This window comes from Chryseobacterium flavum (genome assembly GCF_003385595.1).
Taxonomy (GTDB): Bacteria; Bacteroidota; Bacteroidia; order Flavobacteriales; family Weeksellaceae; genus Chryseobacterium; species Chryseobacterium flavum.
Map to the genome: position 1 here is coordinate 1 of NZ_QNUE01000005.1, position 57671 is coordinate 57671.

58 protein-coding genes and 1 tRNA gene (1 of these 59 running past the window's edge) are annotated in these 57671 nt (G+C 35.2%); 20 read left to right on the forward strand and 39 right to left on the reverse strand.

Translation table 11 applies throughout. The annotated features are described in order from the left end of the window. Positions 1-121: 121 nt before the first annotated feature. Complete coding sequence (locus DRF59_RS07100) at positions 122-1144, reverse strand: lysylphosphatidylglycerol synthase transmembrane domain-containing protein (RefSeq protein WP_115958737.1); 1023 nt, start codon at positions 1142-1144, stop codon at positions 122-124. 4 nt (positions 1145-1148) lie between these two features. Further along, positions 1149-1499 carry an aspartate 1-decarboxylase gene (gene panD, locus DRF59_RS07105; protein WP_115958222.1) on the reverse strand — a complete coding sequence of 117 codons (351 nt, stop codon included), beginning with the start codon at positions 1497-1499 and terminating at the stop codon, positions 1149-1151. A gap of 399 nt (positions 1500-1898) precedes the next feature. Here panD and DRF59_RS07110 point away from each other — a divergent pair, with 399 nt between their 5' ends. Beyond that, positions 1899-2189, forward strand: a complete 291-nt coding sequence (locus tag DRF59_RS07110; RefSeq protein ID WP_047097388.1) for an HU family DNA-binding protein — start codon at positions 1899-1901, stop codon at positions 2187-2189. A 146-nt stretch (positions 2190-2335) separates the two neighbouring features. Here DRF59_RS07110 and pdxH read toward each other — a convergent pair whose 3' ends face one another. Further along, positions 2336-2977, reverse strand: coding sequence for a pyridoxamine 5'-phosphate oxidase (gene pdxH / locus DRF59_RS07115; RefSeq protein WP_115958224.1), 642 nt, complete (start codon positions 2975-2977; stop codon positions 2336-2338). Positions 2978-3001: 24 nt separating this feature from the next. On the opposite strand from pdxH, the gene DRF59_RS07120 reads away from it, so the two are divergent. Both DRF59_RS07120 and DRF59_RS07125 read left to right on the forward strand, forming a co-directional pair. Further along, entirely contained in the window at positions 3002-3550 is a 549-nt protein-coding gene (locus DRF59_RS07120) for a YqgE/AlgH family protein (protein ID WP_115958226.1), read from the forward strand. Between the two features lie 105 nt (positions 3551-3655). Beyond that, on the forward strand, positions 3656-4237 hold the full coding sequence (locus DRF59_RS07125) for an N-acetylmuramoyl-L-alanine amidase family protein (protein WP_115958228.1): 582 nt from the start codon (positions 3656-3658) through the stop codon (positions 4235-4237). An 87-nt stretch (positions 4238-4324) separates the two neighbouring features. Here DRF59_RS07125 and DRF59_RS07130 read toward each other — a convergent pair whose 3' ends face one another. From DRF59_RS07130 to DRF59_RS07185, 12 genes are all read right to left on the reverse strand, one after another. Continuing rightward, positions 4325-5137 (reverse strand): aminotransferase class IV, encoded by an 813-nt coding sequence (locus DRF59_RS07130; protein ID WP_241505497.1) that lies wholly within the window; start codon positions 5135-5137, stop codon positions 4325-4327. Between the two features lie 80 nt (positions 5138-5217). Beyond that, positions 5218-5604 carry an START-like domain-containing protein gene (locus DRF59_RS07135; RefSeq protein WP_101239698.1) on the reverse strand — a complete coding sequence of 129 codons (387 nt, stop codon included), beginning with the start codon at positions 5602-5604 and terminating at the stop codon, positions 5218-5220. Between the two features lie 190 nt (positions 5605-5794). Further along, positions 5795-6970, reverse strand: a complete 1176-nt coding sequence (locus tag DRF59_RS07140) for an aspartate aminotransferase family protein (protein ID WP_115958741.1) — start codon at positions 6968-6970, stop codon at positions 5795-5797. Between the two features lie 112 nt (positions 6971-7082). Further along, positions 7083-7859, reverse strand: a complete 777-nt coding sequence (locus tag DRF59_RS07145; protein WP_115958230.1) for a hypothetical protein — start codon at positions 7857-7859, stop codon at positions 7083-7085. A 2-nt stretch (positions 7860-7861) separates the two neighbouring features. Continuing rightward, the gene (locus tag DRF59_RS07150) at positions 7862-8689 is read right to left on the reverse strand and encodes a hypothetical protein (RefSeq protein ID WP_115958232.1); all 828 of its coding nucleotides are present in this window, start codon (positions 8687-8689) and stop codon (positions 7862-7864) included. Position 8690: 1 nt separating this feature from the next. Beyond that, positions 8691-9614 (reverse strand): hypothetical protein, encoded by a 924-nt coding sequence (locus DRF59_RS07155; RefSeq protein WP_115958234.1) that lies wholly within the window; start codon positions 9612-9614, stop codon positions 8691-8693. A 298-nt stretch (positions 9615-9912) separates the two neighbouring features. Then, positions 9913-11652 (reverse strand): OstA-like protein, encoded by a 1740-nt coding sequence (locus DRF59_RS07160; protein WP_115958236.1) that lies wholly within the window; start codon positions 11650-11652, stop codon positions 9913-9915. A 3-nt stretch (positions 11653-11655) separates the two neighbouring features. Continuing rightward, positions 11656-12129: a Fur family transcriptional regulator gene (locus DRF59_RS07165; RefSeq protein WP_002976876.1), complete on the reverse strand. Its 474-nt coding sequence runs from the start codon at positions 12127-12129 to the stop codon at positions 11656-11658. Between the two features lie 65 nt (positions 12130-12194). Beyond that, on the reverse strand, positions 12195-14186 hold the full coding sequence (locus tag DRF59_RS07170; protein WP_115958238.1) for a KUP/HAK/KT family potassium transporter: 1992 nt from the start codon (positions 14184-14186) through the stop codon (positions 12195-12197). A gap of 117 nt (positions 14187-14303) precedes the next feature. Beyond that, complete coding sequence (locus DRF59_RS07175; RefSeq protein ID WP_115958240.1) at positions 14304-15284, reverse strand: pyruvate dehydrogenase complex E1 component subunit beta; 981 nt, start codon at positions 15282-15284, stop codon at positions 14304-14306. Between the two features lie 216 nt (positions 15285-15500). Further along, a complete protein-coding gene (locus tag DRF59_RS07180) occupies positions 15501-15920 on the reverse strand; it encodes a DUF2147 domain-containing protein (protein ID WP_115958242.1) in 420 nt (139 codons plus the stop codon). 205 nt (positions 15921-16125) lie between these two features. Next, positions 16126-18054 carry an LTA synthase family protein gene (locus DRF59_RS07185; protein WP_115958244.1) on the reverse strand — a complete coding sequence of 643 codons (1929 nt, stop codon included), beginning with the start codon at positions 18052-18054 and terminating at the stop codon, positions 16126-16128. 89 nt (positions 18055-18143) lie between these two features. Between DRF59_RS07185 and DRF59_RS07190 the strand changes: the two genes are divergently transcribed. The 5 genes from DRF59_RS07190 to DRF59_RS07210 all read left to right on the forward strand — a co-directional run bounded on the left by DRF59_RS07190 (position 18144) and on the right by DRF59_RS07210 (position 21234). After that, positions 18144-18857: a CDP-alcohol phosphatidyltransferase family protein gene (locus DRF59_RS07190; RefSeq protein ID WP_115958246.1), complete on the forward strand. Its 714-nt coding sequence runs from the start codon at positions 18144-18146 to the stop codon at positions 18855-18857. 64 nt (positions 18858-18921) lie between these two features. Beyond that, positions 18922-19686: a 3'-5' exonuclease gene (locus DRF59_RS07195; RefSeq protein WP_115958248.1), complete on the forward strand. Its 765-nt coding sequence runs from the start codon at positions 18922-18924 to the stop codon at positions 19684-19686. Between the two features lie 2 nt (positions 19687-19688). Next, complete coding sequence (locus DRF59_RS07200) at positions 19689-20087, forward strand: putative signal transducing protein (protein ID WP_115958250.1); 399 nt, start codon at positions 19689-19691, stop codon at positions 20085-20087. A 44-nt stretch (positions 20088-20131) separates the two neighbouring features. Then, positions 20132-20737 (forward strand): fumarylacetoacetate hydrolase family protein, encoded by a 606-nt coding sequence (locus DRF59_RS07205; RefSeq protein ID WP_115958252.1) that lies wholly within the window; start codon positions 20132-20134, stop codon positions 20735-20737. 59 nt (positions 20738-20796) lie between these two features. Then, complete coding sequence (locus DRF59_RS07210) at positions 20797-21234, forward strand: universal stress protein (RefSeq protein WP_115958254.1); 438 nt, start codon at positions 20797-20799, stop codon at positions 21232-21234. Positions 21235-21316: 82 nt separating this feature from the next. Here DRF59_RS07210 and DRF59_RS07215 read toward each other — a convergent pair whose 3' ends face one another. After that, positions 21317-21550, reverse strand: coding sequence for a DUF6341 family protein (locus DRF59_RS07215; RefSeq protein ID WP_115958256.1), 234 nt, complete (start codon positions 21548-21550; stop codon positions 21317-21319). A gap of 42 nt (positions 21551-21592) precedes the next feature. Here DRF59_RS07215 and DRF59_RS07220 point away from each other — a divergent pair, with 42 nt between their 5' ends. Further along, positions 21593-22498: a DUF6427 family protein gene (locus tag DRF59_RS07220; RefSeq protein ID WP_115958258.1), complete on the forward strand. Its 906-nt coding sequence runs from the start codon at positions 21593-21595 to the stop codon at positions 22496-22498. Positions 22499-22504: 6 nt separating this feature from the next. Then, entirely contained in the window at positions 22505-23089 is a 585-nt protein-coding gene (locus tag DRF59_RS07225) for a DUF3109 family protein (protein WP_115958260.1), read from the forward strand. Between the two features lie 54 nt (positions 23090-23143). Here DRF59_RS07225 and DRF59_RS07230 read toward each other — a convergent pair whose 3' ends face one another. From DRF59_RS07230 to DRF59_RS07285, 12 genes are all read right to left on the reverse strand, one after another. Further along, positions 23144-23830: a hypothetical protein gene (locus tag DRF59_RS07230; RefSeq protein WP_115958743.1), complete on the reverse strand. Its 687-nt coding sequence runs from the start codon at positions 23828-23830 to the stop codon at positions 23144-23146. Between the two features lie 109 nt (positions 23831-23939). Further along, positions 23940-25274: a trigger factor gene (locus DRF59_RS07235; RefSeq protein ID WP_115958262.1), complete on the reverse strand. Its 1335-nt coding sequence runs from the start codon at positions 25272-25274 to the stop codon at positions 23940-23942. A gap of 150 nt (positions 25275-25424) precedes the next feature. Then, a complete protein-coding gene (locus DRF59_RS07240) occupies positions 25425-25994 on the reverse strand; it encodes a hypothetical protein (protein ID WP_115958264.1) in 570 nt (189 codons plus the stop codon). A gap of 28 nt (positions 25995-26022) precedes the next feature. Further along, positions 26023-28407: a TonB-dependent receptor gene (locus DRF59_RS07245; protein WP_185144906.1), complete on the reverse strand. Its 2385-nt coding sequence runs from the start codon at positions 28405-28407 to the stop codon at positions 26023-26025. Between the two features lie 215 nt (positions 28408-28622). After that, a complete protein-coding gene (locus tag DRF59_RS07250) occupies positions 28623-28979 on the reverse strand; it encodes a hypothetical protein (protein ID WP_167456657.1) in 357 nt (118 codons plus the stop codon). A 138-nt stretch (positions 28980-29117) separates the two neighbouring features. Then, positions 29118-31043 carry an ABC-F family ATP-binding cassette domain-containing protein gene (locus DRF59_RS07255; RefSeq protein WP_115958266.1) on the reverse strand — a complete coding sequence of 642 codons (1926 nt, stop codon included), beginning with the start codon at positions 31041-31043 and terminating at the stop codon, positions 29118-29120. 209 nt (positions 31044-31252) lie between these two features. Continuing rightward, a complete protein-coding gene (locus DRF59_RS07260) occupies positions 31253-32593 on the reverse strand; it encodes a T6SS phospholipase effector Tle1-like catalytic domain-containing protein (RefSeq protein ID WP_115958268.1) in 1341 nt (446 codons plus the stop codon). A gap of 148 nt (positions 32594-32741) precedes the next feature. Continuing rightward, positions 32742-33419: a response regulator transcription factor gene (locus DRF59_RS07265; protein WP_115958270.1), complete on the reverse strand. Its 678-nt coding sequence runs from the start codon at positions 33417-33419 to the stop codon at positions 32742-32744. Further along, the gene (locus DRF59_RS07270) at positions 33385-34152 is read right to left on the reverse strand and encodes a sensor histidine kinase (RefSeq protein WP_241505498.1); all 768 of its coding nucleotides are present in this window, start codon (positions 34150-34152) and stop codon (positions 33385-33387) included. Before DRF59_RS07270 ends, DRF59_RS07265 begins: the two co-directional genes overlap by 35 nt. A gap of 17 nt (positions 34153-34169) precedes the next feature. Beyond that, complete coding sequence (locus DRF59_RS07275) at positions 34170-34793, reverse strand: hypothetical protein (RefSeq protein WP_115958272.1); 624 nt, start codon at positions 34791-34793, stop codon at positions 34170-34172. Positions 34794-34807: 14 nt separating this feature from the next. After that, the gene (locus DRF59_RS07280) at positions 34808-35572 is read right to left on the reverse strand and encodes a hypothetical protein (protein ID WP_241505499.1); all 765 of its coding nucleotides are present in this window, start codon (positions 35570-35572) and stop codon (positions 34808-34810) included. A 64-nt stretch (positions 35573-35636) separates the two neighbouring features. Continuing rightward, complete coding sequence (locus tag DRF59_RS07285) at positions 35637-36257, reverse strand: DUF5715 family protein (RefSeq protein ID WP_115958276.1); 621 nt, start codon at positions 36255-36257, stop codon at positions 35637-35639. A gap of 218 nt (positions 36258-36475) precedes the next feature. Between DRF59_RS07285 and aqpZ the strand changes: the two genes are divergently transcribed. Next, entirely contained in the window at positions 36476-37192 is a 717-nt protein-coding gene (gene aqpZ, locus DRF59_RS07290; protein ID WP_115958751.1) for an aquaporin Z, read from the forward strand. A gap of 39 nt (positions 37193-37231) precedes the next feature. Here the strand turns inward: aqpZ and DRF59_RS07295 are convergent, their stop codons facing one another. The 7 genes from DRF59_RS07295 to aceB form a co-directional block, all read right to left on the reverse strand. Further along, positions 37232-37777, reverse strand: coding sequence for a hypothetical protein (locus DRF59_RS07295; RefSeq protein ID WP_115958278.1), 546 nt, complete (start codon positions 37775-37777; stop codon positions 37232-37234). A gap of 136 nt (positions 37778-37913) precedes the next feature. Further along, positions 37914-38894, reverse strand: coding sequence for a LuxE/PaaK family acyltransferase (locus DRF59_RS07300; RefSeq protein ID WP_115958280.1), 981 nt, complete (start codon positions 38892-38894; stop codon positions 37914-37916). 190 nt (positions 38895-39084) lie between these two features. Next, positions 39085-39855: a UDP-2,3-diacylglucosamine diphosphatase gene (locus DRF59_RS07305; RefSeq protein ID WP_185144907.1), complete on the reverse strand. Its 771-nt coding sequence runs from the start codon at positions 39853-39855 to the stop codon at positions 39085-39087. Between the two features lie 21 nt (positions 39856-39876). Then, a complete protein-coding gene (locus DRF59_RS07310; RefSeq protein ID WP_115958282.1) occupies positions 39877-40323 on the reverse strand; it encodes a 6-pyruvoyl trahydropterin synthase family protein in 447 nt (148 codons plus the stop codon). Positions 40324-40478: 155 nt separating this feature from the next. Next, positions 40479-40865, reverse strand: coding sequence for an acyl-CoA thioesterase (locus DRF59_RS07315; RefSeq protein ID WP_115958284.1), 387 nt, complete (start codon positions 40863-40865; stop codon positions 40479-40481). A 182-nt stretch (positions 40866-41047) separates the two neighbouring features. Beyond that, on the reverse strand, positions 41048-42328 hold the full coding sequence (aceA, locus tag DRF59_RS07320) for an isocitrate lyase (protein ID WP_115958286.1): 1281 nt from the start codon (positions 42326-42328) through the stop codon (positions 41048-41050). Between the two features lie 119 nt (positions 42329-42447). Next, the gene (gene aceB / locus DRF59_RS07325) at positions 42448-44022 is read right to left on the reverse strand and encodes a malate synthase A (protein ID WP_115958288.1); all 1575 of its coding nucleotides are present in this window, start codon (positions 44020-44022) and stop codon (positions 42448-42450) included. 125 nt (positions 44023-44147) lie between these two features. Here aceB and DRF59_RS07330 point away from each other — a divergent pair, with 125 nt between their 5' ends. The 3 genes from DRF59_RS07330 (at position 44148) to DRF59_RS07340 (ending at position 47122) form a co-directional block, all read left to right on the forward strand. Further along, positions 44148-45620, forward strand: a complete 1473-nt coding sequence (locus tag DRF59_RS07330) for a helix-turn-helix domain-containing protein (RefSeq protein ID WP_115958290.1) — start codon at positions 44148-44150, stop codon at positions 45618-45620. Positions 45621-45707: 87 nt separating this feature from the next. Then, positions 45708-46361 carry a ComF family protein gene (locus DRF59_RS07335; RefSeq protein WP_115958292.1) on the forward strand — a complete coding sequence of 218 codons (654 nt, stop codon included), beginning with the start codon at positions 45708-45710 and terminating at the stop codon, positions 46359-46361. 74 nt (positions 46362-46435) lie between these two features. Continuing rightward, positions 46436-47122, forward strand: a complete 687-nt coding sequence (locus DRF59_RS07340; protein ID WP_115958294.1) for an alpha/beta fold hydrolase — start codon at positions 46436-46438, stop codon at positions 47120-47122. A gap of 1 nt (position 47123) precedes the next feature. Here DRF59_RS07340 and upp read toward each other — a convergent pair whose 3' ends face one another. Next, a complete protein-coding gene (gene upp / locus DRF59_RS07345; protein WP_115958296.1) occupies positions 47124-47774 on the reverse strand; it encodes a uracil phosphoribosyltransferase in 651 nt (216 codons plus the stop codon). A 155-nt stretch (positions 47775-47929) separates the two neighbouring features. Continuing rightward, complete coding sequence (gene der / locus DRF59_RS07350; RefSeq protein ID WP_115958298.1) at positions 47930-49240, reverse strand: ribosome biogenesis GTPase Der; 1311 nt, start codon at positions 49238-49240, stop codon at positions 47930-47932. Between the two features lie 259 nt (positions 49241-49499). On the opposite strand from der, the gene DRF59_RS07355 reads away from it, so the two are divergent. Further along, positions 49500-49573 (forward strand) — tRNA-Gln (locus DRF59_RS07355). A 203-nt stretch (positions 49574-49776) separates the two neighbouring features. On the opposite strand, the gene DRF59_RS20725 is transcribed toward DRF59_RS07355, so the two are convergent. After that, positions 49777-50016: a class I lanthipeptide gene (locus DRF59_RS20725; protein ID WP_115958301.1), complete on the reverse strand. Its 240-nt coding sequence runs from the start codon at positions 50014-50016 to the stop codon at positions 49777-49779. 97 nt (positions 50017-50113) lie between these two features. Here DRF59_RS20725 and DRF59_RS07365 point away from each other — a divergent pair, with 97 nt between their 5' ends. The 5 genes from DRF59_RS07365 (at position 50114) to DRF59_RS07385 (ending at position 56702) form a co-directional block, all read left to right on the forward strand. Next, complete coding sequence (locus DRF59_RS07365; RefSeq protein WP_115958303.1) at positions 50114-51304, forward strand: lanthionine synthetase LanC family protein; 1191 nt, start codon at positions 50114-50116, stop codon at positions 51302-51304. A gap of 8 nt (positions 51305-51312) precedes the next feature. Then, on the forward strand, positions 51313-54381 hold the full coding sequence (locus DRF59_RS07370; RefSeq protein WP_241505508.1) for a lantibiotic dehydratase: 3069 nt from the start codon (positions 51313-51315) through the stop codon (positions 54379-54381). A 6-nt stretch (positions 54382-54387) separates the two neighbouring features. Continuing rightward, entirely contained in the window at positions 54388-54639 is a 252-nt protein-coding gene (locus tag DRF59_RS07375) for a class I lanthipeptide (protein ID WP_115958306.1), read from the forward strand. A gap of 144 nt (positions 54640-54783) precedes the next feature. Beyond that, complete coding sequence (locus DRF59_RS07380) at positions 54784-55878, forward strand: hypothetical protein (protein ID WP_115958308.1); 1095 nt, start codon at positions 54784-54786, stop codon at positions 55876-55878. Then, on the forward strand, positions 55875-56702 hold the full coding sequence (locus DRF59_RS07385; protein WP_115958310.1) for a GLPGLI family protein: 828 nt from the start codon (positions 55875-55877) through the stop codon (positions 56700-56702). The genes DRF59_RS07380 and DRF59_RS07385 overlap by 4 nt, the downstream gene beginning before the upstream one ends. Before the next feature lie 72 nt (positions 56703-56774). On the opposite strand, the gene katG is transcribed toward DRF59_RS07385, so the two are convergent. Then, positions 56775-57671 carry the end of a catalase/peroxidase HPI gene (gene katG, locus DRF59_RS07390; protein WP_115958312.1) on the reverse strand. 1383 nt of this gene lie beyond the right edge of the window, so 897 of the gene's 2280 nt are visible here — the last part of the coding sequence; its start codon lies off the right edge, out of view — the gene reads right to left on this strand; the stop codon is at positions 56775-56777.

The window sequence follows — 57671 nt, forward strand, 5'->3', positions numbered from 1 at the left end:
ACACACAGCAAATTAATCAATTTGCAAATATTAGGAAAGCAAAAGCTTTCCTTTTTTTATGCTCAAAAAAAGACTGCCTCACTTTTGAGACAGCCTCTTATATAAATATCTGTAAATAAAATTAAAAATCTTTATTCAAAACTGCCACATTTCTTGCTTTTGCCAGCATCGGAATAGAGATCAGTCCCATGACCAGCATAATAACGATCTGAAGCGGAAGCGAAATAAATGAATAAGTAAGTCCCATCTCTGCACCAAGATCAGCACTTTTGCCCATGGATATAAATAAAGCCATAAACCCATACTTCATTGCAAGATTATATGCTCCTATTCCTCCACTTGCCGGAATGATCATTCCCAATGTCCCCACTACAATAATGAAAAAGCCATCTGCTATGGTAAAGCCGGAAGTTTCCGGAAGTGCAAAACACACGAGGTAAGCTGCAAAATAATAGGAAATCCATATTCCTAATGTGTATATAATAAATTTCCCTTTTTGCTTTAATTTAAAAATGGTAGCCAATCCCTGAAAAATTCCGTCTATAAAATTTACAATCTTACCTAAAAAAGGAACGTCTGCAAGTTTCTTTTTAAATATAAAAAACAAGACAGTGCCTGCAGCTAATACAGAAAGAACGATTAAAATCTTATTGGGATTAATATTCACTCCTGAATTTTCATAAAAAGACAGGATAGCCTCATATTTAAACAATAAAGTCAGTCCCAGAAATCCTAGCATACATATAAGATCCACCACTCTTTCCAGAATTATGGTTCCAAACGATTTATCCACAGGTACTTTTTCAACACCATACAGGGCTGTTGCCCTTGCCAGTTCTCCACTTCTCGGGATAGTCAGGTTCATCAGATACCCGAAGGAAATAGACCAAAGAGAATTGGAATTGGAGATCCTGTGTCCCATAGGCTCCAGCATCAAATTCCAGCGAATAGCTCTGAACCAGTAAGCCAGGATACCAAATCCTGCCGCAAACACAACCCAAAGATAATTTGCCCTGGCCAATGATTTTTGTATTACTTTAAAATCAAGGCCTTTCAAGGCAAGCCATAAAAAAAAGCCTGCAAAAGCAAGCGATATTACTATTGTAAGTATTGACTTTAAAGGATTATTAGATGATCTCTCCATCGAATTATGTAAGAAGGTTTGTTTTTTCATCCGGGAAAACGATCTTAGGCTGGAAATCTTTTGCTTCTTCAGGGCTCATCTGCGCATAAGCAATAATAATGATGATATCATCTTTCTGTACTTTTCTGGCAGCAGGCCCGTTCAGACATACTTCCCCCGATTTTCGTTTCCCTTTGATAACATAAGTATCAAAACGTTCCCCGTTATTCACATTCACAATGTAGACTCTTTCCCCCACTACCAGACCGGCAGCTTCTATGAGATCTTCATCTATCGTTATACTCCCTATATAATTAAGGTCTGAGGCTGTAACTCTTACCCTGTGGATCTTAGACTTAAAAACTTCTATTAACATACTGCAAATTTATTAATAAAAATTAATAAAACAGGTGTTGATTTTCATTTTAAAACTCCCATTAACAGTGCTCTTTATTTTAATAAAACCTAAAAATTACCAATATTGATTACAAAATTAACAAACATATCATCAAAAAAATTAATTGTTTACAGATAATTTAGGATTTAATAAATACATGAAACAATATTAATTTTTTGCTAAAGTCAATACACATAAGCATTTGGCATGATTTTAGCAACCTGTAACGTAGATTTTTCGTGAAAAACTGAATTATCATATTTTAACTATTTTCATCAAAAAGCAAAAAAATTATATAAGTTTTAATAAAAAAATTGCACAATTAGAAAATAGTATTATATTTGCTATAATTACGAACTAACTTTAATATTAAAAATTATGAACAAGTCTGAATTAATCGACGCAATCGCAAAAGATGCAGGTATCACTAAAGTTGCAGCTAAAGCTGCTTTAGAATCTTTTATTTCTAACGTAACTTCTACTTTAAAGAAAAAAGACGGAAAAGTTTCTTTAGTAGGATTCGGTACTTTCTCAGTAGCTGAGAGAGCAGCTAGACAAGGTATTAACCCTGCAACAAAAAAACCAATTAAAATTGCTGCTAAAAAAGTTGCTAAATTCAAGGCTGGTGCTGATTTATCAAACGCAGTTTCCGGTGCTAAGAAAAAATAATCATTCAGATTAAGAAAATTTAAAGGCTGTTTCTTTAGAAACAGCCTTTTTATTAGTTATAATATCACATAATAAAGTCATAGATTGAGCTTTATATGATAATGAGTTTATTATTCAGTCAATCAGATTTCTGCCTCTACCACCGTTTATGGTGCTAAACGGGAAATTTTCCAGTCCAGATCATCCAGTTGATAGATAATACGGTCGTGGAGACGATTAGGTCTTCCCTGCCAGAATTCAATTTCATACGGCTTTGCAATATAACCACCCCAGTTTAAAGGTCTCGGAACTTCTGTATTCTCAAATTCCTTTTCCAGAGCTGACAGTTTTTCCTCAAGAAACTCCCTGTTTGGAATCACCTCGCTTTGCGGAGAAACCACTGCCCCCAACTGACTTCCTTTAGGCCTGGAATGAAAATAACCATCACTTAAGTTTTCAGCTACTTTTTCCAGATCAGCCTTAATAATAATCTGCCTTTCCAGATTGGGCCAGAAAAAATGAAGGCATGCTTTATGATTATACTCTATTGCTTTTCCTTTTCTGCTGTTATAGTTTGTATAAAAAATAAATCCTTCATGAGTATATGCCTTAAGCAGCACCATTCTTGTCCTCGGGCAACCATCTTCCTCTACCGTAGAAAGAGCCATTGCATTGGCTTCTGAGATCAAAGGGCTCTCACTCGCTTCCAGAAACCAATCCCTGAATTGCTCAATCGGATTTTGTTTTACCTCACTTTCAATAAGTTGGGATTTCTCGTACACTTTTCTTTTGTCGTGCAGGTTTTCCATAAATATTTTTTATTAAATTTGAGTATGAATCACTCATACAAAGGTAAAATATTAATCTCGACCCCCGACATTTCCGGTGATATTTTTTCAAGATCGGTAGTATTGGTTATTGAACACAATGAAAGCGGAGCATTTGGTTTGATATTAAATAAAAAAAACAGCCAGATGAGTACTAAATTCAAAGATTTTTTTGATTTCAAAATTGAAGTTTATGACGGCGGCCCTGTAGAAAATGATAAAGTATTTTTTATTGTAAAGGGTCCCAGAGTAACGGATATATATACAGATATTACTGATGAGTTTTATCTTACAGAAGATATCGAACGTATTATTAATGCCGTATTAAATAATGAACTTGATATTCATCATGTAAAAATCTTTTCGGGATACTCAGGATGGTCACCCAATCAGCTGGATACTGAAGTTCAGCGAAAAATGTGGACTGTAGTTGATGTCTATAATCTTGATTACACTCTTCCAAATGATCAGACCCTTTGGAAATCTATTATGCAAAATTTAGGCGGAGAGTTTTTGCTTTGGGCCAATTCACCCGAGGATATTTCACTGAATTAACAACATATCAGTATATACCTTAAATATAATTAACAAATTTTAATATTATGTTAACTAATTTTTAAAAAACTTTTTCCGTTATTTGGAAAACCAAAATCACTGAAAATGAAAGGCATTAAACTACTTGCTTTATTCCTCTTTTCTACAGCATTTTTTTCTTTTACTCCTTTAAAAAAGAAGTACATTGTCATTGACGCAGGACATGGCGGAAATGATTCAGGTGTTGTATATGGTGAGTTTTCTGAAAAAGATATTTCATTAAAGATCGCTAAAAAAATCCAGAAAATCAGTGAAAATCAAAGCAGGTATGAAATTATCCTGACCAGAAATACGGATAGTCCTTCCAGTCTTTCTGAAAGAACAGCCCAAATCAACCGTCTCAGTCCGGAGATGGTAATCTCTCTACATGTAAACGGATCCCCCCAGGAAGAAACACCCAATCAGGGAACAGAAATTTTTGTACAAAATTCAGAACAATCAAAAAAACTGGCCGGAAAAATTTCCGGAAAATTAAACGCACGCACCATTGAAGGGCGCAATCTCCATATTTTAAGAGAGACTCAGTCTCCGGCAGTATTAATAGAACTTGGATTTATCAATAATACGAGAGACAGGGAATATATGACCAGTGAAAAGGGGCAACAGGAAATAGCACAAAAATTCGTTGAAGTCTTCAACGAGTACTAAATACAAGAAACAATTTCTGATTTACTCAGAATAAAACCCGGTAAAGGACTTTCGGAACTTTGTTGTTTACCGGGTTTGTCAATTTTTTTAATTAAAACTCTCTCTCCATTTTTCTATCAAATCTGAAAAACGATGAGATTCAAAAGTCTTATTTCTTATTTTACCTACAGAAAATATGCCTTTCTCATCAGAAATCAATAAAATTTCTTCAGCTTTTTGAGATTCGAAGGCAATGATTTCATGTTCCTGGATATCCGCAAGGTTATTTTTATGCAGGTACGTCACAAAATTCTCCATCAAAGGAGAAATATAAGCACCTTCTGACTGCTTGGGAACTTTAATTACATCTCCTTCAAGAAAAAGAAGATTTCCTGAAGTAGAACGCGCAATTCTTTTATTCGGATTCAAAAGAATAACATCATCAAGATCATTTTCCTGGGCATAGATTCTACCATAAATATTTTCAGGACAATGAACTCTGATATTGCTTAACAGATTATTATTTACATTAATCTCTTTAATAAGATCAAGTTCCAGTGGTTTATGATGAACCTGAAGCACATCCTCTATTTCTGTCACTTCATAAAAATAAGAGACTGATGATTTTGCCAGATTCCCGGTATCCTCGTTTCTGAAAACCTGAAAATTGATAATTCCGTTCTGTATTCCTCTGCCTTCAATAATATCCTTTCGGAAAAGAGCCTGAAAAAACTCCAGTGTGTATGTAAGAGGAATATTCATTCTCATCTTTCTCATGGAAGCCATCAGGAAAAAGTAACACTCTTCATCCATGATTAGCCTGCTGTCTCTCATAAAGAAAGAAACCTTCACTGCATCGCCTCTAAGAAAGGCTCTGTTGTTTACATTTAATGCTCCTGATGTAAAATATTGATTTTCCAATTTTTGATATGATTTATTTACAAAAAAATAATGAACGATAAATCGTTCATCAGTTTTATCATTTTAATAACGGTACTGCATTATGCTGCACCTAATTTTATTCTGAGGTTTTCAATAAGATTTTCCCAATACATTGCGTTTTCTTCCTCATCTCCTTCTTCACAGAAATCTGTAATATTCAGAGACAGGTCTTCTGTAATATCGTCTATTACGATAGTCATTTCAAAGAAGTTTTTAGTTCCTTCATCTTCTTCCCATCTGAAACGCACGAAACCTTCAGGCTTATATCTGATCAAAGTGGCCTTTTCAGCAGGTCCTCCGCCCCAGCTAAAAAAGAAATCATCGCCTTTCTCTGTTACCTCATCCGCAAACCATTCAGATAACCCTTCTGCGGTTGCCAGATATTCATATAAAATCTCTGATAAACAATGCATTGGGAATTCGTAATGGACTTTATGTTTCGCCATATAATCTTTGTTTTTATCGTCCCGCAATATATAAATTAATTTTTTTATTACACAAAAAAGCAATTACTTTTTTAAAGAATCTGCATGATATTTATCAGAGATATAAAATCTGTAATTTACTCAATAAAAGGATTTAAAATTGCCATGCAGAACATAAAAAAAGTCTCTTCAAACAGAGGGACTTTAATCTTTAATTTTCATTTAATACATCAAGGATAATCTGACAACCTTCTTTTATTTCATCCATAGATAATGTAAGCGGCGGGGATATTCTTAAATATTCATTTCTGTACAGCTGCCAGAAAACAATAAGTCCTCTTTCCATACATTTCCTGGCTACTTCCAGGGTATATTCCGGGCTTCCAAGGTTTACTGCCAGCATTAGTCCTTTACCATTGATATTTTTAATTTTAGGGTGCACCAAAAGTTTTCTGAATAATTTTTCTTTTTCTGCAGCTTCATCCATTAAGCCACTATCCAGCACTTCTTTCAGAGTAGCATAACTGGCTGCGGCAATAAGCGGATTCCCTCCAAATGTAGTAATATGGCCTAGTTTGGGAGAATGTGATAATGTTTCCATAATTTCCCGTGAGCTCATAAAAGCACCTACCGGAACTCCTCCTCCCATTCCTTTCCCCATGACAAGAATGTCAGGAACAATTCCAAAATGCTCAAAAGAAAATAATTTTCCGGTCCTTCCAAACCCCGGCTGAATTTCATCAAGAATCAAAAGCGCTCCAACTTCTTCGCACCTTTTTTTTAATTTGATCAGATAATCCTCGTCCGGGACCAAAAAACCTGCCGCTCCCTGGATGGTTTCCAGAATGACACAAGCAGTTTTTTCTGTAATTTTTTCAAATTCGTTTTCATTATTAAATTCAATAAAAGTGACCATCGGTAATAGTGGACGGAATTCTCTTTTATGATATTCATTTCCTGAAACACTTAAAGCCCCATGGGTATTCCCATGATAAGAATTTTTAAACGAGACAATCTCTTCTCTCCCTGTATATCGTTTTGCCAGTTTTAAGCTTCCGTCAATAGCTTCAGCACCACTATTTACCAGATACGTTACTTCTAGTGGTTCCGGAGTAGCTTCAGCAAGTAACTGACACAGCATTACAGGTTTTTCCTGTGCATATTCACCATATACCATTACGTGGAGATATCTGTCTGCCTGTTCCTTGATTGCACTGACAACTTTAGGATGCGAGTGTCCTAATGTATTGGCAGAAACTCCTGCTACAAAATCCAGATACTTTTTTCCGTCCGTTCCATAAATATAGCTTCCTTCTGCTTTTTCCACTTCAAAACCTGCAGCAAATTTTGTCGTTTGTGCCTGATATATAAAAAAATCTTTTTGCATTTCCATCTTTCGAAAATTTTAGCAAAGCTATAAAACATTCATCAAATGCCGAAATTATAAGCACTGAATAAAATATCCCCCAATTGTTGGAGGATATATATCATTGTAATTTTTACAATATTTTTTCAACTGTTACAAAACTGTTAGGAACTATATTATATGCTGTTGTTCCTCCAACCTCAGAAATAGCTTCCAGGGTAATGTATTGCCCTTGGATAGCATATACTGAAAAATCTAAACTGATTTTTCTGATCGTACCATCAAAATTGACTGTGTTTTCCAACAGCTGAAATCTTTTAGTATCATTGACATATAAGCTGGCTCCTAGCCTGTTACTAAAAACGCCTGCAGAGCCTGTAAAATTCAGACTTACATTAATCCGGTATAGCCCACTCTGCCGAATATAGAGCTTATTCAGATCAGTACCGCTTACCGGCACATTTGTTTTAAGCTTCAATGGATCTGCTAAAAAGGCGGGTTTATTTATTAAGGAATTAATGGGAAGCATTACCGCTCCTGAAGTAGTACTGACAGGATTGATCTGAAATCTGGAAATATTATCCGATTCAACCTCAAAAGCTTTGCTCCAGACAAGTCCGTCAAATACCATCGCCTGACCGGTACTTTTAACGAACAGCAACATTCCTCTCAAAGCCTCAATTCTTGATGAAGGAACATTTACCCCTGTATACGGAAGGTCAGCCGGAGTTTCAACGGCTGGTAAACCAAAACCTTTAACTCCTGTTGATTCACTGGTATTGGTGATATACATCATTACCTGATCATTTCCGTTTGCATTAGAATCAGGATTGGGAATATTTGTAAAATTTACCTGGGCACTGTATAGGTTTAATATAAATAAAGACAGGCAGAATATATATTTTTTCATGATTAATAAGCTTTAATTAAACGGGCTGCGACATAGGAATTAATAGAATTGGTATCTGTGCCATAAGCGGCAAGTGACCCTCCGGATCCGCCAATAGTCGTTATGGTAGGAACCACTCTCAACTCAGCTCCTGCAGGCAGGGATACTGTCTGGGAAAAACTGGATGTTTTATTTCCCTGAGTATCGATGATAAAAATTATAGAATAATTTGATTTTGTAACGATAGTTTCCCAGGCTGAGGCCGGTGTATATTTAACCTGCAAGGTTAATTTAAATTCTGTAACTCCTATCTGAGCGCCAACACTTCCCCCAGTAAATCCTAATGCTGCCGCAACATCATAAATTCCATTCTGCTTTATAGTTACCGAATTTGAATTTTTTAATCCCAGATTATCTACAAGAATTTCGCTTTTATCATCAGGGGCAAGATAGACCGGAGACCCCAGCGGAAGGCATATTCCCAGTCCAAATGCTAAACAGGGGATTGTAATTCCCGACGAAATACCTAATCTTGATCCTTTTGGCTGAAAAATCCCCTGGATCTGTCTGGCCGGATTCCATGCATAACCATCATATTTGTAATATTGATCATCAGCCTTATTATATATGACGCTACCTACAAGATTAGGGTAATCACTGAATAAGTCAGTAGAGGAAGCACTATATTTAGGAAAAGAAGTGTAAATATCAGAATAAGGAAGTATAACCCCTTTTGTCCCATCTTTAATTTTCAATATATTTTTGTTGCTGGCAAGATCATTCCCAATCACTACCTGTGCATATAAACTATACTGAAATAAAACAACCAGAATTAATATAATCTTTTTCATCTTATTGCATATTTATTTTTTCAACAATAATCTCTGATACACCATTTCCTGTAGTATTCATGGAAAAGGACATTGCGTTTCCACCAATAAGACCTGTACAAATACCTGTTCCGATATTCTGATTTCCATAAAATCTTAATCTCAGGTTATCACCAGCTTCAAAAGTACCTACATAAGTAAATGCCAACGACTGACCCACATCAATAGCACCGGGCGATATGCTTCCTAAAGATAAGGCACCGCTTGTAGAACTCGTCGTGTTATTGGTCAGAGGTTTCCATGTAGCGGGAGCAAGGGCCGTACTTGTTTCAAGATCAACCTTCGAATACAGGTTAATGGATACACCAACACATAACGCCGGAGTCTTTACGTCAATAGCACCACTTTTAAAAGAGATTTTGTACAATCCTTTCGTTTTGATATTGATGACATTACTGGTGCCTGATGCTAATGAAACATCAGCAGAAATTTCATTATAACTGGGACTTGCACTGGTAAAAGGAACATCCACGGCACCTCCACCCTGAGGACAAACCCGGTTTACGCCCCCACATCCCAATCCACAGGTTCCACAATCTGCAGTTACGGCAGTACTGCGAATAAAGCGTGCCATTTTGTTATTCTTCAGAGTGGAAACAATTCCGTCAGAAATTTTCCATACAGTACCGTCATTCTCAACAATGCTTCCTGTTTCTCTGTTAAAGATCACCGAACCCTGCGTACCATTTCCAATAGTACCGCTAGCCGAAACAGGTAATGCAATCGTCTGATTAGCCCTGGGTAACCGGGCTGCATAATTATCCTGTTTTACATGTAATTCTGTTCTGATGTCAGGTTGAAAAGCAGGAGCTTTTGAAATCCCAACCTGTGCAGTGGTTTTAACACATAGTACTGTTAAAACCAAGATAATAATCTTTGTTTTCATCTTTTGTTTGAAATAATTTTTTTTCTCGTTTTAAAGTTAAAAATTATTACCAACCAACCTATACTTCTTTAAAAAAAAACGAAAACAAACCACTTGGTATTTAATGTTAATTTAACATATTCTTAATATTAATGGACTTTTCTATCATTATCAGACAATCAAAAAAAATGAAATTTTAACATTTAAATCACCTTATAAGTTCTCTTTTTGACCATTTTTTTGATCATATTTAACAAAATAATTCACCATTTCCTGCTATGAAAATGGTGAATTATTTTATATCGTGAAAAATTTGTAATTATTTTCTAACCCGTTTAGGCTTCTTAGCTTCTTCCTTTGCCCTTTCTTTTTCTATTGCTTCCTGAGCCTGGTTGTACAGTTCATTATCCCCTGTGTACTTTATTTCGTCATAGTTAGGGGTATCTACAAGAATATCCTGCCATTTTCTGATTCTGTCTTTGGTATTCCAGTTAAAATCCGGAAATTTTCTTTTTGCAGGCTCTATTTTACTCATTGGGTAAGTATCTGAAGTAGCTCCTATACTGCAGGAAATAATCTGTAACGCCCTTTCCTCAAACAAGGCTCCGATAATTCCACAGGCAGAAAGTGTTATTCCTATTCTTTGCGGCTGTTTTGTTTCCTGATCAGTATCATCTACATATACAATAGATTGAGCATTTCCTACAACTCTTGCTTCCCTGATATCATTTTTCTCATAATATACTGTCATAAACTTTCCCTTTACCTGGTTAAATTCATCCTTCAGGTTCAATGAATCAACCTTGCTGATTGCGAAAGCATTTCCTATTACTTTTAATGAATCTATGTTTTCATTTTTCGTGTTAAAATAAGCTTCTACCTTATCACCGGTTACCTGCTTTTCTCCGCTCCAAAGGATTGGATGGGTATACATATGCATTACTCCGTCCGTTTCATTAAAAGCGATAGAATCCGCCCTTCCCTGGGCGTTAGACTTGTAAATACGTGCTTTTTTATAAGCTCTCAGGTAACTTTTCTTCACATTTACATCCAAAGTATCAGGTTTTTGGTAAGAAATAATTTTTTCTGCTGCAAAGTAAACCGAATCCTTTTCCATAGCTTTTACTGCATAAGGACTTCTGGTCATCATTGCAGAGTCTTTCTTTTCAAAAATTTCTCCGTAACCTCCCTTTATAAACCTTCTTTCTTTAGGATCATCCAGAGTCACATTGCCGGTTGCTTTACCAAATCCGGTAATCTGATTGTAGTACATATCATCTCCGGTCAGAATTTTATCATTATAGAAGATTTTGGAATTCTTGTTAAGGAATGCTTCTTTTGTTTCCATCTTATAGGTCCCCCTCTCTGTATACACCCTGTTTTTAGGATTCTCTCTGTTCGTAATGGTTGTGGGACCAAAAAATTCAGCAATTTTAGTATTCTGGTTCTGCTTAATATTTACTCCTTCAATAATATATTGAGGATTATCTATTTTTACATTTCCTACAAAATCAATCATTTTGGTATTCAGAAAGTAGGTAGCTGATTTGGTGTACATTACATTCTGACCGTCGGAGATTGTTCCACCTGTATTAAAATAAGCCTGGTTGGCAAGTTTGTCATAATAGAGAATGTCTGTTTTTATCGTTTGCTTCGGATCCGTAAGAACAACATTTTTACGGGCTACACCCTTTTGGGTGTTCCCATCATATTCCATTTCACCGGCAGTAATGACAGAACCATCTGCATTTTGCAATTTTGTATTGCCTATAGCTTTTGCAAAATTTTCTTCACTATACAAAACCACTTCGTCTGCAGTAAGTACAGATCCCTGATGTTCTATCTGAACATTTCCGGTAAAGTATTGGTTACCCTCATACTTTTCAGGGTCTTTAATAATCTTATCTGCGTGGATAATCTTTATTTTATCCTCCGGTTTCAGCGGTTGCGTTCTTGCAGGTGCAGAAGGTTGCAAATAGGGATCTCTCTTCACAACGGTTTTATCCTGCGCTAAGCCAAGCGCAGAAATAAAAATGAACAGAAAAAGGAATTTTTTCATTAATTAGTCATTCTTAGTACCATAAAAATACAAGGAATGGGAATCAATTTTTACGCCAAATGCTTCTTCAATTGCTTCTTTGATTCCTTGAATTCTCGGGTCACAGAATTCGATAATCTCTTCGATCTCCTTATCAGAGTCTTTTTTATAAATCACCAGGTGGTCATGCTGTTTGTCAAAATAAGACTTTTCATAAGATGAAGAGGTCAGTGTCTTTTCTCCAAACTGATGCTTACGGATTAAGCCTGCATCAAGGAAAATTTCAATAGTATTGTAAATCGTAGCTTTGGAAACGTGATATTTTTTCTGCATCATAAGAAGATACAGATCATCCACGTTGAAGTGATGATCCATATTATAAATCTCTTCCAATATCGTATATCTTTCAGGTGTGTTTCTAAACCCTTTTTCTAATAAGTAGTTTCTCAACACATCCTTAATCAAAGCTATATTTTTTTCTTTTTGTATTGTATCCATTAAAAAAATTATCTACAAATTTATTGAATTTTATTCAAATAGATATTATGGTTAAATACTGGCGGTTACGAGTTGTGACGAAAATACCCGGACTGCTCGATCTTATTGTCATAAACTGTTAATTCTGTGATCGGCGCAGATTCTACCTCAACGTTATGCGAAGATACTCCCCAAGCCTTAAAGTCGTCACTTCCGATATACTTCACAAAGTTGTAAATGTTAAGAGTAATCTTCTGTTTAACAGTCAAAAGGATATCGTTGATATAGGTGTTATCTATGATCACATATTTAAGATCCGGTGGTATATTATGAGCTCTTAAAGATGGGTGGCTGCTTCTTGAAGGAATTGTTCCGTCTGCCATTAAATCTTTAAGAACCATATTGAAATAATCGTTGATTCTTCGGTCTACTTTAAATCCTAAAAGGAAGTTGATCTTATATACAGTTCCCGGAAGAATTTCGTCTACCGTATATTTGAAAGTATATGGATCTTCCTGGTTTACGATACTCAGAATAAAGTAATGATCTGCTCTTTTAGGTTGTTTCTTGATGATGGAATAAATAATTTTTGATTCCACTTCATCATTTCTTTTGGCTCTGCTCAGGTATGCTAAATTAGTCGCATATTTTGGAATACTTTCATCAAGCTTCATATCTTTAAGAATAGATACATATTTTTCTATCTTAACATACTGTATAAAATTAGCTTTGATAAGTCTCCCGTTGTACCAGGCATACATACAAACAGCAATAAATCCACCCAATACCATTGTTAGCCATCCTCCGTCTACAAATTTAATCACATTCGCATAAAAGAAACCTGATTCAAGGAACAGATAAACAATTGCAAATCCAATAATAAAGATTTTACTGACCCTGGTACGGCTCAACCAGAATAATAATAAAATGGTAGTCATTAACATGGTAATGGTGATGGTGAGTCCATAAGCGGCTTCCATTCGTTCCGATTTCTGGAAGAATACAACCACCACAAAACAGAACACCATAAGTCCCCAATTGATTCTGGGAATATACATTTGTCCTTTAATTCCTGAAGGATATTCAATATGCTGATTGGGCCAGAAAGAAATAGACATCGCTTCTGAAAACATTGTAAACGAACCTGTAATAACTGCCTGACTGGCAATAATCGCTGCTGCAGTTGCCAGAATAACGCTTGGTAAAACAGCCCATTCAGGCATAATTCCAAAGAAAGGATTCACTCCGTTATGTACCTGGTGATAATTGTCGAGCAGCCACGAACCTTGTCCTAAATAGTTTAAAATAAGCATTATTTTAACAAAAACCCAACTGATTCTGATGTTTTTTGCTCCACAGTGTCCCAGGTCAGAATAGAGTGCTTCGGCTCCGGTTGTACAAAGGAAAACTGCGCCCATAATAACAATGGCACTTGAAGAATGGGTAATCAGATTGTAAGCGTACATTGGGTTGAACGCTCTGAGAATTTCGATATGATCAAAAATATGAAGCGAACCGGAGATTCCAAGAACCAGGAACCAGGTTACCATGATTGGTCCAAAAAACTTACCGATCGAGGCTGTTCCAAACTGCTGAACAACAAAGATGACAAATAAAATGACCAATGTGATCAGGACCACCGGTGTTTCCGGATTATAGATTTTAAGCCCTTCAATAGCAGACATTACTGTCAAAGAAGGGGTAATTACACTATCTGCGACCAGAGTGGATGCTCCGATGATGGCAACAACATAAAGCCATTTTTTTTTAAGTTTCTTTACCAATGAATACAGCGCAAGAATTCCTCCTTCTCCTTTGTTATCCGCTCTCAGAGCAATGATCACATATTTAAGGGTGGTTTGAAGTGTCAATGTCCAGATGATACAGGACAAAGCTCCCTCAATGTATTCATCGAACGGCATAGTAGCCCCTTCTTTTCTTGCATTTACAATTGCCTTCATTACGTAAAGCGGTGACGTACCTATATCCCCGAAAACAATTCCGAGGGAAACTATAACGCCTACAAATGAAAGTTTCTTTAGGTCAAAATGATGACCGCCCTCTGTAACTTCTGCCATATCAGCCAATTTATTTTTTTTAAAAGCGCAAATTTATATCAATTTTATGACCCTGAGAATTTTTCTTCATGAATATAATAAATGAAAAAACTTCCTTTCGGAAGTTTTTTTCTATTATTACTTAACGTACATCGCTCTTTTAATCTCTTCTTTTACTTTTTCAAGTTTAGGGAACCATTCTGCAAACAATGCTGCAGAATATGGTGCAGGTGCATCAGGAGTTGTAATTCTCTTGATAGGAGCATCTAAATAATCAAATGCTTTTTGCTGTACCATATAAGTGATTTCTGAAGACACTGAACCAAACGGCCATGCCTCTTCCAAAATAACAAGTCTGTTTGTTTTCTTTACAGATTCCAGAATCGTATCAAAATCAAGCGGACGAACTGTTCTCAAATCAATAACTTCTACAGAAATTCCTTCTTTAGCCATATCTTCAGCAGCCTGAATAGCCAGTTTCATAATCTTACCGAAAGAAACCAGTGTAACATCGGTACCTTCTCTTTTAATATCTGCTTTTCCGATAGGTAAGTAGTATTCCTCTTCCGGAATTTCCATTTTATCCCCATACATTTGCTCAGACTCCATAAAGATAACCGGATCATTATCCTGAATTGCGGTTTTAAGCAATCCTTTTGCATCATAAGGGTTTGAAGGGACAACCACTTTAAGTCCCGGGCAGTTTGCATACCAGCTTTCAAAAGCCTGTGAGTGGGTAGCTCCTAACTGTCCTGCCGAAGCAGTTGGTCCTCGGAAAACAATCGGGCAATTCCATTGTCCACCACTCATCTGACGGATTTTTGCCGCATTATTGATAATCTGATCAATTCCTACTAATGAGAAATTGAATGTCATAAATTCTACGATTGGTCTGTTTCCATTCATTGCTGCTCCTACAGAAATTCCTGCAAATCCAAGCTCCGCAATGGGTGTATCGATAACTCTTTTAGGACCAAATTCATCCAGCATTCCTTTTGAAGCTTTATATGCACCATTGTATTCTGCTACTTCCTCCCCCATCAGATAGATGGATTCGTCTTTACGCATTTCCTCGCTCATTGCCTGTGCAATTACCTCACGAAAAGTATATTCTGCCATATTTTTTTGAAAAATTTAGACTACAAAAATAGTGTTTTTTTATTATACACATAACAAAAAAGCCACCTCATTCCATGAGAAACATTAATATTAATTTTATTTAAAATGTTTTTCTGTATGTTTATCCGGTTCTCCAGGTTCTTTAATATATCCTTTTTAACAAAAAACGGCATGCCGCTATCGGAATGCCGTCTTAAAAAATTCTATTTAAACTTATTAGTTTGCTTTTTCCCAGACCTGGGTTCTTCCTAATAAAGATAACCCTAAATAGCCTCTTACATTTAATTTATTTCCATCTTTTGTAATGGTACATTTATATGTTTTTCCGGTTTTAGGATCAGTGATACTTCCTCCTGTAAATTCATCACCTTCTTTTTTCAGGCCTCTGATGATCTCCAGACCCAGGATTGGTTTTCCTTTCCTATCATCTTTACATGCTGTACAGTTAGGATCAGCCGGTTTTATCAGCAGCTGGGAAACCTTTCCATAATACTTCCCGTCCGACTTTTTAAATATTTCTACAATAGATTTAGCCTGTTTGGTTTCGTCATCTATGGTCTTCCATTTGCCTTCTATCTGTGCAAAACTTAACACACTGAACAAAGAAAGCGCGAATGTCAATAATAATTTTTTCATATTTTTTATAGTTTTAATTCAACCACAGTAGTCTTTCCTACGTATTGATAAAAATATAAATTAATTTTCAACAAACAAAAACTTTTGTTATACAAAGCATAAAGAGGCAAAAAGCTAAGATATAAATCCGTTGAAACCGGCAATTCAGATAAGATTACTTTCTTTTTACAATATCACTCCTGAGCGCCTTAGATATCCGAACCCACTAGTTCAGTTTTCTGTTAATAACCCTGTCCATATAATCCTGATACCATGCTTTTGCTGTTAGTTTTCCTTTTTCCACTTCAGCAGTTTTGAGAGTACTGATCAGGTTATTTTCAAGTCCAAGATCTGTTTTATTATACACTCCGGTAATTTCTTTACCATCAAAACGGTAAATATAGTTTCCAATCATAAATTGTTCCGAAGTACCGTCTGAATTCACCACAACAGAAGGATAATTTTTGTCGCTTACCAGACTCCTGCCCCAGCTTCTGATGGGTTTATTATACCCGATAAGATCCGCCAAAGTAGGATAAATATCAATTTGCTGAGCCATTTCCGGATTTACTCCATTAAGCTGATATTCAGGATTTGGAGAATAAAAAATTAACGGAACGGCAAAACGGTTCATGGCTTTTTCATATTCAGGATAATAGACCTGATTGGTATGATCTCCTGTAAAAACAAATATTGTATTGTTAAACCACGGTTGTTTTTTAGCCGTCTCAAAGTATTTTTTAATCGCATAATCCGTATATTGAATAGGCTCATGCATTTCTATTTTTCCTTTTCTGAATTTTCCTTTATACTTTTCGGGGATTTTAAAAGGATGATGAGATGAGGCAGTAAATACCGTAGCCATGAACGGTTGTTTTTTTCCGACATTTTTGGCAAAATACTGGAGAAAAGGCTCATCCCAAATTGCCCACATTCCGTCAAAGTCTGCATCATGATTAAATTCTGTTTTCCCAAAATAATGTTTGAATCCCAGAATATTCCCAAATCCAAGGAATCCCATGGAGCCATTAGGTGCACCATGATAAAAGGATGTATCATATCCTAATTCATTACAGACAGAAACAATAGACTGGATTTTCTGATTGGAATAAGGTGACCCCGTAAACGCATCTGTAAGGCTTGGAATTCCTGCCAGTACACTACTCATCCCATGAATTGACTGTCTTCCGTTTGCAAATGTGTTCGGAAAAATAAGACTCCGGCCTGCTAAGCTATCCATAAACGGAGTATAGGAAATATAGTCTTTTATATTTTTATCTTTATTAAAAGCGCCTGAATATTCACGGCCGAAAGATTCCACAATAAAAATAACAATATTCGGACGTTTTTCCACTTTCCTGTCATACAATTTATAGGGCTGGACATTTTCTTCAATATACTTTTCATCTACAAAATGTACTTCTTTAAAATTATTGGTCCCCAGTGTTCTGAAAAAAGAAAAAGTACTGTTAAGAACTACATTGCCCTGAAGGGGATTGGTTACAAAGCGGTTTGCATCAACCATATTGATCGGCCTCGTACTGTGCCTAAAATCGCCGCGGATTCCTCCAACAACCAAAACTACGGTTATACATAAGATAATAACTGAAGAAAGAAAATAAGGTAATAATTTTGCAGGTCTGCTTTCTTTAATTTTCACTTTTTTATAAAGAAAAACCCATAGTGCCATAAGAACAACAAACCAGATCAGCACGAAAGGATGCTGTCCGATGGAAGCTATAAAAACTTTAGAAAGGTTGGATTCATGTTCTGCCACCTGCAGTGCAGCTGAAGTTAGCCTGGACTGTGAAAATTTATAATATATAAAATCACCGAAATTCATTGAATAAGCAATCCCGTTTGTGACGAAATAAATCCAGAAAAGAACTTTCTGATATCCCTTCTTTGTATTGATGATTATTGGAATAATGCTAAGAAGTATAAAAAGGGAATTAACATATAATATAGCGGTAGTATCGAAAGCTGTACCGTGATACGCCAGTTTTATATAGTCAGAAACCGAATCAATTTTAATAAGGTCTTTATTGAAATACCAAAATAAAAGCCTTGCTATCTGGTAAAAGACATAGGCTAAAAAAATCCTGTACATCAATACAAGAATTTCCTGTTTTCTCAATTCTTTTGAAAATTTCATTCGGCAAATTTACATCAAATTCACATTAATGTATTTTTTAGTTCATATTATTTTGATACATAATTTTTAAAAACAGTAATTTTGTACTTATGGATTTTATAAAGAATAATCTTGCCAATGCTTTAACGCTGGCTAATTTATTTGCAGGCTCAATAGGGGCAATACATCTTATTTCAGGAGACTATCAGACTACGGCAATCTGTCTTATTCTTTCTTCAATTTTCGATTTTTTTGACGGGTTTGTTGCAAGGGCCCTGAAATCAAATTCCAACTTAGGTCTTCAGCTTGATTCTCTTGCGGATATGGTAAGCTTTGGATTCATTCCCGGATTGACCATGTATAAAGCTCTTGAACCTTTCGGAACCGAATTATCCGGGCTTCACTTTCCTTTTGAAATTAAGTATATCGGTTTACTGGTAACCGTTTTCTCCTGTCTACGGCTCGCTATCTTTAACCTTGATGAGGAACAGAGGTATTATTTTAAAGGATTAAATACGCCTACCAATACCATTCTCCTATTTGGATTATATTATGCCTTTAAAGAAACCGGACATTTTAGTTTCTTATTTGACCACAGCCTTTTACTGGTAATATTAAGTGTTCTTACTTCATGGCTTCTGGTCAGCCCAATAAAAATGATGGCGATGAAGTTTAAATCCAGACAGTTAAAAGACAACTATCCCAAAATAGTTTTATTAGTGGGAGGAATTGCCATTCTTGCCCTATTTCAGATTGTAGGGATTCCGATGCTGGTTATTTATTATATATTGGTATCATTGGTTTTTCAGCGACAGCTTAAATAAAGATTATAAGGAAAGATGAATTTCATCTTTCAAATTAAATATATTATCAAATTATCCTATTAACATGAATTTAAAACTCCATAAACCGCTTTGTATTTTTGATCTTGAAACTACCGGAACCAATATCGGAAAAGACCGGATTGTTGAAATATGCATATTAAAGGTAAATCCTGATGCATCCCGGGAAAGTAAAACATGGCGTGTTAATCCAGAGATGCCCATTCCGAAAGAATGCAGTGAAATTCACGGAATTTATGACGAAGATGTAAAAGATGCTCCTGTGTTCAGAGAAATTGCCCCTAAAATTATGGAAATGCTTACAGGAAGTGATCTGGGTGGGTTCAATTCCAACAGATTTGATGTTCCTCTTTTAGCAGAAGAGCTTTTAAGAGTAGGAATAGACTTTGATTTGAGTAAGTTCAGGCTGGTAGATGCCCAGACAATTTTCCACAAAAAAGAACCTAGAAACCTTGGAGCAGCTTATCAGTTCTATTGTGGAAAAACATTGGAAAATGCACACTCTGCTGAAGCTGACGTAATGGCTACTTTCGAAGTTCTTGATGCACAGGTGGGTAAATACGATGATATCCCGAATGAAATTGCACCGCTAAGTGAATTCACATTCCATAATAAAAATGCAGATCTTGCCGGATTCATTGGATATAATGAAAAAATGGAAGAAGTTTTCAATTTTGGAAAGTATAAAGGGCAGGGTGTAAAAGCTATATTTCAAAAAGATCTCGGATATTTCGGATGGCTTCAGAATGCTGACTTCCCTCTATACACCAAGAAAGTCTTTACAAAAATTCAACTGTCAAGTAAATTTTAGAAATGTCTGATCTGATCCGCTTTAAATTTTATGAAACAGCCCTTGAAGCTAACAGGGACAAACAGATCCTGGCTGAAAACGGGATCAACAGTTTTATTGCCAATGAACAGCTGATTCAATCAGATTGGCTTCTTTCCCAGGCTGTAGGCGGAATTCAGCTTCAGGTTTTTGAAGATGATATTGAAAGGGCAGCACAAATACTACAGGAATATAAGGAGAATGAAGTATTTTCCCTGGAAGTAGAGCATACGATCGATGATCCGGAATTTGATTTTGTGTGTCCAAAATGCGGATCCAATCATATTTACAGGGATGACCGGGCAACCAGTTTTTTTGGAATTTCATTTTTAACAAGCCATAAATTTATCTGCTATTATTGTGGAAATGAATTTGCCCACTGAAGGCTCTACTTCAATAAATTTAGAATTTAAAAAAGAAAAAAATCATGAAAATCATCTGCATAGGAAGAAATTATAGTGAACATGCAAAAGAACTGGGAAATGAAATCCCGGAAAATCCGGTTATTTTTATGAAACCCGATACAGCGGTTTTAAAAGGAAATGATTTTTACATTCCGGAATTTTCAAATGATATCCATTATGAGCTTGAAGTGGTATTAAAAATTTCAAAAGGGGGAAAATATATTCAGAAAGAAGCTGCCCATAAACATTATGATGAAATAAGCCTTGGAATTGATTTTACAGCCAGGGATCTTCAAAGTGAGTTAAAGTCAAAAGGACTGCCATGGGAACTTGCCAAAGGCTTTGATGGTTCTGCAGTAGTCGGAAACTTCTTTAAAAAAGAACATTATAATCTGGAAAGCCTGCCTTTTTCATTATTCAAGAATAAAGAAAATGTTCAGGATGGTAATACAAAAGATATGATCTTCAGTTTTGATGATATTATTGCATTTGCTTCGCAATATTTTACTTTAAGAGTAGGCGATCTCATTTTTACAGGTACCCCAAAAGGAGTAGGAAAAGTAGAAGAAAATGATATTCTGGAAGCTTATCTTCAGGATGAAAAACTCCTTGACATCCGAATATTATAGGTAATTTAACATCAATCTGAGAAATTTTTCATATCTTTAGATAACAAAAACTAAAGGTTATGATAAATATTGTATTACCCGTAGATTTTGGGGACAAAACAGACCAACTGGTAGAGGGTGCCATAAAATTTGCAAAACAACTCAATGGTAGAATTTATCTGATTCATGTAGCTCCATCAGATATCGGATTTGCTATCGGGGATATGGGATTTCAATATTTTCCGGAAGTGGAAGCCAATGAGATCAGAGAAGAACTTGTTCAGCTTAACAAAATAGAACAGCGGATTCTTGCTCACGATATCGAGTGTGAACACCTTTTAAAGCAAGGACTTGCCAAAGATATTATTATTGAATATGCAAAGGCAAAAAATGCTGACTACATTGTTATGGGATCACATGGAAGGAGCGGGATTTATGACGTATTTGTAGGAAGTCTTACAAAAGGGCTTACAAAAAGTTCACATATTCCTGTTTTAGTACTTCCCATTCATGACTAAGAAAATAAAATTTTAATCGTTAGTAATAAAAAAACCGATCAAATAATTTATTTGATCGGTTTTTTACTATATAACCAATTAATTAACCTTCTTTTTTATAAATAGTCGGATCATAGTAAGGATGCTTACCTTCCGTAGGAGAATAATAGTCTTTATCTTTGTCACCACCTAGTGTAACCACCAGCACGTAGCACCAATATGTAAACAATACACAGCAAACGATAAACAGGATCCAGTTTAAAACATTTCCGAAAGCATCAAAGAAACCGAAAGACCATTTGAAAACTTTGCTTAAGAATAGAAAGAAAGACGTCATTATTTTCCTTTTTTAAATTAACTTTGTACAAATTTATAAAAAATGTTTAAATTACTTTCAAAAGAAAGCAATATTTTTTCAATTCCTGTATATATTGGTTTTCTTCTTTTAGTAGTAATAATATTTAACATACTGAATTTCAATACCTACGAAGCTATTGTTGCCGGAATTACATTTCTGGGAATTGCTTTGGGATATTTTTGTTTTCACAGTATTGCTTTAAATTATCAAACTCATCTTCCGTTATTTTTATATACATTTTTTATATTTGGATTGTATCCCGGCAATCTTGATATCGGGCTTGCCGTTTCACTTCTCACCAATTCTTTTCTCATTCTTCTTCTGACAAGTGCTGATGAAGATATAAGAAAAAAATCATATGTATTGGTGGGGGCTATTGTGGCACTTAATTTCATCTTTCTTCCTACTACCTGGCCAATGGCTGTATTTGTCATCATTCACGTTGTAGCCACTTCTGCTAAGATAGGATTAAACCTTTTCAGGTTCCTTCTGGGAATTATTCTGATTACTTTTAGTTATTTTTCTGTGATGTATTTTGTTCAATTTACTTCCTGGGATATTGATTATTTTCCTTTCGGGAAAATGAAACCTGTAACAGATTATACGGAACTGCTTCCTCTGATCCCGGTTGTACTGATGCTTATTTATGCAGTATACGATCACTTTAAGAATTATAATAAAAAAAGCCCGATCAGCAGATACAAATACACCTTTTTATTGGTTTTTTCAGTAGCCCAGCTTGTAACAATTATTCTATATATGAATAAAAACTATGAATACCTGCTTCTTTTAGCATTCCCTTCGAGTATTATTATAAGCAGAATGATGAGATTTTTACCAAAATATTGGATGCAGGAGGCCAGCTTATGGCTTATTATTATTAGTTTACTTGGTTTTAAGGCAGGTACAGTTTTTGATTTATTTTAAAAGATTATGATTCAGATAGACGATAAATTAATTTCCGAGGATATTTTTTCCGAAGAATTTGTTTGCAACCTTACTAAGTGTAAAGGTGCATGTTGTGTGGAAGGAGACGTGGGTGCTCCTTTGGATAAGGAGGAACTTGAAATTTTAGACCGTATTTTTGATAAAGTTAAACCTTATCTTACCCCAGAAGGGGTTAAGGCCCTTGAAGAACAAGGAACATGGACTACTGACCCACATGATGGAATGTATGTTACCCCAATGGTGGAAGACCGTGAATGTGCTTATGTAACTTTTGACGAAAAGGGAATTACCAAATGTGGTATTGAAAAAGCCTATGAAGATGGCGCAGTAGACTGGCAGAAACCTATTTCCTGCCACCTGTACCCAATCAGGATTACTGAGTATTCCACTTTTACTGCTTTAAATTATCATGAATGGAATGTTTGCAGTGATGCATGCACACTCGGGAAAGAGTTGCAGGTTCCTGTTTACAAATTCCTGAAAACACCATTAACCAGAAAATATGGAGAGGACTTCTACAATGTGCTCAGTGAAGCCGCTGAAGAATGGAAAAAAGAATATGGCTCTTAAACCTTATTCACTCATCAATAAATAAAAGCCGGAAATTCCGGCTTTTATTATGTTTTATTTGAAATCAGCATCCGTTACTCCGGAGTTGATCACCAATTTTGTAGTTTTAATATTTACTTTCTGGCCTCCCCCTTCGGCATCTACTTCAGCCGGAAACTGAATTCCATCTACAGTCATATAACTTTTTATCGTTACATTCCCTTCTCCTGCTATGGTCTTATACAATAATCCCGTAGCGGCATCAAAGTAAAATTTGCCTTTATCTGAAGAAAGCACATTGTAATCTTTACCATCAAGTTTTTCTACTGTTGCATTCTGGAAATTTGCAGCATCAAAAGCAAGAGCTTCCACAGGTTTCCCTTTTTTCAGATCAGCAATCTTATCAGCAGGAATGTCAACTTTTGTCCCCATTTGGTCAAAATATCCTTTCTCTCCGTCGAAAAGCTGAATCATTTGTTTGCCCATCAATGATTGAACTGACTTGAATTTATTCCCTAATTTCTTAGTAGTCATTGTAATTTCCATTCCCTGTACAGTAAGGATATTATCCGTAACTGTAGATTTTACAGCTTCCAATTTATCTTTTCCTCCTAATGCTTTAAAGTAGTTATCCACTATTTCTTTAGGAGTCAGTTTAGATTTTGAAGCCTCCGTTGATATGGAAGCAGCTTCTTTCTTTTGAGCTGTTGCCGGAATGGAAAACAACACCGCACAGAAAAAAGGAATGATGATCTTTTTCATATATGATATTATAAATTTAGGGGTAAATATATGAATATTGGCTGACATAGTCTAAAATAAAAAAAACCGTCAAAGACTGACGGTTTTAAATATTTATATCGTTGTATAATTATTTTTTAAGCTCTTCTAAAAATTCGTCATGAGAAATTTTAGTTTCTTTTTTGCTTGCCTTTTCAAGAATTACATCTTTTAGCTTAGCCATAGCAACTTCAGAAGAGATTTGTCTTACCTGCTCCTGATCTTTCAACATCTCAACAGCATATTTCTGGATCTCTTCATCACCTAAGTGGTGGATTCCATAAATTGCCAGCTGATTTTTAACCAGCTGCTCAGCTTGTGCCAATACGTCAGCATAGTCTAATTGAATTTCGTTATCAGTCATCAGTTTACCTTCAATAATCTGGTATCTCAACTGGTTTTTCTCTGCTTCAAGGATTTCTTTAGCCTGCTCTTCAGACTGGATATTCTGATTGGAGAACATTAACCATTTCACAAGGAATGATTCAGGAAGTTTTACCTCTTCTTTATCAGTTACCTGCTCTAATACTTTGTTCACAAAATGAACGTCAGCATTTTGCTGGAAATACTCATCTAATTCAGCTTTTACTTTTTCTTTAAGCTCTTCTTCAGACTTAATTGTTCCTTCTCCGTATACCTTGTTAAATAAGTCTTCGTTAAGCTCAGCAAGATTTAATGAATAGAAATCTTTTACTTTTACTTCAAGCTCATTGTGGTGAAGATGTTCTACTTCTTCTTTGCTGAATCCTAATTCTTTAGCTAATTCTTCATCACCTGCAAGTGTTTCTTTAGAAACTTTTACAGATTCATCCATTTTCAAAGATTTTACCAATTTGAAAGCTGCTTTATTTTCAGCTGTAATGGTAACATTCTTCGGATGGTGGTGGTGTTCTCCTTCTGCATCTTCTTCCACAACCTGAGAAACTTCTAAAGCGATATAAGAATCTTTAGTGATTTTATCTTGAGGAACCTGCTCAGCGAAACGCTTCTGCATGTTTTCAATGCTCTTGTTGATTTCTTTTTCAGAAGCCTCTACTTTATAATGAGGAGCCTCATATTTAGCTAAATCTATCGTGAATTCAGGCTCATATCCTACTTCAAAAGCAACTTCAATCTGATCAGCATTGTAATCTAACTGATTTACAGGCTGAGGAATTGGCTGACCAACTAATCTTAATTTGTTTTCATTAACATAGTTGTTCAAAGCATCAGAAACCTGTTTGTTGATTTCTTCAAATGCAATACCTGCTTCATATTGTTTTTTAACCATACTTAAAGGCACTTTCCCTTTTCTGAATCCAGGAACTTGCGCATTTTTAGCATAATTAATCAATTGCTTTTCTACTTTTTCTTTGTAGTCAGATTTCTCCAATGTTACAGTAAGTAATGCACTTACATCATCATGGTTTTGTGCGGTAACCTTCATTATTGATTAAAATTTTAGGTTGCAAAAATATGAATTTTTTATGAAAATAACTCATTTCAAATAAATTCTTAGTGATCAAATGTTTATAAATAAAAAAACCACTGAAAGAATCAGTGGTTTCCAAAATTAATATGACGATATGAAATTCTTTTAGTGAATATCTAATCCCAATAAAGCATCAACATCACTTTCACCTCCTACAACACTTCCCAGCTGATTATCAGATGAAGGAGAATTATCATTTACAGAGCTTGGTCCGTGGATCAGTTTGATATTAGCCTTTCCTGCTGCTGTAGCACTTACAATAGTCCATTCGGTTTTTATACCTAATTTTTTACCATCTGTTCTGATAATATCATCTGCAGCTCTTTTTACCTTAATATCGGCTCCTGCAAAGCTGTAAATAATAAAATGCTCATCTTTTTCTTCCAAAATTTCATCATTTGCACTGTGATAATGATCATCATGTTTCACCTGAAAATCCAGTTCCACATTGTAAACATCTCCTACATGAGCATGAATAGGGGCATCCGCTACACCACCAATATAATTAATGGTCTGAATATCACTTGCATTATTTTTATTGGTAAGTTTTACCACCAACTTTTCAATTTCTTCATGCTCATGAATGTCTTCAGGAATATCGTTATTCCCATCACGACAAGAGAATAATAAAACTGCGGCAAATAATAAAAGTGATATATTGAATAATTTTTTCATTTTAAATTTAATTTTTTTGTATTAATAATTAGAAATTGTATTTAAGAGTAACCACAAAATTTCTTCCGGCTTCGGGCATATAATATCTTAGTCTGTTAAGATATTCCCTGTACTCTTTATTTAAAATATTATTGATCCTGAAATTCAGGTTCAGGTTTTTGAATAAATCTGCACCAACAGATGCATGAAATATGGAAAATGCTGCGGGAGTAGAGCTATAATCTATTACTCTGGTAACCAACTCGCCATCCTGAATAAACTGTACTGACTGATCTCTGATAGGAAAACGGTTTTGTTTAAATACATTTTCGTTTTCGAATCTGATATAGAAATTTGAAGGCTTATTCAAAGACAATTCCAATGAATGTCTGAGATTTGTGGGCATCATAAGAATTAACGGTTCATTTTTCGTAAGATCTTCTCCCCGTAAAGCACTGAAATTGGTCGTCCACTTCAGATTATCCAGAATAGTAAGCTGTGCATCAGCATCTATCCCATAGATTCTTGCTTTTATCTGCTGATACTCCCAGATTGCAAAGCTCCCTCTATTGGTACTCTGGAAACCTACAGGTATTTGATTGATAAAACTGTCTGAAAACATGATGTAAGGATTAGCTTCCAGCTGTAATCCTTTCAATACTTCGAATTTTCCTGTAAGAGCCAGATTAGCATTGTAAACTACCTCCTGACCGATTCTCAGGTCTCCTTTTTCAATGATGGCAGCAGAATGATGAAGCCCGTCTGCGAATAATTCTGCCGGATTCGGTGTTCTGCTGATTCTCGAAAAGTTGAACTTAATATCCAACGCTCTGACTGGTTTATAGCTCAACCCAATATTTGCAGAAAAATTATGATAATCAAAAACAGGACGTGCTAAAATTCTGCTATCATTCTTTTGCACATAAAATTGTGGAAAAACAGAAGCATATTTTTCATCCCATTCACTGGCATCATAATATTTATAAGCATCATATCTGCTGAAATCATACCGGAACCCAGCTTCTGCATTCAGTTTCGGACTAAAACGGTATTTAAATACAGAAAATGCTCCTGCATCATACCGGTAATAGTCCGGAATCAGACGTCTTGCTTTTGTTGCGGGATCAGGATAGTTATCCTGAAAACCGGCTGAAATTCCACTTTCCAGGCTCCAGTCAGCACGTTCTATAAGGTGCGTCAGGCTTGCAGTGTGTGTAATCAATCTAAGATCCATTGCAGGAAGCGAATTCAGCTCTCCTCTTCTGATATCATATTCTTTACGTTTGTTAAGCTGAAAACTGTACTGGAAAGTAATTTTTCCAAAATCTGCAAAACGTTTGTAGGCCGAAACTTTTGCAATATGATGTTCTACATTCTGCTTAGGACTGGCAATGTCATAAGTAAAATCATCAAGAAAAAAGGGCTGTCCAAAATTCATTGCCATATAGGCATCATAATTATTTCCCAGATGGGCTCCTTTATAGATTCCAAACTCCTGATTGATCCCGCTGTAAGAAACATCAAAACCTTGCATAAACCCATGATTTCCAAAAGAAAAATTAAAGGAATTTACTTCTGCTCCGGTATTCTGAAGGGTATGATGCGGAATATAGAGATCTCCCAGTTTTTTATAGCTTCCTCCAGTCTTTACAAACCATTCGTTGTTCCAAGATTTAAGTGCATTGACTGCTATCTCACCTCCTCTCCCATTGGAAATTCCTGAGAGCTTTACACTACCCATCAGGGTATCTTTTTTCGGAGGGATGGCCGGTTCCAGCAAAACCACACCTGCAACTCCATCATTCCCGTATTTTAAAGCAGATGCCCCTTTAATCACATCAATATGCTCAAAGTCATTGACATCTACATTGGGAGCATGTTCAGCACCCCATTCCTGCTCTGCCATCTTCACTCCACTATTCATAATAGAGATACGGCTTCCATAAAGACCATGAATAACAGGTTTGGTAATATTATTCCCTGTTTTTAAAACTGCAACCCCTGAAATTTTTGAAAGTATATTCCCCAGGTTTTCAGTAGAATTTCTTTCAATTTCAGTTTTATCCAGTGTTTTCAACACCACAGATCCTCTTGTTTTATGGCTTCCGTGTAATGTAATGGTTTCAATGTCCCCGCTGTGATGCTCTAAAATAATGGACAGGTGAAGATCCCGATCAACTCCTATATTTTCAGTATAATCATTACAATCAGGATGTTTGGCAATGAGTGTATACTTTCCTGCAGGAATTTTATCAAAAGAAAATGTACCTTTTTTATCTGTTTTTGCTGTAAAACCACCAATTTTTACCACTGCATTTTCCAGCATGGTTTTATCATGAAAATCCTGGACGGTTCCTTGTACAGCATACGTTTTTTGTGCACTTGTAAATACTGATCCGCAAAAGATCAGCAGCAGGCAATATATCAATTTCATTGTATATAGATTGATTACATATCTCTTATCTATGAGATACATTTCGTTAAAAATTATTGAATAGGCAGATGTACTACTGTGTAAAAAAGTAAATAATCCAGAAGTTTAAATCAGTAATTGTTAATAGTTATCAATTACAGACACTCCGTTATTTTCAATAACCTTAATGATCATTGAATGTAAAGTACATACTTTAGCCCGGTAAGAATCTATTATTATGAAAGTGTGGGAGGTCCCCGAAGCTGAAATGTAAATTTGGTCTGTGACCAGATTTTCTCCTGAATAGCAATAATCTGCTTTACCTGGTGAGTATAATGCTCAAAAGTAAAACTAAATTCTTCAGGAGCTAATGTATGTCCGGTAGCCAAAAAGTGGCAGGCCAGACAGTCGCCAGCTTTCTCTTTAGCAGTTGTTTTCGCCATTGTATTCTCTGTCTTTTTAAAACTGAAAGACTTAAAATAGTCCAAAGAATCATGATGGTGAAAACTTTGAGAAAGCAGTGCGAGGAAATACACTCCAAACAATAGCCTGGAGATAAAACTCTTTAAATGTCTGCTTTCTTTAAAAATCATGCCTCAAAATTATGAAAATAATTTAATGTTAAGCTAACTTTTATTAAATTACTTAAGGGTTACCTACAATACGTTGGAATGAATATGATCATGTTACAAAAAAATGCTTCATAATTTACTTATGAAGCATATATATTGTTAGTCCAGCTGTGTTCCCAGGTATTCCCATTCCTGCAAAGCGGTATCTAAGTCTTCTTTTGTTTTATTATAGGTCTCCAAAGTTTCATCAGAAGGATTTTCTTTGGTAAAAGAAACTTCCATTTCTTCAATTTTTGTTTCCAGCTCAGAGATTCTCTCTTCTACCTTTTTAATTTTATTCTGAATATTTTTCTGCTCCTTACTGATTATCGTCGAAGATTGATTATTGCTGACAGCCGGTTTTTCTTCAACCTTTTTCACTTCCGGCACCTCATTATGAAGTTTTGCTTTTTCAGCAGAAATCTCTCTGATGCTTTCTTTCTGTCTGTATTCAAGATATTCATCAATATTCCCAAGGAATTCTTTCATTTTTCCATCACGGAATTCAAAGATCTTATCACAAAGCCCTTGTAAAAATTCCCTGTCGTGGGAAATAACAATTAAGGTTCCTTCAAATTTCTGCAAAGCCAGCTTGATGATTTCCTTCGACTGGATATCAAGGTGGTTGGTAGGCTCGTCCATAATCAGCGTATTAAACGGACGTAAAAGAAGTTTACAAAGAGCCAGACGGTTTCGTTCTCCTCCGGAAAGTACCTTCGTCTTTTTAGTAACGGCTTCTCCCTGAAAAAGGAATGATCCTAATAAGTCTCTTACTCTTGGCCTGGTTTCTTCTGTTGCTGCATCTTCAGCTTCTTCCAGAACAGTTTTATTGGGAGTTAATACTTCTTCCTGGTTTTGGGCAAAATACCCGATGTTTACGTTATGTCCTAAGTTCCAATTACCTGAATAGTCTTTAATATCTCCGGCAAGGATTTTAGCCAATGTAGTTTTTCCCTGTCCGTTCTGTCCTAAAAGAGCAATCCTGTCTCCTCTCTGGACAAAAAAATCTACATCATCAAAAACAGTTTTATTTCCATAGGATTTTCCAAGTTTTTCTGCCTCAAAGATCACTTTTCCAGGCACAACAGACTGAACGAAACGGATATTAAATTTTGAAACATCTTCATTATCTACTTCAATACGTTCAATTTTATCCAGTTTTTTAATCAATGACTGAGCAAAAGATGCTTTGGTAGCACTTGCACGGAACTTATTAATATTGTCCTCCATCTGCTTGATTTCTGCATCCTGATTCTTTTTAGCCTGAATCAGTTTCTCACGACGCTCTTCGCGCATGATCAGATATTTGGAATAATTGGCTTTATAGTCGTCAACTTTCTTATTATTGATATCAAATGTTCTGTTACAAACTGCAGTCATGAATTGTTTATCGTGGCTTACAAGCACAATAGCTCCCGGATAGTCTTTTAAAAAGTTTTCAAGCCATATGATAGATTCCATATCAAGGTGGTTGGTAGGCTCATCGAGAAGCATAATATCATTCTTCTGCAATAAGAGCTTTGCCAGCTCAATCCTCATTCTCCATCCTCCTGAAAATTCATCGGTGATTTTTTGGAAATCGTCTGCTTTAAATCCTAAACCAAACAATACCTTCTCCATATCCCCTTCCAGATTGTAGGCATCATGATTCATCAAAAGATCATTCAACTCAGTCATTTTATTGATGAGATCCGTATAAGCATCACTTTCGTAGTCAGTTCTGGTAGCCATCTGGTGGTTTACCTCCTCAAGCTCATTTTTCCATGCATTGATCTGCTCAAATGCCTGCATGGTTTCATCCCATACCGTTCTGCCCTTTACAAAGTCAAGATCCTGCTTCAGAAACCCTATTGTAATATTTCCTTCCGGCACAACATTTCCTTCGTAGAAATTAATTTCTCCGGATAACATTTTCAATAATGTGGACTTTCCCGCACCATTTTTTCCTACGAGACCTACTTTATCATCTTTTTTAATGGTAAAATTTACATTTTGAAACAAATAATTTCCCGAGTGATGTAATCCTAAACCTTGAACCGAAAGCATTTTAAGTAATAATTAATGATGAATAATGAATTTTCGGGTGCAAAAATACGGAAAAAGAAATGAATAGCCCAGAAATAAAAAAACTGTACAAACAGACAGTTCTTTTTAAGCTATACCCGTATTTATTACAAATCACATACATTAAAAGGGAACATCATTATAATGTCCCCTAACCTAAATTAAAACTGAGAAGTGACTGTGTCTGACTATTAATTTAATTTAATAGCCGGTATTTTTAGGATAGAACGAATCCAGAGGTCATTGTTTGGAACACTGGTTCCGTAAAGAAAATCTGCCACAAAACTATCTTCCGGAAGATGAAGTTCAACACAAAGCCTGGTCTGGTTTTCAATATCTACAGAGATACTGCTGGAAACATTCAAGCTATTATTAATCAGCTCTGCATTAATTTCATTTTTTGTTTTTTTCAGCAAAGCCTTACTATATAAACCAAAATTTGAAGAAAGATGAATATAATCTGCAAGCTGATCATATCTATACATCGGTTTTTTATCTGTCAAAAAGCATTTAAGATATTCACTCAGCTCTGTGTAAAAATGATTAAGGGAAGAATGCCTCTCATCATCAAATCCAAAATATAATTCCGATAAGCCTGCATCAAAAACCATTGCCATCTGGTTGGTTTCTTCCATCATTAATTTACCATAAATCTTTGAAAGATGGTTATAGACTTTATCTCTGCAGACATAAGCCTGATAGAAATTATTTTCAGCTTCAATATGATACCCCGAAAGCAAAGTATCCCAAAGTCTGTTTCCTACAGAATCTGTTTTTGTATTTCTTATATCTGACACATAATTATGTAGATCTTTACTGTTTGTAAAATCTGTAGAAATATAAACAGATTGCGGACCTTCAAGATATCCGCCTCCTACATCTGCGTGAGCTCCGGGGACAAACAGCTCTTTCCATATAGTGGACTGTTTTTCGCTTTTCTTATCCTGTATACTTTTTGTATTTTCAAAAAAACCGGTAAGCGGAAAAAAAAATCTGGATTCATGCAATGCACAAAAATGTAATGCATGTTCTATTTTCTCAGATAAATTTAAATCATAAGTATTAAAAGGTCTGGATTCTACCGTATCAAAAACTCCTAAAAACTTAATCTTGCTGCAAATTTCAGAATAACGGAATGAGAGCAGATTACAGAAAACCCTGGCCAGCATTCCTCCCCTTCCAAATCCGTAAAGATAAAAGTGATATTCATTATCATTATTTCTAATAATCCCGTCAACAAAAGCTTTTGCTTTTTCTATTTTATCGTCAGAAGAATATCCGGAGCCATACGGAGGGTTTGAACACGTTGCCATTGCAAAATTATTATCTTCAGTACCTGTTACAGTCCCTATTCCCTCAATATATATTTTTTCATCCCCTTTAAATATATTATATAATCTGTACATATTGGTAAAAGCACCATAATAGCTTTCATTATTCTTCTGTGGTTTATTTGGTGACAAAGCATTTACTCCATTATTTCCGGTACCATCAAAGAAGATTCCAACGGATATTACACTACTACTCTTCATTTTTTTTCATTAATGTTACTGAACCTCTGCATTACACATTTCAGATTTCATCCAATCCTCTGTTAAGGACGTTCCCAAAGTAACAGAAGAAAGGCAGGGTATGGTAGAGTAGAAAGTACCAAATAAAAAATTCCGTATTTCTACGGAATTACAATTTATCTGGTGTATAAATATTATTGATGATGGCATAAATAACAATTCCTACCGTATTTTTGGCTCCTATTTTTTCCAGGATCCTCTGTCGGTGGCTTTCCACAGTCCTCGGACTGATAAAAAGTTTTTCACCTATTTCATTATTGGTCAACTCCTGACAAATAAGCCTTACGACATCCTTCTCTCTTTCAGACAGCTCATCTTCAGTATCAAAAAGAGACTTTTTCTTTACCGGACTGTTCATATAGGTGAATAACATCTGATGATCTTCAGCAGTAAAGAAAACTCCATTTTTATGAACCATAGTAATGGCCTCAATAAACATTTTCTTGTTTGAATTTTTAGGGAGAAACGCCGAAACTCCCAATTTGACCATATATCCTAAAATAGAGGTCTTATAATGGGAAGAAAGAATAATGATTTTAAGATCCGGATATTTTTCTTTAAGTATTTCTACCAGTTCAAATCCGTTCATGGGTTTCATCTGGACATCAACAAGGGCAATATCCGGAAAATCATATTCTGACAGCTTTTCCAGCTGCTCTATAAAGTCCGGTCCATTATCCGCAGTAAGACTTACTGATAAATTCTTTTCACTTGCTAACAGCATTTTTATTCCTTCCAGAATCAGCTGTTCATCATCTATCAGGGCTATTTTGATTTGGGAACTCATTATATTTTGGAATTTTAATGATTAGACGGCTTCCTTTACTTAAAAAAGTTTTCTTCCATTTGTGTGTGGCATTCATTGATTTGATGCGGGACTCTATATTTTTAATCCCCATTCCTTTTTTAACCTGATCATACTCAAAACCCTGCCCGTTATCCGAGATGATCACAGCCATGTCCCGGGAGTAATCTTTTATATAAATACATATTTCTGAAGCATCAGAGTGCCTGATCACATTGGTTGTAAATTCCTGAATAATCCTATACAATTGTACCTCTACAAAAAGATCTTTCTTTTTATATCCGGGCATTACCTGCATGGAAATATTGATTTTATGGGAAAGATTGGCAATCAGTTCTTCTACATACAATACCAGCCCCACCGATTCAAGATTTACAGGATATAATGAGTGTGAAATACTTCTGGCAGCATCAATCAGGGCAGACATCTGACCGTAAATATTTTTTTTGATCACCTCATCACCTTTGGTATCGAGATTATTAAGCCATAAAGAAAGGATATTAAGCCTGTTTCCTATGTCATCATGAATCATTACGGCTATTCTTTTTCGCTCTTCCTCCTGAGCCTTAATATTTTCCAGCACCAGTTTTTTTTGATGAAGAACTTCTGCTTCATGTTGAGCATTTTTTTCTTTGATGATTCTGCTGATAAATGATCTGTAGGCAATCAGAATAAAAGCTACTATAATTGTTATGGTAACAATTATAAGGATCAAAAGGTTAATATTTAATGTTATTTCTTTAATTTGATAAATGTATATAAAAATGAACAGTATAAGATGCCTGAAAGAATATTGTTTACACTAAAAATGATATAATAGCCGTCTTCTGACAGATTGGTAATCTGATGCTGAACGATAAAAATAAACACAGAAACGGAATAGTAGAAAAAAATACAGGCGTCCACCCAGAGGAACCGGTTTTGAAATGAGGTATCTCTTATTTCCCGGATGAGTGTAAATCCTGAAAGGCATATTATAATAATATTTGAAACTACCTTGGCGATATCAGCATTAAATGGGAAATTAAACCCATATTTTAAAACCATAAATCCACCTGCCAGCAATGCAATAACTCCCAAAAGATATTTAGGAAGCTCCAGTTTTCTTATAAACAAAGTTGAGAGCAAAAAAAATTCTCCGGCGATGTAAAAAGGATAGAGAAAAGAAGTATTATTAAAATTGAATACATACGGAAGAACAAGATTCAGCAGCTCAATCAAAAAAAGAAAAGCAATACAATGCACATATTGCCTCTCTTTATTATTCAGCAATACATATTTGCTCACTCCCAGCAGTATAACTGATAGCAGTAAACCATAATTCAGGAACAAAATTGCTTTATAAAACCCAGCCATTCCTCTGCATATAATTATTCAACACCAGGAATACGGCAAATAGGCGGGCATGGCTTCGCCCAGTCATAGGTATTGGCAACAGTTAATGCACTGCTACCCGTATTTTCAAGATTTTCAAGAAAAGAAATAAAAATAAGCGTAACAAGCATTCTTTCATATATCTCATTATACCTTAGTCCGAATGAACATACTATTTTTGTCAGCCCCTTGTTTGACAGGCATAAATCTTCTGTGGGTACATAAAATTTTGTAAAAATCCGTGCTCCTTTGTAATCTGTGCATTCGCGGTAAAACCAGTCCATCCCTTCGTTTCTCCATCTTTCAATAGCTTCCACAGCTTTATCCTGCTCAAGGACAGGTTTACTGGAGATAGGGAATGACATATCCGCATTCTTATCAACACGCTGAAGATCTTTGGACAGGATTGCATTTTTCACAATAGTATACTGCTGGATTTCCTGCAGACTCAGATCATTTTCTAACGGACAAAGTACACAGCAGGGATATTCTGCCATCTCTTTTTTATATCCATTTTGATCCATCGGATAGAGAATAAGGATCAGCCGATCTTTATACACTCCTGCTGCTGCACAAAATTCCTGGTATCCACTGTTAGCTCTCATCCAGTCCAGATGCGCTTTCCTGATTTCAAAAATATAGTTCGCAGGTATTAACCTCTTTAGTTCAGAAAAATTAGAAAGGTGCAAACTCCATTGATCTGTTGCTGCCTTACATTCTTCTTTAGGAAGCATGAAATTTTCATTATCTAATATTGTCATAATCATGGTTTTTAGTTGTATAAAAATATACAAACTCCTCATGTTATGCAAATAAGAATTTTAATTAATAATTTCTTACCGTAATATGATAACAACTTTGTTGCTTTTCTTTAATGTAATAAATTCTACCAGAATTTGCATAGTACTTTAAAACTTTCTCCAAAGCAGCTTCCATTTTCGGGTTATATTTTAAAACATTATTGAATCTTACGTACGAAATATCAAAAGAATTACCATAATTGTGTGAGCTTATCCCCAAAGAAGCATTAGAATTCACTTTTCTCAGACGACACTGATCTTCAAGTGTTCTTGTAATGGATGACACAGTGAATGTTGCTCCTTTGGTATCTTTACTGAATTTGCTTCCTATTTTTTCCAGGGTAGTTTTTGCTTTGGAAACCATATAGGCCCGGCTATAATCCAGTTTCTGAACATGATATCCCTTTCCGCTTTTTTTTATTTTATGAAATTTCCCGTTGTTAATATACTTCTGAACAGTTTTTGTGTCTTTCAGCAACTTCACTCCAAAACTTTTTGAAGCATCAATATGGGGTTTGTAAAGAGCTGTAGGCTCAACTTTTATAACTGTTGAAAGATCATAGCAGGGAAGGGCTTTTTTAGCTGCCTGCGAATAATGTAAGGTATAAATAAAAGGTACAAAGACCACACAAAGAAACTTTCTCATTAACTCCTTTTAAATGACAAACAAAAGATAAAACAATTATGTTATATCTTTCAATTCCGATAATAATACTATTTAAATAAATCCCAAACAAACTTCAAACCAAATTGTTGAATTTACATTTTTTACACTCCTATTTTTGAAATATTTTTTCAGATTTAACTTTTTACTTTAAGATATAAATTTTACATTTGAGATACATTTAAAAAATAAACAACATGATAAAAAAACTTTTTGCTGAATTTTTCGGCACATTTTGGCTTGTTTTCGGAGGTTGTGGAAGCGCTGTTTTTGCAGCCGGAGTTCCCGATATCGGCATTGGACTTTTAGGAGTTGCTTTAGCCTTCGGTCTTACAGTTCTCACTATGGCTTACGCTGTAGGGCATATTTCCGGGGGGCACTTTAATCCTGCTGTGTCTTTTGGTCTTCTGGCAGGTGGAAGGTTTTCGGCAAAAGATCTGGTTCCTTATATCGTAGCACAATGTCTGGGTGCTCTTGTCGCTGCAGGGTGTTTATACACGATCCTTAACGGGGCGGGAGCTGTAGATTTTTCGAAGCCTGGTGATTTTGCAACCAACTTCTACGGGGAAGCCGTTTATAACGGAAAGGCATTTAGTATGGGGGCTGCATTTCTTGCCGAGTTTTTGTTAACAGCTTTCTTTCTTATTGTGATTATGGGAGCTACAGACAGATGGGCTAACGGAAAATTTGCCGGTATTGCTATTGGCCTTGCCCTTACCCTGATTCACCTGATCTCTATTCCGATCACCAATACTTCCGTGAATCCTGCAAGATCTCTTTCTCAGGCAGTATTTACAGGTGGGCTGGCTATGTCGCAGCTTTGGTTGTTCTGGGTTGCACCTATTCTGGGCGGGGTTGTAGGAGGATTAATTTACAAATTCCTGCTTCAGAGAGATACTAATGAAATAACAGATTAACTGTATTATAAATAAAAATCCTGTCGCTGACAGGATTTTTTATTTTTTGTTTTTAATTTCAAACGGGTTTTTAAAAATAAGTTCTTCATGTTTCCCTTTGATTTCCATCTTGCGTTGAAGCAGGTTCAGCGCCATTTTTCTGATAAAAAGATCCTTATCGTTCAACTTCCAATAAGAGTCTTCATGAAGTTTCCTGGGGGCACGCAACAGATAAAATTCTGTATCCCACGTATCAACATTGTGATAAAATTCAATTATTCCGCAGTGTTCCGGAATCAGGCTTTGATCCACCATTCCCATTGGCAATAAAAAGCTGAATGCATTACATACATAATCTCCACATGAAATTTTATCATGTTTCAAAAATTTTTCCCCGGTTTCTTTATTGAGATACGATTTTCTAAAATCATTTTTAAAGTCGCTTTTTGAAAGCTTGATCTCTATTTCATGGCTGAATCCATCAGAATCAATAACAAGTATATCAGCTTCCCAATCAGCCTGAAAATAATTGGTAAGAACAAGTTCTTTTTCAAAGTCACAATGCGAATGGATATAAGCATGAATAAGTTCTTCTATTTTGATCATTGGTAATCAATCATATGTTGTGCAATATAAAAGTATTAGTAACAAAAACCAAAGCCAGCACCAGGAGTTAAAATTACAAGAATTATAATCTTCAAAGATCAGCAAACGGAATGAAATCTTTATGTTTTCTCCTTTCCTAACTTACCAGCAAACTGCATCCTCTGATGTCAGAGTGGTCTATTCTTCCGAGTACCTGAAACTTATTTCCGGTAATTTTTCCAAGATCCTGAGTTGCTATAAAAGAACAGGAATGAATATTTGCAAGATCTATAATATTGATTGCTCCGGTTCTTCCGTCCTGTTCATACGCTAAAGGATCTTCTGCATTTCTGATCAGAATTCTCATCCATCCCGGACATTCATACTCATTATTTCCCAGAGAATACGCTTGTGAAAGAAGCTCTGTCATAGAATATTCTGAATAGATTTTATCTGTCTTAAAACCTTCCTGCAGAATTTTCAGGAGCTCATCTTTTGTCATTTCTTCTTTACGTCCTTTCATTCCCCCTGTTTCTATAATTGTCAGATTTTGAGATCCGGAAACTGTTAAGTTAAGAGATTCTGCAGCATCTAAAAAATCAAGCAGGGCAAAGGATACTCCGAAAAGGATCACATTTTTATCATGTAACTGATGTAATAGCTCAAAAAGTTCGGAATGATTATAAAGGAAATAACCGTTTTCAGGCTTTGCAGATTTTTTCATCAGATAATTTACCATATAGATTAATGATGAATTCTGTCTCTCCAGATAACTGGGAAGCAATCCTAAAAAAATAAAGTCTTCCGGTTTTCCGATAAACTGTTCAAAACTCTTATAAATACTTTCTTCATACAAATTCTCATCTGCAATAAAGTGTCTCGAAAGATTCATCTGGGTCGTTCCTGAACTTTGAAAATACAGGCCCGCCGTCATATTCCGATCCAGAATTTTATGATTTTTGAACATCTCTATAGGCAGAAACGGAATCTTCAAGATGCTATCAACCTCATCGGGATTAATTTTCAAAAAATCAACAAACTGTCTGTATATTTCAATATTTTCATATTGATACCGAAAGGTTTTCAATGAAGCATCCAGGAATTCCTGCTCAGTTTGTATGTTGAATATATTTTCCAATTTTTAAAACTTTTTTCCTTTTTTAACTCTGAAACTCAGATTTTCAAAGGGAATATTTTTTATTTCTATTTTTTTTTGCTTGAAAATTACACTTTGGTAAACTTCTTGCAATAACTTATCCGGAATATGGATTAAAAACAAGAATAAGCTTAGGTTTATTCGAAAATCACCTCTTTCAGGGGTGATTTTTTTATTTATCGTAAACTCTTAATTCAAAATCTTTTTCAAAAACACCAAAAGTATAATAGGAAATCCAGTCTCCAAGATTGATATATTTTGAATTATTTTCCAGTTCCAGCACCATTGGAAGGTGGCGATGTCCATATATGAAATAGTCAATTTTTTCGGTTTTCAGTTTTTCCTTGGAATAGATAATTAGGAATTCTTTATCCTCTCCCAGGAAAGCTTTATCTTCTTCTCCTGAAATCATTTTATTCTTTTGGGAAAGATATAAAGCAATTTTCATCGCAATATCCGGATGAAGCCATTTAAAAAACCATTGGGCAACAGGATTGGTGAATAATTTTTTCATTCTTTTATATCCTTTGTCTCCGGGGCCTAATCCATCCCCATGGGCCAGTAAAAACTGTTTTCCTCCCATTTCAAAATATTGCTTCTGATAAAAAACAGTACATCCTATTTCTTCTTCCAGGTAATCTTTCATCCACAGGTCATGATTCCCAACAAAGAAATAAATATGAATTCCCTTGTCTTTCAGTTCTGCAATTTTCCCCAGAACCCGTACATAACCTTTAGGTACAACATGCTTCCATTCATGCCAGAAGTCAAAAAGATCGCCCATTAAAAACAAAACCTGGGCATCTTCTTTCACCTCATCCATCCAGCGTATAAATTTCTCCTCCCGCACCCGGCTTTCTTTGGGGGTTGGAGCCCCAAAATGCTGGTCTGAAGCGAAGTATACTTTTTTTCCAGGTTCTAAATTAATTATTGTTTTTAACACCGTCTGAGTTTTGTAAAGTCATTATTGATTATCTTCTGCAAACCATTCTCCATAAGAATTTTCGGTCTCATGAAGTTTAAGATAAGCCAGAGATATTCCGGCAGGAAGTTTTGATTTGATTTTTGCAGCAATAGCATACAACATATTTTCACAGGTTGGCTGGAAACTACAATAGATTACTTTATGTCCTTTCTGCTCCAGATCATCTCCCAATTCCTTATGGGGTGATAAAGCATTAACAAGAACCGCATGATCCCAGACATCTACAATTTCAGATTTTACAATACTTTTAATATCTCCAAAATCGACCACCATCCCGTTTTTGGGATTCTCTATATCGTTAATTGGTTTTCCTTTCACTGTTACAAACAGCTTATAGGAATGTCCATGCATATTTTTACACTTCCCATCGTAATTGTAGAGCACATGTGCGGTTTCGAATGTAAAAATTTTTGTAATACGTATCATGTTGCAAAGATATGACAAAACAGCTAAACACAGAAAAGACTGTTTCTATTACAATGATATTGAAATATACCTTTTATCCATTCTGTGAACTTAATTATTATGAGGTTTAAAATTTTTACAGGTATGCTGAATTTAAATATTCTTCATCACCATGGTTATGATAAATTTTCCAGCCAGTTACTCCCCAGCCTTTTTATCTTTTTGGTTCCAGGATCAAATAAAACCCAAAGTGTGCTTGAATCCACTAAAAGCTCGTTATTACAATAGAATTCAACTTTTCGGGGTTGTTTAGCTCCTTCAGGAAACCCGGGATATGTTTTAACCGTAATACTATCATTCAGATAAGCTTGCTTTTTATATTGAATATGATGATCTAAAAGCATCCATGCATCATTGATATACTCCGTTCTCTGCTTTAACAGGTTCCAATGCTCCGCAGCTATTTCTTCCACCCAGTGAACATATTGCACGTTATTTACATGGCCATTCTGATCTATATGCTCTTCCGTGACCCTGATTTCTTTCTGATATACTAAATCCATTGTTTCATCGTCTTTACTATCAAATATATGAACTTCTACCTCAACTTTTGTATCACATCAAGGAGAATCTCCTTATAATTACATCTGTTTGCACTTACTGTAAAAGCTTCAGAAAAAAGAAAACCTTCCCGGAAACAGGAAGGTTAACATCAAAAAATATGGAAAAAATGACGATTAATGAGTTAATGAAATTGTGCCGTTTCCGTAGAGTCTTTCATCGCAACAGTAGCAGAAGAACCGTTTGTAACAATATTCTGTACTTCATCAAAATACCCCGTCCCTACAAAAGACTGATGCTTCACTGCCCTGAACCCTTTCTGCTGCAATGCAAATTCACGCTCCTGAAGTTCAGAATATCCTGCCATACCTCTTTCTTTATAAGCAGAAGCCAGTTCGAACATAGCGGTATTCAATGCATGGAATCCTGCTAAGGTGATGAACTGGAATTTGTATCCCATTTTTGCAAGCTCCTCACGGAAAACAGACATTTCTTCAACACTAAGTTTTGCCGCCCAGTTGAAAGAAGGTGAACAATTGTAAGCCAACATTTTACCCGGAAACATGGCATGAATTCCTTCCGCAAACTTTCTTGCCTGATCTAAATCCGGATTTGAAGTCTCCATCCAGATCAGATCTGCATAAGGAGCATAAGACAGCCCTCTGTCAATCCCTTGTTCCACCCCATTTCTTACTACATAAAATCCTTCGGAGGTTCTTTCTCCCGTTACAAATTTTTTATCTCTGTCATCAATATCTGAAGTCAGTAAATCCGCAGCATCAGCATCTGTTCTCGCAATAATAAGGCTTGGCACTCCTAAAACATCTGCTGCCAAGCGTGCTGCAATAAGCTTATTCACGGCTTCCTGGGTAGGAACCAATACTTTTCCGCCCAGATGTCCGCATTTTTTTGCAGAAGAAAGCTGGTCTTCAAAATGAACTGCCGCTGCTCCTGCTTCAATCATTTGTTTCATCAGTTCAAATGCATTAAGGTTCCCGCCAAAACCGGCTTCAGCATCAGCAATGATAGGAACCAGATATTCTTTATTACCGGTTCCGCTTACTGACTGAATCTGATCTGCCCTTAATAAGGCATTATTAATTCTCTTTACTACAGCAGGCACTGAATTGGCAGGGTATAATGACTGATCGGGGTACATTTCCCCGGACAAATTAGCATCCGCAGCAACCTGCCAGCCTGAAAGATAAATAGCCTCCAACCCCGCATCTACCTCCTGTACAGCCTGATTCCCTGTAAGTGCACCAAGCCCGGCTACATAATCCTGGCTATTTAATTTATCCCAGAATTTTTTGGACATTTCAGTAGCAATGGTATAATCAATTTTATACGAACCTCTTAGTTTTAAAACTTCTTCTGCGGTATACGGCCGCTTTATACCTTTCCAACGTGGATTTGTCAGCCAATCTTGCTCTATCGCCCGGATTTGTTCTTGTCTTGATTTCATAATATTTGGATTTTGTTGATTAAAAATATTTTTAGCACACTGAAAAAGAGAATACAGAACTGAGAAACAATATAATTGTTCCGTTTTATCGGTTTACAGTGTTATGATTATATAGCCTGCTAAATAAAAGGATATGCCTTTAAGGTTAAAAATTCTTCAAAATTTTCGGCAAACACCAGTTCATTGAAAAGTTCTTTAGCCAGATTGAATTTGCCATTTTTAAAACGTTCTTCTCCGACATATTTTTCGATATTTTCCATTTCTTCGGTTTCCCATTGCAATATCATATTTCGTGTCAGCGTACGGTCGTCAGTTAAAACGGCTTCATTCTTCAGCCATTGCCAGATTTGTGTTCTTGATATTTCTGCGGTTGCTGCATCTTCCATCAGGTTATAGATTGCTGCTGCACCAATCCCCATCAGCCAGCTTTCAAGATAAAGAATTCCTACATTGATGTTTTTTCGTACTCCTTTCTCTGTAATTTCCCCTTTAGGGATTTCAAGCAGGTCATTTTCTTCAATATGATAGTCAAACTTTTTATCAATCTGATTTTTCGAAGGCATATACTGGTCAAAGACCTCTTTAGCAACAGACACCAATGCCGGATGAGCTACCCAGGTTCCATCATGCCCGTTTTTTACTTCACGTTCTTTGTCACTTCTGACTTTTTCAAAAGCAATCTTATTGGCTTCATGATCATCTTTTACAGGAATCTGTGCAGCCATCCCACCAATAGCATGTACATTCCTTTTATGACAGACATCAATCACCCTTTTTGAATAAGCACTCATAAAAGGGGAAGTCATGGTTACCTGATCCCGATCCGGAACTATAAATTCCGGAAGATTTCTGAATTTCTTGATATAGGAAAAAATATAATCCCATCTTCCGCAGTTCAATCCCGCACTGTGGTTTTTTAATTCATATAGAATTTCGTCAAGCTGAAATGAAGCAGTTATAGTTTCAATTAAAACCGTGGCTTTTATTGTCCCCTGCGGTATCCCAAGATAATCCTGGGCAAAAACAAAAACATCATTCCACCATCGTGCTTCTTTGTAGTGTTCTAACTTGGGAAGGTAAAAGTAAGGTCCGCTGTTTTTTGCCAAAAGGCTTTTTATATTTCTGAAGAAGTAGATTCCAAAATCAGTTAGTGATCCGGAAGCTTCTTCTCCATTAATTTCAATATGCTTTTCAGGAAGGTGCAAGCCACGAGGACGGACCAGTAGAACTGCAGTCTTTTCCTGAAGAGCATATACTTTTCCATTTTCATTGGTAAAATGAATGTTTCTGTTGATAGCATCTGACAAATTGATTTGTCCCTGAATACAGTTTTTCCAGGTTGGTGCGCTGCTGTCTTCAAAATCTGCCATAAAAGTATAGGCTCCCGAATTCAATGCATTAATAATCATTTTCCGATCAACAGGACCTGTAATTTCCACCCTCCGGTCTAATAAATCTTCCGGTAAGGAAGCACACTTCCACTCTCCTTTTCTGATTTCTTCCGTTTCTTTTAAAAATCCCGGAAGATTACCCCGATCAAATTCCTTCTGAGCTTTTTTTCTTTCCTCTAAAAGCCCGGATCTTCTATCATTAAAATTCTGATGAAGTACAACCAGAAACTCAATCAAATCGGATGTCAGGACTTCTTCAAACTGCTCCGGATGATTAATCTTTAATTGTGTCTTAGTTTCCATAACCTGTTGATTTTGTGATTTGATATTACAAACATAAATAAAAATTTTCACAATTAGCGAACGTTCGCTAATTTTTTTAAAAATTTATTATGCGAATAATCGCATCTATTATCTATATTTGGATAATGAATTCTGAGAGTGACTTTATCAAAACGGTTTTTGGACTAAAACTGAAGCAGCAGAGACAAAAGAAAAACTGGTCCCTGCAGGATCTTGCCGTGAAGACCGGCTTATCAAAATCTTATCTTAATGAAATTGAAAATGGAAAGAAATATCCGAAACACGATAAGATCATTCAGCTTTCTGAGGCTTTACACTGTACTTATGATGATCTTGTTTCAACAAAGCTTGACAAAAGTTTAGCCCCTTTCAATGAAATTCTCCAGTCAGATTTTTTCAAAGAAGTTCCTCTCGAGCTATTCGGAATCAATAAAAACAATCTTATCAGTATCATCAGTGATGCTCCTAAAAAAGTAACAGCTTTCATCAATGCCCTGATTGAAATATCCCAAAACTATAATCTGGGAAAAGAAAGATTTTATTTTGCCGTTTTAAGATCTTTTCAGGAGCTGTATGATAATTATTTTCCGGAAATAGAAGAGAAAGTAAGATTTTTTATTGAAGAAAATCAGCTACAGGCTGATAAAAATTTAAAACCAGAAGCATTACTAAGTATTCTTGAAGAGAAATTTGGTTATCATATCCAGTCTGAAAATTTTGAAAAATATGGTACGCTAGACCATCTCCGTTCTCTGTATATTCCCGAAAGGAGGCTTTTGCTACTTAATAAAAAACTTGAAAAAGACCAGAAAACCTTTATCCTTGCTAAAGAGATTGGCTTTAATGTCCTGGAACTAAAAGTACGTCCCAATACCTATTCATGGCTTGACTTCGGAAGTTTTGAAGAAATTCTGAATAACTTTTATGCCTCTTATTTTGCCGGTGCTCTATTAATTCCTAAAGAACCTGCAATTGAGAAAACACTGGATTTTTTCAAACATAACCAGTGGGAAGCTTGTAATTTTGAAGGATTGATCAATAACTTCACCAATTCTCCAGAAACGTTCTACTACCGCCTGACCAATATCCTTTCCGCTGAAATGGGGATAAAAGACCTGTTCTATCTGTGTCTGGTTAAAAAGAAAAATTCTGAAAAAATACAGATTCTCAAAGAGCTTCACCTTAATCACCAACAGGCTCCTCACGCCAATGCTACCAATGAACATTATTGCAGAAGATGGATTGCAGTAAAAAACCTTCATCATTTAAAAGAGAATGAAACTTTAACGGATGCTCAGATCTCTCATTATAAAGATCAGGGAATAAGCTATCTTGTTATCTCAACCTCACAGAAAAATCCTTTTTCTGATGGAAGTAACCGAAGTTATTGTCTTGGTATTTTACTAAATACCCAAACCATTAAAAGAATCAGTTTTATTAAATCTCATTCTTTAAAAACCATCAATGTAGGAGTTACCTGTGAATCCTGCAGTATAGCTGATTGCGAAGTAAGACAGGCCCCTCCGGTCCGTTTGGAAAAGGAGCACTTCAACCTCAATATGAAAAATTCAATTGAAAAAATCAGAAAGGATCTCTGAACTAATATGTACGATTAAGACTATGTGAATAAGCTAGAAAATATTTTGTCAGAGAAAACTATTTCTTACCTTAGCAAAAACACACAAATGATTCTTGATCTCCTTTTTCCCAACCGATGCGTTGGCTGCAACAGAATTATTGAAGCAGACATTCTGGTTTGCGGCCTATGCTATAGCCATATCAACTTCACACACTATGATTATTTTAATAACAATCCGGTTAAAGAAAAATGTAATCTGCTTTTCCCCACTGAAAATGCTTATGCCTTAATGCAGTTTGAAGAAGAAAGCCTTAGCAGAAAAGTTATTCACGAACTCAAATATAAAAGCAGGGAAAAGACCGGAAAAATTCTTGCGGAATGGGTTACTGAACGTTTAGATTTCAAAGACCTGAAGCCTGACCTGCTTGCAAGTGTTCCGTTACATCCGAAGAAATTACGAAAAAGAGGCTATAATCAACTTCATCTCTTCACAGAAACCTTATCACAATTTTATAAAATACCTTTTGATCATAATCTGATTAAAAGAAACCATAACACACGGGCACAAGCTTTAAAGGATAAGAAACACCGCATTGAATCATCAAATATTTTCTCACTTAGCCAGCCTGTTTCCGGGAAGCATATTCTTATAATTGATGACGTTTTTACAACAGGAAATACCGTCTCATCCATAGCATGGGAGATCTTAAATGCAGATAGCAATAAGGTAAGCATTCTGGTAATTGCAGTTGACCTGTAATAATTTTCCGGACTTACTTCATACCTGCCTGTTCTTTCAAATCTTTTTCCTAATTTTCCGGAAACTAAACAATCATGCCACATTTGATTTTACTGCACGGAGCTTTAGGCCACAGCGACTTGTTTAACCCCTATTTAGAGAAACTATCACCCTATTTCTCTCTTCATACTCCTTTGTTTTCTGGACATGGAAACAGTGAGCTGCCTGAAAATGGTATCAGCATTCAAAGATATACACAGGAGTTAACTGATTACTGTAAAAAAAATAATCTGACCGATGTACGTATCTTAGGACATAGCATGGGAGGATATATCGCCCTCTGCTATGCCATGACAAATCCTGAAAATGTAAATTCCATTATAACCCTGGGAACAAAGTTTGACTGGACTGAAGAACAGGCTTTAAAGGAAAGTAAACTGCTAAATCCTGATATCATTCTTGATAAAGTTCCGCAATATGCACAACTCTTAGAAGCTCAACATGGTTCTAAATGGAAAGAACTTCTGTCTTCCATCGCTGATTTAATGATTGGATTAGGAAAAAATCCACCTTTGGAAAATAATCTTGCAACCATCAATATCCCGATACAGATTATGGTCGGGGATAAGGATAATATGGTTACTGTTGAAGAAAGTTTACACGTTTACAGAAATCTTCCTGATGCAAAGCTGGCCGTACTCCCGGATACAAAACATCCGATGGATAAGGTACGACCACAGCTGTTACTGGATTTAATAAAAGATTTCTGGAATCTTTCTTAAATTATCGTTGAAGCTTTTCTCCATAACTTAAATCACCAGCATCTCCCAATCCAGGTGTGATATATCCTTTTGGTGTTAATTGTTCGTCAATTGCCCCTACCCAAATCCTAGCATCAGGATAGGCATTCTGAACAGTTTCAACACCTTGTCTGGATGCAATTGCTGCTACAATATGAAGCTGGGTTGGATTTCCGTTGGTCAGCAGGTCTTTGATCGCTTCAATAAGAGAAGCACCTGTTGCCAGCATAGGATCTGCAACAATCAATGGTCTTCCTTCAATACTCGGACAAGTCAGATAATCCTGTTTGATAGAGAAATAATCATTAGCATCATGCTTTCTGTAAGCAGCTACAAAACCGCAATCGGCCCTGTCCAGATAACTTAAAATCCCTTCAAATAAAGGAACCCCGGCCCTCAGGATAGTTGTAATAACCGGTTGTACTGCAATTTCTCTGCTTTGAATCGTATCCAACGGGGTCTGGATTACAACATCCCTGTATTCAAGTCCTTTACTGATTTCAAAAGCCGCAATTTCTCCAATCCTTTCCATATTTCTACGGAACCTCATCCGGTCATGCTGAACTTCAACATTCCGAAGTTCATTAATCCATTCATTAACAAGAGAAAAATTTTGTGATAAAATAGTAAGCATGAATATCTTAAGTTTTTAAATTACAGTTAATCGACACTAATCCCTGCAAAATTACAATTAAAAAACGGATCTGCAGACGGGTATCGAAGTGAATGCATAGATCTATAAAAAATCTGGCAAGGATATTTCCTCACCAGATTTTATTAAAAGTCATTTTATTTTTGTCTGAAATATACTTCAATAGGAACTCCGGTAAACCCGAATTCTTTTCTCAACTGGTTTTCAGTAAATCTTTTATACGGTTCCTTCACATACTGTGGCAGGTTACAGAAGAATACAAACTGCGGAGATGGTGTAGGTAGCTGAACACAATATTTGATCTTAATATACTTCCCTTTGTTTGCAGGAGGTGGCGTCTGCTCAAAAATCGGAAGCATTACTTCATTTAGTTTTGAAGTCTTGATCTTCTTTTTACGGTCTTCATAAACTTCCATCGCCACTTCCACTGCCTTCAGAATTCTCTGTTTCGTTAATGCAGAAACAAATAAAATCGGGATATCCTGGAATTGTCCTATTTTATCTTTAATAGATTTTTCAAAGTCTCGCATGGTATTGGTTTGCTTATCCTCAATCAAATCCCATTTGTTAACCAGGATCACAATTCCTTTCCTGTTTTTCTGCGCTAATCCGAAAATATTCATATCCTGAGACTCCCATCCCTGGGTAGCATCTACCATAATAATGACTACATCAGAGTATTCGATGGAACGGATGGATCTCATAACGGAATAAAACTCCAGGTCTTCGTTCACCTTGGATTTTTTTCTCATCCCGGCAGTATCTACCAATACAAATTCATGTCCGAACTTGTTATATAGTGTCTGAATACTATCCCTTGTAGTTCCTGCAATATCTGTCACAATATTTCTTTCTACATCCAGTAAGGCATTGGTTAATGTAGACTTTCCTACATTTGGACGGCCGGCAATAGTAATCTTAGGCAATCCTTCAAACGGATCTTTATATTCCGTGGTTGGAAAATCTTTAACAATATCATCCAACAAATCTCCGGTTCCTGAACCTGTTGCGGAGGAAAGTGTATAGTATTTTTCAATTCCCAATTGGTAAAACTCTGTTGCAGGAAGTTCTTCTTTTGCAGAATCTACTTTATTTACCACGATATAGATAGGCTTTTTGGATCTTCTCAAGAGCCTGTAAATCTCATGATCCGTATCAGTAAGGCCTTCTTCAACATTCATCATAAAGATAATAGAAGTGGCTTCATCCACGGCCAGCTGTACCTGTTTACGAATTTCTTCTTCAAAGATATCATCAGTACCTACATCATATCCTCCGGTATCAATAACTGTAAAATCTACTCCATTCCAGTCAGACTTCCCATAATGACGGTCTCTGGTTACCCCGGCTGTAGAATCTACAATAGCCTCTCTTCTTTCTAATAAACGGTTAAAAAGCGTGGATTTTCCTACATTGGGACGCCCAACGATTGCAACAATATTTGACATAAAAAAATGTTTAATAATCCTTTATAATACAAGGATATGTTATTAATGGGTTACTCCAACTTTTGGAGCCCAATTTTTTTGCAAAGATAAGACTTTATTATTTAGTATTAAAAGGTTCCTCTTTTTGTGATTTTCAAACAAAAAAAATAAATATTTGGATATCAACCAGTAAGCTCTTTTCCACAACAATTGTATCAAATATTCTTTAATTTTGATTTTTATATTTAAAATAATTTCTATAATTTCGCGGCATTGTAACAGACCCATGGTGTAGCGGTAACACTACTGATTTTGGTTCAGTCATCTGGGGTTCGAATCCCTGTGGGTCTACCATCAACATTAACAGTCTTCTGATGACCAGGAGACTGTTTTCTGTTTTTATAGCGTTAACTTAGAATAATCTATACAGTTAAAAGTATTACTGTACAATAACTGGATCGGTTGAACCAGAAATGTACCGTATTCATGTGAGAATAAAATAAAAGGAGGTTATTAAAAAATAGCCTCCTTCTGAATTTTTACAGATTCAGACAATATTAAGGGCAGCTTACACAAGTAAGTTGACCTCCGGTTGTTATTTTTGTATAAGGAGAGCAATCTGTTGTATTTGCTCCACCAGTACACCAACAACAAGTAAAATCATTATTAGAGCTTCCTGCACTTCCAGCCAGATCGTTGTCAATCTGTTGAACACCTCCTTGAATTGATTGCATGTCTGAGTTTGTTAAAGAAGAGATCTTTTCCTTCTTTAATGATAGTTTCTTAGTTTTTTTCATGAGAATAAATTAAATATTCGTTGTTTCACAAAAATATATATTTTTGTGAAACAACAATAAAAAAAATTATTTTTTATTACCTAATCAAAAACTATTCATGAATAACGTCTTATTAAATGATAAAATCAAAGAAATAACCCATTCTTTGTATGATATTAACTATGAGAAAATGCCAATCTCTTTATTTGAAGGAATGGGGGGAATCTCATACTTCTTTTTTGAAAAAATAAACTCTAATTACGCCAGTAAAAAAGATAAGGACTTTTTTATCTATCTGATTGAATTATTAGTAGAAAAATTAAATGGAGAACAATATTCATTCACTTATTGTGACGGTCTTTGTGGAATTGCATTTATATTAAAAAAATATCAATTAACCCTCAATCAATATGACTATGACCTGGAGGATCTGCTTCAAGATATAGATTCTATTCTGATGCAGGCCCTGGAAAAAATTTCAGACCATGATGATATTAACACAGATTTCCTACATGGATCTTTTGGGTTATTATACTACTTTGTTTTTTTTAAAGAAAGAGGCTCCCGTTTCAAAGCACTTTATGTAAAAAATATTACTTCTGTTATTAATTATATCAACAAGGCAAAAAAAACAGATGAAATAAATATAAATTATGGATTAGCTCATGGATTATGTTCAGTAATCAATATCGCAAAATTATATTTGGAAAATATTGACAAATATTGTGAAGTGTCTAAACATTGTCTTAATCTATGTTGTGAAATGTTTACTGCTCCTGAACTTAATTTCACACTTCCTTCATTATATCCGAGTATCTCTCCTATTAAACAATTCCATGACAGAGCTGCCAGACATTCGGTTCACCTCGGATGGTGCTATGGAGACCAAACCATTTCAACGACTCTAAATAATGTAGCCAACTTTCAGAATAATCAAGAGCTCAATCAATTCTCATTAAATATAGCCAATCATTGGGTCAGAAGAGACTCTATTGGGAAAGCACTTTTAAATGAAGATTTTTATGATCATATGATGTGTCATGGAGTGGCATGTGTAGCTTTATATAATAAATTATGGTTTAACATTACGAAGGACCAGTCTTTTTACAAAAACTACACCTATTTTATAAATAATCTCCTGTCCCAGAAACAAGATTTTGATAATGTTGCAGGATATAAAAGAGCTGTAATTAATAATGAATATGAAAAAAGTTATGGCCTCCTAACAGGGATTGCCGGTGTAGGACTTCTCCTATTGGATGCATCTAATATGGAAAGGAAGTCATGGTATGATCTATTTTTAATCTAATCATGATGATGAATAATTTATTTTCAAAAAGTATTTTAAGAACCCCCGTTTATTCTTTAGAAGACTACAGTACTCTTTTAGCATTGGATAAAAAGTCTCTTTTTAACTACTTAAAAAAAGATGATTTCTTTTTATATGCACTATATACATCTTCTCCGGGCCTGCATACAACTTTCATAGCTATAAATGATTTTAATGAAAAACTTCATAATAAACTTTTACTCAGCTGTTACAAATATTATGTCCGGATGTGTACGAGATGTATCCCCTTCGGACTATTTTCCGGAGTAAGTATCATCAGGCATGAGCAGAATAATAAAAACTCTTATATCACAAGAAACCAGATTTTAAAAACACACACACGATTAGATTCTAATTATTTCAATGTTTTACATAAATCTATACATAGAAACATTAATTTTAATTTAAAATATTACACGAACTCTAGTTTATATAAATTAGGGAATGTATATCGATATACTGAGTATATTGCTGACAATGATTCGGGAAAACGGAAATATATTTTATCACAAATTGAATCTGATAAAATTCTTAACAAAATCATTAAATTTTGTAGGAAGGGAGCATATCTTAAAGAAATTTTAGACATCTTGGTTACTGAAGGTTATGAAGAAACAGACTCTAAAGACTACATCATCTCCCTTATTGAATCTCAAATTTTAATTGATAGTTTTTCAACATCAACAATAGGTGATACTCCTGAAAAGTCTTTACTGAAAGAATATGAAAAGAATAAAGATTCTGAGGAATTCAGATTTCTAAATAATATAACCAACTTAATCTATGACATTGATAATTCTGATTTTAAGACTTCCTTTACAAAAACAAAAGAGTTAGAAACGTTACTACTATCTAATACACCTCCTAAAAACGATCACTTATATTTTCATAAAGAGGTTTATTTTGAACCTGAAGAATATGACTTTGAAAATTCCAAGTTAATAAAAAACGCGCTGGACCATCTTAATTTTATTGGAAAAAAAGTTAATCCGGCAAACACAAGAATTTCAAAATTTATAGAAGTTTATAGAAAACGTTATGGAGATACGATACGAAAATTAACTGATGTACTGGATATTGAATCAGGTATTGGTTATGGTAATTTCTTAAACTCAGGAGGAGTTGGGGACAGCAATATTTTATCAGGACTTAAAAATGGCAGTACAACAATTCCTTCTATAGATTTAACAGAAATAGATCTTTTTTTTATTAATAAAATAAAAAATAATCAGGATTCTAAAGAAATTATAATTCAGGAAAAAGAACTGCAACACTTTAAAGAAAAATCTCAAAACCGGGATTATGAAGGTGCCACGTTTTCATTTATGTGCAACATTTATGAGAATGAGCAGAATAAAAGATATATTTATCTCAATAATATTGGAGGAAATGCCACAAAACTAGTAGGGAGGTTCACCAATGGTGATAAAAATATAAAAGCTCTGGCTCAGGAAATTTCAAAGCATGAATCAGACTATTACTCAGACTACATTTGTGCTGAACTTGATTATATTCCCGAATCTTCCCTGGGAAATGTAATTCACCGTGATGAATTCAGAGATTTTAAAATGTCATTCTTAGGAGGTGTAAACCATGATATTTCTATTGATGATCTGTTAATTCAGATAGAATACAATAAAGTCATATTATTAACTCCGAAAGGAGAAAAAATATTACCATTCTTTTCAAATGCTTTTAATACTTCACACCCTAAAAATTTACCTTTATTTGAACTTCTTGTAGATATTGTCAATCAATTTGAAGCAACCAATGCCAACTTCTTTGATATCAAACATTATCATACTTTTTTAAATCACATCCCAAGAATTTCTGTTAACAATACCATATTACACAGGGAAAGCTGGATGATCTCCATGGAAAATTTAAAAATTTCGAAAGAGAGTATATTTTCAGATGACCTTGCCAAAGAGATCAGTAATTATCTGAAAGGGATAAAAGTCCATGCCAATTTTATAATTGCCGATGGTGACAATGAATTGGTCATCAATCTGGACAGTATAATTGCTTTGGAGATCTTTTTCAATGAAATCAAAAAGAAAAAATCAGTAATAATATATGAATGGCTGCCCAATGAACTGAAGTCTATCATCAGATCACCGGAAAGTAAATACAGCTATAATAATGAATTTTTATTCCTGAAAAAGAACAATACGAAATCAGCCATCATATCTTCAACTGTAAATACTAAAACAAATCATATTAAAAGTAACATGACCCCTTATTCGGAATGGGTATATTTTAAAATTGATATTGGTAATAAAACGGTTGACAACTTTTTATTAAATCTACAACCGGTATTAAAGAAACTGATTAATAACAATATCATTAAAAAGTTTTTTTATATCAAATATGTTGAAGAATCTTTTCAATTAAGGCTTAGATTTTTAATTTCAGATAAGCTTCAGTATATTAATCTTTTGAACATAATAACACCATTCATCCAGAAATATATTGATAACAGGCATGTTATAAAATTCTCCATTGATACTTATGAAAGAGAAGTTTTGAGATACTATGGAGAAAAAATAGTTGATTTTGAAACAATTTTCTTTCATGACAGTATGTTATCAATAGAAATGATCAGGACAGGAAAATTAAATGACAGGCCTGTCTGGATCTATTGTCTGGAATATATTTACCTATTATTAAAGCAGACTTTAAAAGATGATGAAACCATCTATAGATTTGTCGAACATATGAAAGGGGCATTCGACAAAGAGTTTAATGCAAATAAATTCACAACCAAGTCCATTAATTTAAAATATGATCATCATCTAAAAGACATCCATGAGATTATTATACAAAATAATCATAATCTTAGTCTAAAAAATAAACAATTTGACAGCATAATAAAATTAGTCGGGAAACTAAAACAGGAAAATGAAGATCAAATATTTATTCATCTGAACAACATTATTCACATGCATATTATCCGAGTTGTACAAAATGAAAACAGATTATATGAATATCTGATTTATTCCTTTATATTTAAGGCTATTAAAACTAAGAAACATATTTTGTCAAAACAAATATAATTTATCATGAAAAAAACTAAAAAACTATCATTAAAGAAAGAAAAGATCTCTTCTTTAACAAATTCAGACATGAAATCAATTCAAGGAGGTGTTCAACAGATTGACAACGATCTGGCTGGAAGCGCCGGAAGTTCCAATCATGATTTCACATGTTGTTGGTGTACAGGAGGCGGACAACCCGCAACACAAAGCTGTGGTTCTGGATGCTTTCCAAACACAGACACACAACTAACAGTACAATGCGGAGTAACAGGATAAAATGTTAATTCCTTGATGTTCTTCATCAAGGAATTTTTGTCTAAGACTATCTTCAAATAAATATTCATATAACTGACCATGTTAAGATATTATACTTTTTTATTTCTATTACTATGCGGAAAAATTTTTTCACAAAATGTAAAAATGAAAATCATTGATTCTGAAAGCCTTAATCCGATTAAGAATGTCAGAATTTTATCAAAGAGCCAACTTTTTTACACCAATGATGATGGTTTCGCTATAGTTCCTGAAACCCTGGAAAAATATGAAATATCTGCTCCCAATTACCAAACGGAAAATATTGAAAAATTTAAATCTGAAGTTAGGTTAAAGCGGGGCTATAAAATGATTGATGAAGTAAAAATAACCAATATTGACATTAAGGATATTTTTAACAATGTTCTAAAAAACTACAGTAATATATACTATGATAAGCCTTCTCTATATGATATCATTTATAAACAAAAGAACTTCTATGACAACACATTAGCTTTTCTTGTAATTGCTGATGCAAAACTATGGAGTAAAACCAATCAATATAATTTCAGACAGGGTCTGAATAAGAACTTCGATGAGATTTTACAAATACAGCTTAATTCAATAAAGCATATCAGCAAAAATAGAACGGATAGTATTTTCACAGGTAAAACAAGTGAGTTTTCTCATGAAATAGTAGGAAATTACTTTTTCAATTATGAGCTTTCCCGTCTGATGGGTATCTTAAAATCAGGAAATAATAAAAGCTTAGGGACCCTAACCTCCCAGGAAGGAAGCAGCCAGTTTATCAATTTTAGAATTAAGGCAGCAAACGGGACAAATATTTCCGGTAATTTTACATACAACACATTAAATAAAGCGATTTCTAGATTTGAAGTAAGTTATGACCAAAGTGAGTTTCCAATACTAAAAAAAACCTCTGTTGACGGAAGGCAATTTGATTATAAAATGAGAATAGCTTCCATAATATTTGAATTTTATGTAAAAGATGGCAAATATATTCCTTCACAGTATAATTTTTCCGGCGATGATTTTATAGTTATTCTGGATGGTCAAAAACACACAAAAAAATTTAACAGACAAATCACTTATAACACTTTCACTCCTTCCGACAATATAGGACTAAATCCAAAGATCGATCTTGTAAAAGATTTTTGGGAAAACTTTCCCAATAATGAACAAAAGCCGGATGCTGTCATTTTATCTGAGGAGGAGGCAAATTTTTTAAATATCACTAAATGAAAAATAATATTTTGTGGGCTTTCCTCTTCTTTGCTTTTACAGCAAAATCTCAAAATCAGAGATTTATTTATGATGTACAATATAAAAAGGATTCAACTTCCCATATTCTTACCAAAGAAAACTATATACTGGATATTATAAAGAATGATGTTTTATATTATACAAGAGATTTTTTCGTGGCCGATTCTCTAATCAGCAATAATATTCCTTTTCCAAAGGATATAAAGTTAAACACGTCCAATATTATTTCACATCAGATCGGCAACAATAGCTTTGATGAATATGATCTTTTTGAAAATACAGTTTTAAAACTGCAAACAAGTTCTTCCCAGAACTGGAAACTAACAGAGGAAAAAAAACAGATAAAAAACATCACTTTACAAAAAGCTACCACCTACTGGGGAGGAAGAAACTGGATTGCATGGTTCACACCAGAAATACCTCTACAGGAGGGCCCTTACAAATTTCATGGATTACCCGGTCTGATCGTGGAAATATATGATGCTAAGAATAATTATAAATTTGAATTAGTAAAGATCATACAAATAAATCAGATTGTAAATAACCAGTTTATTACAATGTCAAAACAAATGAGTATTCCGGTAACCTGGGAGAAGTACAAGGAGACTAAACTTAAATATTATGCATCTCCTATTAGTTTTATCAGGAACGGAGCTCCTACAGGAAAGAATGATCAATTTTATTTAAATGATGGAACAATAGTCAATGCAGGTAATTTAAAGGAAATAAATCAAAACCTTCGAAACAATATTAAGAAATATAACAACCCGATTGAGTTAGACAAAGCTATTCAATATCCATAGAAGCTTAAACCTGGATATATCAAATAAAAAGAGAGCAGTATGCTCTCTTTTTATTTGATATGTTTTCTTAAACTAAGCCAGGTCAAATCTGTCCAGATTCATCACTTTAGTCCATGCAGTCACAAAGTCTTTCACAAATTTACCTTGCGCATCAGCACTTCCATATACCTCAGCTACAGCTCTCAATTCTGAATTTGATCCGAAGACAAGATCAGCACGGGTAGCCGTCCATTTTGGCTGGCCTGTTGAACGGTCTGTTCCGATGTACAGTTCATTATCGTCTGACATTGCTTTCCATTGTGTTCCCATATCCAGAAGGTTTACAAAGAAATCATTGGTAAGAACTCCCGGACGGTGTGTGAATACACCATGCTTTGAGCCATCAAAGTTCGTATCTAAAGCACGCATCCCTCCTATCAATACTGTTAATTCCGGAGCTGTAAGGGTCAGCAGCTGAGCCTTATCGATCAGTAAAGATTCTGTAGATACAGAAAACTTCCTTTTCAGGTAATTACGGAAGCCATCAGCAACAGGCTCAAGATATCCCATAGACTCTATATCTGTTTGTTCTTGTGATGCATCCATTCTTCCCGGAGCAAAAGGGATTTTCACATCATGTCCGGCATTCCTTGCCGCTGCTTCCACTGCTGCCGTACCTGCTAAAACAATAATATCTGCCAATGATATTTTTTTACCTCCGCTTTGAGAAGTATTGAAATCATTCTGAATTCCCTCCAGTATTCCCAGTACTTTATGTAATTGAGACGGATTGTTAACTTCCCAGTTTTTCTGAGGTTCCAATCGTATTCTTGCTCCATTGGCACCACCCCGTTTGTCACTTCCTCTGAATGTAGATGCTGAAGCCCATGCAACAGATACCAGTTCTGAAATACTTAATCCTGAATTTAGAATTTTGGTTTTGAGATTTTCTACATCAGTAGTATCCACAAGCTCATGATTTACTTCAGG

Excerpts from the sequence above, each read along its gene's own strand:
- DRF59_RS07365 (WP_115958303.1), top strand. The coding sequence starts at position 50,114 with ATGAATAACGTCTTATTAAATGATAAAATCAAAGAAATAACCCATTCT.
- DRF59_RS07380 (WP_115958308.1), top strand. The coding sequence starts at position 54,784 with ATGAAAATCATTGATTCTGAAAGCCTTAATCCGATTAAGAATGTCAGA.
- DRF59_RS07155 (WP_115958234.1), bottom strand. The coding sequence starts at position 9,614 with ATGAAAACAAAGATTATTATCTTGGTTTTAACAGTACTATGTGTTAAA.
- DRF59_RS07315 (WP_115958284.1), bottom strand. The coding sequence starts at position 40,865 with ATGGATTTAGTATATCAGAAAGAAATCAGGGTCACGGAAGAGCATATA.
- DRF59_RS07255 (WP_115958266.1), bottom strand. The coding sequence starts at position 31,043 with ATGCTTTCGGTTCAAGGTTTAGGATTACATCACTCGGGAAATTATTTG.
- DRF59_RS07120 (WP_115958226.1), top strand. The coding sequence starts at position 3,002 with ATGAATCACTCATACAAAGGTAAAATATTAATCTCGACCCCCGACATT.
- DRF59_RS07330 (WP_115958290.1), top strand. The coding sequence starts at position 44,148 with ATGAATTCTGAGAGTGACTTTATCAAAACGGTTTTTGGACTAAAACTG.
- DRF59_RS07160 (WP_115958236.1), bottom strand. The coding sequence starts at position 11,652 with ATGAAAAAATTCCTTTTTCTGTTCATTTTTATTTCTGCGCTTGGCTTA.
- DRF59_RS07370 (WP_241505508.1), top strand. The coding sequence starts at position 51,313 with ATGAATAATTTATTTTCAAAAAGTATTTTAAGAACCCCCGTTTATTCT.
- DRF59_RS07100 (WP_115958737.1), bottom strand. The coding sequence starts at position 1,144 with ATGGAGAGATCATCTAATAATCCTTTAAAGTCAATACTTACAATAGTA.
- DRF59_RS07140 (WP_115958741.1), bottom strand. The coding sequence starts at position 6,970 with ATGCAAAAAGATTTTTTTATATATCAGGCACAAACGACAAAATTTGCT.
- DRF59_RS07335 (WP_115958292.1), top strand. The coding sequence starts at position 45,708 with ATGATTCTTGATCTCCTTTTTCCCAACCGATGCGTTGGCTGCAACAGA.
- DRF59_RS07225 (WP_115958260.1), top strand. The coding sequence starts at position 22,505 with ATGATTCAGATAGACGATAAATTAATTTCCGAGGATATTTTTTCCGAA.
- DRF59_RS07250 (WP_167456657.1), bottom strand. The coding sequence starts at position 28,979 with ATGATTTTTAAAGAAAGCAGACATTTAAAGAGTTTTATCTCCAGGCTA.
- upp (WP_115958296.1), bottom strand. The coding sequence starts at position 47,774 with ATGCTTACTATTTTATCACAAAATTTTTCTCTTGTTAATGAATGGATT.
- DRF59_RS07135 (WP_101239698.1), bottom strand. The coding sequence starts at position 5,604 with ATGGCGAAACATAAAGTCCATTACGAATTCCCAATGCATTGTTTATCA.
- DRF59_RS07280 (WP_241505499.1), bottom strand. The coding sequence starts at position 35,572 with ATGACAATATTAGATAATGAAAATTTCATGCTTCCTAAAGAAGAATGT.
- DRF59_RS07185 (WP_115958244.1), bottom strand. The coding sequence starts at position 18,054 with ATGAAATTTTCAAAAGAATTGAGAAAACAGGAAATTCTTGTATTGATG.
- DRF59_RS07385 (WP_115958310.1), top strand. The coding sequence starts at position 55,875 with ATGAAAAATAATATTTTGTGGGCTTTCCTCTTCTTTGCTTTTACAGCA.
- DRF59_RS07245 (WP_185144906.1), bottom strand. The coding sequence starts at position 28,407 with ATGAAATTGATATATTGCCTGCTGCTGATCTTTTGCGGATCAGTATTT.
- DRF59_RS07110 (WP_047097388.1), top strand. The coding sequence starts at position 1,899 with ATGAACAAGTCTGAATTAATCGACGCAATCGCAAAAGATGCAGGTATC.
- DRF59_RS07165 (WP_002976876.1), bottom strand. The coding sequence starts at position 12,129 with ATGGATACAATACAAAAAGAAAAAAATATAGCTTTGATTAAGGATGTG.
- DRF59_RS07375 (WP_115958306.1), top strand. The coding sequence starts at position 54,388 with ATGAAAAAAACTAAAAAACTATCATTAAAGAAAGAAAAGATCTCTTCT.
- DRF59_RS07235 (WP_115958262.1), bottom strand. The coding sequence starts at position 25,274 with ATGAAGGTTACCGCACAAAACCATGATGATGTAAGTGCATTACTTACT.
- DRF59_RS07285 (WP_115958276.1), bottom strand. The coding sequence starts at position 36,257 with ATGAGAAAGTTTCTTTGTGTGGTCTTTGTACCTTTTATTTATACCTTA.
- DRF59_RS07265 (WP_115958270.1), bottom strand. The coding sequence starts at position 33,419 with ATGAGTTCCCAAATCAAAATAGCCCTGATAGATGATGAACAGCTGATT.
- DRF59_RS07150 (WP_115958232.1), bottom strand. The coding sequence starts at position 8,689 with ATGAAAAAGATTATATTAATTCTGGTTGTTTTATTTCAGTATAGTTTA.
- der (WP_115958298.1), bottom strand. The coding sequence starts at position 49,240 with ATGTCAAATATTGTTGCAATCGTTGGGCGTCCCAATGTAGGAAAATCC.
- DRF59_RS07260 (WP_115958268.1), bottom strand. The coding sequence starts at position 32,593 with ATGAAGAGTAGTAGTGTAATATCCGTTGGAATCTTCTTTGATGGTACC.
- aceB (WP_115958288.1), bottom strand. The coding sequence starts at position 44,022 with ATGGAAACTAAGACACAATTAAAGATTAATCATCCGGAGCAGTTTGAA.
- DRF59_RS07200 (WP_115958250.1), top strand. The coding sequence starts at position 19,689 with ATGTCTGATCTGATCCGCTTTAAATTTTATGAAACAGCCCTTGAAGCT.
- DRF59_RS07240 (WP_115958264.1), bottom strand. The coding sequence starts at position 25,994 with ATGAAAAAATTATTCAATATATCACTTTTATTATTTGCCGCAGTTTTA.
- DRF59_RS07210 (WP_115958254.1), top strand. The coding sequence starts at position 20,797 with ATGATAAATATTGTATTACCCGTAGATTTTGGGGACAAAACAGACCAA.
- DRF59_RS07340 (WP_115958294.1), top strand. The coding sequence starts at position 46,436 with ATGCCACATTTGATTTTACTGCACGGAGCTTTAGGCCACAGCGACTTG.
- panD (WP_115958222.1), bottom strand. The coding sequence starts at position 1,499 with ATGTTAATAGAAGTTTTTAAGTCTAAGATCCACAGGGTAAGAGTTACA.
- DRF59_RS07190 (WP_115958246.1), top strand. The coding sequence starts at position 18,144 with ATGGATTTTATAAAGAATAATCTTGCCAATGCTTTAACGCTGGCTAAT.
- DRF59_RS07230 (WP_115958743.1), bottom strand. The coding sequence starts at position 23,830 with ATGAAAAAGATCATCATTCCTTTTTTCTGTGCGGTGTTGTTTTCCATT.
- aceA (WP_115958286.1), bottom strand. The coding sequence starts at position 42,328 with ATGAAATCAAGACAAGAACAAATCCGGGCGATAGAGCAAGATTGGCTG.
- DRF59_RS07145 (WP_115958230.1), bottom strand. The coding sequence starts at position 7,859 with ATGAAAAAATATATATTCTGCCTGTCTTTATTTATATTAAACCTATAC.
- DRF59_RS07195 (WP_115958248.1), top strand. The coding sequence starts at position 18,922 with ATGAATTTAAAACTCCATAAACCGCTTTGTATTTTTGATCTTGAAACT.
- DRF59_RS20725 (WP_115958301.1), bottom strand. The coding sequence starts at position 50,016 with ATGAAAAAAACTAAGAAACTATCATTAAAGAAGGAAAAGATCTCTTCT.
- DRF59_RS07295 (WP_115958278.1), bottom strand. The coding sequence starts at position 37,777 with ATGATCAAAATAGAAGAACTTATTCATGCTTATATCCATTCGCATTGT.
- DRF59_RS07205 (WP_115958252.1), top strand. The coding sequence starts at position 20,132 with ATGAAAATCATCTGCATAGGAAGAAATTATAGTGAACATGCAAAAGAA.
- DRF59_RS07220 (WP_115958258.1), top strand. The coding sequence starts at position 21,593 with ATGTTTAAATTACTTTCAAAAGAAAGCAATATTTTTTCAATTCCTGTA.
- DRF59_RS07170 (WP_115958238.1), bottom strand. The coding sequence starts at position 14,186 with ATGGCAGAAGTTACAGAGGGCGGTCATCATTTTGACCTAAAGAAACTT.
- DRF59_RS07215 (WP_115958256.1), bottom strand. The coding sequence starts at position 21,550 with ATGACGTCTTTCTTTCTATTCTTAAGCAAAGTTTTCAAATGGTCTTTC.
- pdxH (WP_115958224.1), bottom strand. The coding sequence starts at position 2,977 with ATGGAAAACCTGCACGACAAAAGAAAAGTGTACGAGAAATCCCAACTT.
- DRF59_RS07175 (WP_115958240.1), bottom strand. The coding sequence starts at position 15,284 with ATGGCAGAATATACTTTTCGTGAGGTAATTGCACAGGCAATGAGCGAG.
- DRF59_RS07125 (WP_115958228.1), top strand. The coding sequence starts at position 3,656 with ATGAAAGGCATTAAACTACTTGCTTTATTCCTCTTTTCTACAGCATTT.
- DRF59_RS07310 (WP_115958282.1), bottom strand. The coding sequence starts at position 40,323 with ATGATACGTATTACAAAAATTTTTACATTCGAAACCGCACATGTGCTC.
- DRF59_RS07275 (WP_115958272.1), bottom strand. The coding sequence starts at position 34,793 with ATGGCTGGGTTTTATAAAGCAATTTTGTTCCTGAATTATGGTTTACTG.
- DRF59_RS07180 (WP_115958242.1), bottom strand. The coding sequence starts at position 15,920 with ATGAAAAAATTATTATTGACATTCGCGCTTTCTTTGTTCAGTGTGTTA.